59 protein-coding genes and 1 pseudogene (1 of these 60 running past the window's edge) are annotated in these 54356 nt (G+C 72.4%); 28 read left to right on the top strand and 32 right to left on the bottom strand.

Annotated elements, in window-relative coordinates:
* The 3 genes from ACCP09_RS33970 to ACCP09_RS33960 all read right to left on the bottom strand — a co-directional run.
* Positions 1–788, bottom strand: the 5' portion of a protein-coding gene (locus ACCP09_RS33970; RefSeq protein ID WP_378362137.1) for a hydroxyacid-oxoacid transhydrogenase. It extends 490 nt beyond the left edge of the window; 788 of the gene's 1278 nt are visible here — the first part of the coding sequence; its start codon is at positions 786–788; its stop codon lies off the left edge, out of view.
* Positions 789–799: 11 nt separating this feature from the next.
* Entirely contained in the window at positions 800–1606 is an 807-nt protein-coding gene (locus ACCP09_RS33965; protein WP_378332655.1) for an N-acyl homoserine lactonase family protein, read from the bottom strand.
* Between the two features lie 61 nt (positions 1607–1667).
* Positions 1668–2378, bottom strand: coding sequence for a GntR family transcriptional regulator (locus ACCP09_RS33960; RefSeq protein WP_027931492.1), 711 nt, complete (start codon positions 2376–2378; stop codon positions 1668–1670).
* A gap of 113 nt (positions 2379–2491) precedes the next feature.
* Between ACCP09_RS33960 and ACCP09_RS33955 the strand changes: the two genes are divergently transcribed.
* Genes ACCP09_RS33955 through ACCP09_RS33940 form a run of 4 tightly spaced genes read left to right on the top strand, consistent with a single transcriptional unit; the run spans position 2492 to position 7199 of the window.
* Positions 2492–2995, top strand: coding sequence for a 2Fe-2S iron-sulfur cluster-binding protein (locus ACCP09_RS33955; protein ID WP_027931493.1), 504 nt, complete (start codon positions 2492–2494; stop codon positions 2993–2995).
* Positions 2992–3963: an FAD binding domain-containing protein gene (locus ACCP09_RS33950; protein WP_123683251.1), complete on the top strand. Its 972-nt coding sequence runs from the start codon at positions 2992–2994 to the stop codon at positions 3961–3963. Before ACCP09_RS33955 ends, ACCP09_RS33950 begins: the two co-directional genes overlap by 4 nt.
* Positions 3960–6032, top strand: coding sequence for a xanthine dehydrogenase family protein molybdopterin-binding subunit (locus tag ACCP09_RS33945; protein WP_433752846.1), 2073 nt, complete (start codon positions 3960–3962; stop codon positions 6030–6032). Before ACCP09_RS33950 ends, ACCP09_RS33945 begins: the two co-directional genes overlap by 4 nt.
* A 30-nt stretch (positions 6033–6062) precedes the next feature.
* Positions 6063–7199: an epoxide hydrolase family protein gene (locus ACCP09_RS33940; protein ID WP_433752844.1), complete on the top strand. Its 1137-nt coding sequence runs from the start codon at positions 6063–6065 to the stop codon at positions 7197–7199.
* Between the two features lie 748 nt (positions 7200–7947).
* On the opposite strand, the gene hisS is transcribed toward ACCP09_RS33940, so the two are convergent.
* On the bottom strand, positions 7948–9234 hold the full coding sequence (gene hisS, locus ACCP09_RS33935) for a histidine--tRNA ligase (protein WP_378332660.1): 1287 nt from the start codon (positions 9232–9234) through the stop codon (positions 7948–7950).
* 251 nt (positions 9235–9485) lie between these two features.
* Here hisS and ACCP09_RS33930 point away from each other — a divergent pair, with 251 nt between their 5' ends.
* A complete protein-coding gene (locus ACCP09_RS33930) occupies positions 9486–10031 on the top strand; it encodes a hypothetical protein (protein ID WP_433752842.1) in 546 nt (181 codons plus the stop codon).
* 56 nt (positions 10032–10087) lie between these two features.
* On the opposite strand, the gene ACCP09_RS33925 is transcribed toward ACCP09_RS33930, so the two are convergent.
* On the bottom strand, positions 10088–10750 hold the full coding sequence (locus ACCP09_RS33925) for an HAD family hydrolase (protein ID WP_433752840.1): 663 nt from the start codon (positions 10748–10750) through the stop codon (positions 10088–10090).
* 38 nt (positions 10751–10788) lie between these two features.
* Complete coding sequence (locus tag ACCP09_RS33920) at positions 10789–11466, bottom strand: hypothetical protein (RefSeq protein WP_123683257.1); 678 nt, start codon at positions 11464–11466, stop codon at positions 10789–10791.
* A 131-nt stretch (positions 11467–11597) separates the two neighbouring features.
* Between ACCP09_RS33920 and ACCP09_RS33915 the strand changes: the two genes are divergently transcribed.
* Positions 11598–12674 carry a sensor histidine kinase gene (locus tag ACCP09_RS33915; RefSeq protein ID WP_433752838.1) on the top strand — a complete coding sequence of 359 codons (1077 nt, stop codon included), beginning with the start codon at positions 11598–11600 and terminating at the stop codon, positions 12672–12674.
* Positions 12667–13353 carry a response regulator gene (locus ACCP09_RS33910; RefSeq protein ID WP_378362123.1) on the top strand — a complete coding sequence of 229 codons (687 nt, stop codon included), beginning with the start codon at positions 12667–12669 and terminating at the stop codon, positions 13351–13353. Before ACCP09_RS33915 ends, ACCP09_RS33910 begins: the two co-directional genes overlap by 8 nt.
* On the opposite strand, the gene ACCP09_RS33905 is transcribed toward ACCP09_RS33910, so the two are convergent.
* The 6 genes from ACCP09_RS33905 to ACCP09_RS33880 are packed head-to-tail and all read right to left on the bottom strand — an operon-like array spanning position 13316 to position 16787.
* Positions 13316–13717 carry a hypothetical protein gene (locus ACCP09_RS33905; protein ID WP_148085686.1) on the bottom strand — a complete coding sequence of 134 codons (402 nt, stop codon included), beginning with the start codon at positions 13715–13717 and terminating at the stop codon, positions 13316–13318. The two genes, ACCP09_RS33910 and ACCP09_RS33905, sit on opposite strands and share 38 nt — an antisense overlap.
* Positions 13717–14403, bottom strand: a complete 687-nt coding sequence (locus tag ACCP09_RS33900) for a class I SAM-dependent methyltransferase (RefSeq protein WP_433752835.1) — start codon at positions 14401–14403, stop codon at positions 13717–13719. Before ACCP09_RS33900 ends, ACCP09_RS33905 begins: the two co-directional genes overlap by 1 nt.
* Positions 14403–15134 (bottom strand): DUF2071 domain-containing protein, encoded by a 732-nt coding sequence (locus ACCP09_RS33895; protein WP_433752833.1) that lies wholly within the window; start codon positions 15132–15134, stop codon positions 14403–14405. The genes ACCP09_RS33900 and ACCP09_RS33895 overlap by 1 nt, the downstream gene beginning before the upstream one ends.
* A complete protein-coding gene (locus tag ACCP09_RS33890; RefSeq protein WP_433752831.1) occupies positions 15131–15937 on the bottom strand; it encodes a hypothetical protein in 807 nt (268 codons plus the stop codon). The genes ACCP09_RS33895 and ACCP09_RS33890 overlap by 4 nt, the downstream gene beginning before the upstream one ends.
* Positions 15934–16314, bottom strand: a complete 381-nt coding sequence (locus ACCP09_RS33885; protein WP_228684853.1) for a DoxX-like family protein — start codon at positions 16312–16314, stop codon at positions 15934–15936. The genes ACCP09_RS33890 and ACCP09_RS33885 overlap by 4 nt, the downstream gene beginning before the upstream one ends.
* A 26-nt stretch (positions 16315–16340) precedes the next feature.
* Complete coding sequence (locus tag ACCP09_RS33880) at positions 16341–16787, bottom strand: anthrone oxygenase family protein (RefSeq protein WP_378332671.1); 447 nt, start codon at positions 16785–16787, stop codon at positions 16341–16343.
* A gap of 90 nt (positions 16788–16877) precedes the next feature.
* On the opposite strand from ACCP09_RS33880, the gene ACCP09_RS33875 reads away from it, so the two are divergent.
* The gene (locus ACCP09_RS33875) at positions 16878–17456 is read left to right on the top strand and encodes a TetR/AcrR family transcriptional regulator (protein WP_433752829.1); all 579 of its coding nucleotides are present in this window, start codon (positions 16878–16880) and stop codon (positions 17454–17456) included.
* Positions 17457–17462: 6 nt separating this feature from the next.
* On the opposite strand, the gene ACCP09_RS33870 is transcribed toward ACCP09_RS33875, so the two are convergent.
* Entirely contained in the window at positions 17463–18098 is a 636-nt protein-coding gene (locus tag ACCP09_RS33870) for a GNAT family N-acetyltransferase (RefSeq protein WP_433752827.1), read from the bottom strand.
* Positions 18099–18141: 43 nt separating this feature from the next.
* On the opposite strand from ACCP09_RS33870, the gene ACCP09_RS33865 reads away from it, so the two are divergent.
* Complete coding sequence (locus tag ACCP09_RS33865; RefSeq protein ID WP_433752825.1) at positions 18142–18690, top strand: PH domain-containing protein; 549 nt, start codon at positions 18142–18144, stop codon at positions 18688–18690.
* 1 nt (position 18691) lies between these two features.
* Here ACCP09_RS33865 and ACCP09_RS33860 read toward each other — a convergent pair whose 3' ends face one another.
* On the bottom strand, positions 18692–19780 hold the full coding sequence (locus ACCP09_RS33860; protein WP_433752823.1) for an alpha/beta hydrolase family protein: 1089 nt from the start codon (positions 19778–19780) through the stop codon (positions 18692–18694).
* A 75-nt stretch (positions 19781–19855) separates the two neighbouring features.
* On the opposite strand from ACCP09_RS33860, the gene ACCP09_RS33855 reads away from it, so the two are divergent.
* Positions 19856–20467 (top strand): pentapeptide repeat-containing protein, encoded by a 612-nt coding sequence (locus ACCP09_RS33855; protein ID WP_433752822.1) that lies wholly within the window; start codon positions 19856–19858, stop codon positions 20465–20467.
* A gap of 9 nt (positions 20468–20476) precedes the next feature.
* On the opposite strand, the gene ACCP09_RS33850 is transcribed toward ACCP09_RS33855, so the two are convergent.
* Both ACCP09_RS33850 and ACCP09_RS33845 read right to left on the bottom strand, forming a co-directional pair.
* Positions 20477–21097, bottom strand: a complete 621-nt coding sequence (locus ACCP09_RS33850) for an SDR family NAD(P)-dependent oxidoreductase (RefSeq protein ID WP_123683267.1) — start codon at positions 21095–21097, stop codon at positions 20477–20479.
* Positions 21098–21189: 92 nt separating this feature from the next.
* Positions 21190–22005 carry a glycoside hydrolase family 16 protein gene (locus ACCP09_RS33845; protein WP_123683268.1) on the bottom strand — a complete coding sequence of 272 codons (816 nt, stop codon included), beginning with the start codon at positions 22003–22005 and terminating at the stop codon, positions 21190–21192.
* A gap of 179 nt (positions 22006–22184) precedes the next feature.
* Here ACCP09_RS33845 and ACCP09_RS33840 point away from each other — a divergent pair, with 179 nt between their 5' ends.
* Positions 22185–22370, top strand: a complete 186-nt coding sequence (locus ACCP09_RS33840; RefSeq protein WP_017981302.1) for an antitoxin — start codon at positions 22185–22187, stop codon at positions 22368–22370.
* A gap of 92 nt (positions 22371–22462) precedes the next feature.
* Entirely contained in the window at positions 22463–23383 is a 921-nt protein-coding gene (locus ACCP09_RS33835; protein ID WP_433752819.1) for an MBL fold metallo-hydrolase, read from the top strand.
* Between the two features lie 51 nt (positions 23384–23434).
* Here ACCP09_RS33835 and ACCP09_RS33830 read toward each other — a convergent pair whose 3' ends face one another.
* A complete protein-coding gene (locus ACCP09_RS33830; protein WP_378362101.1) occupies positions 23435–23857 on the bottom strand; it encodes a PPOX class F420-dependent oxidoreductase in 423 nt (140 codons plus the stop codon).
* Positions 23858–23942: 85 nt separating this feature from the next.
* Between ACCP09_RS33830 and ACCP09_RS33825 the strand changes: the two genes are divergently transcribed.
* A complete protein-coding gene (locus tag ACCP09_RS33825; protein WP_433752817.1) occupies positions 23943–24503 on the top strand; it encodes a hypothetical protein in 561 nt (186 codons plus the stop codon).
* A 72-nt stretch (positions 24504–24575) separates the two neighbouring features.
* Here the strand turns inward: ACCP09_RS33825 and ACCP09_RS33820 are convergent, their stop codons facing one another.
* The 8 genes and pseudogenes from ACCP09_RS33820 to ACCP09_RS33785 form a co-directional block, all read right to left on the bottom strand.
* Positions 24576–24980 carry a hypothetical protein gene (locus ACCP09_RS33820; protein ID WP_148085687.1) on the bottom strand — a complete coding sequence of 135 codons (405 nt, stop codon included), beginning with the start codon at positions 24978–24980 and terminating at the stop codon, positions 24576–24578.
* A gap of 397 nt (positions 24981–25377) precedes the next feature.
* A pseudogene (locus ACCP09_RS33815) lies at positions 25378–25434 on the bottom strand (hypothetical protein); the annotation flags it as partial.
* A gap of 173 nt (positions 25435–25607) precedes the next feature.
* Positions 25608–26201, bottom strand: coding sequence for a TetR/AcrR family transcriptional regulator (locus ACCP09_RS33810; RefSeq protein WP_017981298.1), 594 nt, complete (start codon positions 26199–26201; stop codon positions 25608–25610).
* A 76-nt stretch (positions 26202–26277) separates the two neighbouring features.
* On the bottom strand, positions 26278–27582 hold the full coding sequence (locus ACCP09_RS33805; protein WP_123683272.1) for an ABC transporter substrate-binding protein: 1305 nt from the start codon (positions 27580–27582) through the stop codon (positions 26278–26280).
* A 10-nt stretch (positions 27583–27592) separates the two neighbouring features.
* Positions 27593–28645, bottom strand: a complete 1053-nt coding sequence (locus ACCP09_RS33800; protein ID WP_433752814.1) for a branched-chain amino acid ABC transporter permease — start codon at positions 28643–28645, stop codon at positions 27593–27595.
* 2 nt (positions 28646–28647) lie between these two features.
* Positions 28648–29526: a branched-chain amino acid ABC transporter permease gene (locus ACCP09_RS33795; RefSeq protein ID WP_433752812.1), complete on the bottom strand. Its 879-nt coding sequence runs from the start codon at positions 29524–29526 to the stop codon at positions 28648–28650.
* Positions 29526–30233: an ABC transporter ATP-binding protein gene (locus ACCP09_RS33790; protein ID WP_027931517.1), complete on the bottom strand. Its 708-nt coding sequence runs from the start codon at positions 30231–30233 to the stop codon at positions 29526–29528. The genes ACCP09_RS33795 and ACCP09_RS33790 overlap by 1 nt, the downstream gene beginning before the upstream one ends.
* Positions 30226–31005 (bottom strand): ABC transporter ATP-binding protein, encoded by a 780-nt coding sequence (locus tag ACCP09_RS33785; RefSeq protein ID WP_433752810.1) that lies wholly within the window; start codon positions 31003–31005, stop codon positions 30226–30228. The genes ACCP09_RS33790 and ACCP09_RS33785 overlap by 8 nt, the downstream gene beginning before the upstream one ends.
* A 220-nt stretch (positions 31006–31225) precedes the next feature.
* Between ACCP09_RS33785 and ACCP09_RS33780 the strand changes: the two genes are divergently transcribed.
* The gene (locus ACCP09_RS33780) at positions 31226–33271 is read left to right on the top strand and encodes a DUF6351 family protein (RefSeq protein ID WP_433752808.1); all 2046 of its coding nucleotides are present in this window, start codon (positions 31226–31228) and stop codon (positions 33269–33271) included.
* Positions 33271–34473 carry an FAD-binding protein gene (locus ACCP09_RS33775; RefSeq protein WP_433752806.1) on the top strand — a complete coding sequence of 401 codons (1203 nt, stop codon included), beginning with the start codon at positions 33271–33273 and terminating at the stop codon, positions 34471–34473. Before ACCP09_RS33780 ends, ACCP09_RS33775 begins: the two co-directional genes overlap by 1 nt.
* On the opposite strand, the gene ACCP09_RS33770 is transcribed toward ACCP09_RS33775, so the two are convergent.
* Genes ACCP09_RS33770 through ACCP09_RS33755 form a run of 4 tightly spaced genes read right to left on the bottom strand, consistent with a single transcriptional unit; the run spans position 34470 to position 37047 of the window.
* Positions 34470–34862 (bottom strand): hypothetical protein, encoded by a 393-nt coding sequence (locus ACCP09_RS33770; protein ID WP_378332685.1) that lies wholly within the window; start codon positions 34860–34862, stop codon positions 34470–34472. The genes ACCP09_RS33775 and ACCP09_RS33770 overlap by 4 nt on opposite strands.
* 33 nt (positions 34863–34895) lie before the next feature.
* Positions 34896–35219 carry a roadblock/LC7 domain-containing protein gene (locus ACCP09_RS33765; protein WP_027931521.1) on the bottom strand — a complete coding sequence of 108 codons (324 nt, stop codon included), beginning with the start codon at positions 35217–35219 and terminating at the stop codon, positions 34896–34898.
* Positions 35220–35240: 21 nt separating this feature from the next.
* Positions 35241–35843: a hypothetical protein gene (locus ACCP09_RS33760; protein WP_051362738.1), complete on the bottom strand. Its 603-nt coding sequence runs from the start codon at positions 35841–35843 to the stop codon at positions 35241–35243.
* Positions 35844–35853: 10 nt separating this feature from the next.
* Positions 35854–37047 carry an MFS transporter gene (locus tag ACCP09_RS33755; RefSeq protein WP_433752803.1) on the bottom strand — a complete coding sequence of 398 codons (1194 nt, stop codon included), beginning with the start codon at positions 37045–37047 and terminating at the stop codon, positions 35854–35856.
* A gap of 92 nt (positions 37048–37139) precedes the next feature.
* On the opposite strand from ACCP09_RS33755, the gene ACCP09_RS33750 reads away from it, so the two are divergent.
* On the top strand, positions 37140–38135 hold the full coding sequence (locus tag ACCP09_RS33750; protein ID WP_433752801.1) for a LysR family transcriptional regulator: 996 nt from the start codon (positions 37140–37142) through the stop codon (positions 38133–38135).
* Here the strand turns inward: ACCP09_RS33750 and ACCP09_RS33745 are convergent.
* On the bottom strand, positions 38060–38464 hold the full coding sequence (locus ACCP09_RS33745) for an ATP-binding protein (RefSeq protein WP_433752799.1): 405 nt from the start codon (positions 38462–38464) through the stop codon (positions 38060–38062). The two genes, ACCP09_RS33750 and ACCP09_RS33745, sit on opposite strands and share 76 nt — an antisense overlap.
* 194 nt (positions 38465–38658) lie before the next feature.
* Between ACCP09_RS33745 and ACCP09_RS33740 the strand changes: the two genes are divergently transcribed.
* Genes ACCP09_RS33740 through ACCP09_RS33725 form a run of 4 tightly spaced genes read left to right on the top strand, consistent with a single transcriptional unit; the run spans position 38659 to position 42320 of the window.
* On the top strand, positions 38659–39669 hold the full coding sequence (locus tag ACCP09_RS33740; protein WP_433752797.1) for an iron-siderophore ABC transporter substrate-binding protein: 1011 nt from the start codon (positions 38659–38661) through the stop codon (positions 39667–39669).
* Between the two features lie 4 nt (positions 39670–39673).
* Complete coding sequence (locus tag ACCP09_RS33735) at positions 39674–40705, top strand: FecCD family ABC transporter permease (RefSeq protein ID WP_027931526.1); 1032 nt, start codon at positions 39674–39676, stop codon at positions 40703–40705.
* The gene (locus ACCP09_RS33730; RefSeq protein WP_433752795.1) at positions 40702–41724 is read left to right on the top strand and encodes a FecCD family ABC transporter permease; all 1023 of its coding nucleotides are present in this window, start codon (positions 40702–40704) and stop codon (positions 41722–41724) included. The genes ACCP09_RS33735 and ACCP09_RS33730 overlap by 4 nt, the downstream gene beginning before the upstream one ends.
* Complete coding sequence (locus ACCP09_RS33725) at positions 41721–42320, top strand: MSMEG_1061 family FMN-dependent PPOX-type flavoprotein (RefSeq protein ID WP_017981284.1); 600 nt, start codon at positions 41721–41723, stop codon at positions 42318–42320. The genes ACCP09_RS33730 and ACCP09_RS33725 overlap by 4 nt, the downstream gene beginning before the upstream one ends.
* Here ACCP09_RS33725 and ACCP09_RS33720 read toward each other — a convergent pair.
* Entirely contained in the window at positions 42307–42936 is a 630-nt protein-coding gene (locus tag ACCP09_RS33720; RefSeq protein ID WP_027931527.1) for a hypothetical protein, read from the bottom strand. The genes ACCP09_RS33725 and ACCP09_RS33720 overlap by 14 nt on opposite strands.
* Positions 42929–44437: a PAS domain-containing protein gene (locus ACCP09_RS33715; RefSeq protein WP_433752792.1), complete on the bottom strand. Its 1509-nt coding sequence runs from the start codon at positions 44435–44437 to the stop codon at positions 42929–42931. The genes ACCP09_RS33720 and ACCP09_RS33715 overlap by 8 nt, the downstream gene beginning before the upstream one ends.
* A 75-nt stretch (positions 44438–44512) precedes the next feature.
* Here ACCP09_RS33715 and ACCP09_RS33710 point away from each other — a divergent pair, with 75 nt between their 5' ends.
* The 8 genes from ACCP09_RS33710 to ACCP09_RS33675 all read left to right on the top strand — a co-directional run bounded on the left by ACCP09_RS33710 (position 44513) and on the right by ACCP09_RS33675 (position 54287).
* Positions 44513–44851 (top strand): PadR family transcriptional regulator, encoded by a 339-nt coding sequence (locus ACCP09_RS33710; protein WP_027931529.1) that lies wholly within the window; start codon positions 44513–44515, stop codon positions 44849–44851.
* On the top strand, positions 44848–45648 hold the full coding sequence (locus ACCP09_RS33705; RefSeq protein WP_433752789.1) for an ATP-binding cassette domain-containing protein: 801 nt from the start codon (positions 44848–44850) through the stop codon (positions 45646–45648). The genes ACCP09_RS33710 and ACCP09_RS33705 overlap by 4 nt, the downstream gene beginning before the upstream one ends.
* Positions 45645–46337 carry a hypothetical protein gene (locus ACCP09_RS33700; protein ID WP_433752787.1) on the top strand — a complete coding sequence of 231 codons (693 nt, stop codon included), beginning with the start codon at positions 45645–45647 and terminating at the stop codon, positions 46335–46337. The genes ACCP09_RS33705 and ACCP09_RS33700 overlap by 4 nt, the downstream gene beginning before the upstream one ends.
* 604 nt (positions 46338–46941) lie before the next feature.
* A complete protein-coding gene (locus ACCP09_RS33695) occupies positions 46942–47160 on the top strand; it encodes a response regulator transcription factor (protein WP_017981277.1) in 219 nt (72 codons plus the stop codon).
* Positions 47161–47202: 42 nt separating this feature from the next.
* Positions 47203–50757 (top strand): ThuA domain-containing protein, encoded by a 3555-nt coding sequence (locus ACCP09_RS33690; protein WP_433752786.1) that lies wholly within the window; start codon positions 47203–47205, stop codon positions 50755–50757.
* Between the two features lie 64 nt (positions 50758–50821).
* Positions 50822–52417 carry an OmpL47-type beta-barrel domain-containing protein gene (locus ACCP09_RS33685; protein WP_433752784.1) on the top strand — a complete coding sequence of 532 codons (1596 nt, stop codon included), beginning with the start codon at positions 50822–50824 and terminating at the stop codon, positions 52415–52417.
* A 25-nt stretch (positions 52418–52442) separates the two neighbouring features.
* Positions 52443–53363 carry a multicopper oxidase domain-containing protein gene (locus ACCP09_RS33680; RefSeq protein ID WP_027931534.1) on the top strand — a complete coding sequence of 307 codons (921 nt, stop codon included), beginning with the start codon at positions 52443–52445 and terminating at the stop codon, positions 53361–53363.
* 21 nt (positions 53364–53384) lie between these two features.
* The gene (locus ACCP09_RS33675; RefSeq protein WP_433752782.1) at positions 53385–54287 is read left to right on the top strand and encodes a sugar phosphate isomerase/epimerase family protein; all 903 of its coding nucleotides are present in this window, start codon (positions 53385–53387) and stop codon (positions 54285–54287) included.
* The last annotated feature ends 69 nt before the right edge of the window (positions 54288–54356 follow it).

The raw sequence follows: 54356 nt of genomic DNA, 5'->3' as shown, positions 1-54356 counted from the left end.
TCGCCGCCGCCCAGCACGGCCTTGCGGAACGAGCGGGCCAGCAGGGTCAGCGCCTGCTCGGTCCAGGCGTCCGAGATCGGGTTCGACCCGCAGTAGGCGACCCGGGTGTCCGCGCGGTGCCGCGGGAAGGAGTCGAACGGCTTGGCCGTGTAGGACTCCAGCGCGTGGCACAGCACGTCCATCCCGCTGGCCGCGGTCACCTCGGGCGGCATGCTCAGCGTCAACAGCGGGTCGACCACCGCCATCGACGGCCGCAGCCGCGGGTGGCTGATGCCGGACTTCACCTTCAGGTCGAGGAAGTCCATGATGCACACCGGCGTCGTCTCCGACCCGGTGCCCGCCGTGGTCGGCACCGCGACCAGCGGCTTCAGCGGCCCGGCGGGCGCCTTGCCCTGCCCGATCGGCTTGTTGACGTAGTCGTAGAGGTCGGCCGGGTAGGTGGTCATCAGGTTGATGGCCTTGGCGGTGTCGATCGACGAGCCGCCGCCGACCGCGATGAACCCGTCCCACTCGGACTGCTTCGCGAAGTCCACCGCGGCCTGGATGCTGACGTCGGTCGGTTCGACGTGCACCTGGTCGTAGACCTCGACGGTCAGCCCGCCCGCCTTGGCCGCGTCGGCGACCCGCTGCGGCACGCCGGTCGCGGCGACGCCCGGGTCGGTGACGATGAGGACCCGTTCCGCGCCCATCTGCGCGAGGTCCCAGCCGATCTCGTCGACGGCGCCGGCGCCGAACTTCAGCGGCGTCGCGCCCCAGGTGAAGACGGTCTCGTTGAGGTATTCGGTCATGCCCGTGCCTTTCAGCCGAAGTACCCGTCGGGGGCGAACGGGAGCTTGGCGGCCTGCTCCGGGTCGTGCCCGAAGATCACCTCCGCGTTCGTCTCCTCGGCGATGCGCCGCAGCTTCTCCACCGACTCCAGCCAGCGCACGCTGTCCCAGACGATCGCGGCGCCGATGGCAGGCGGGCCCCAGCTCTCGCCGAGGTAGACCGCGTCGGAGGTGAAGATCTTGGTGCCCGCCTCCGGCAGGTCCACCCGCAATGACATCGTCCCCCAGGTGTGGCCCGGTGTCTCGATGACGCTGACGCCCGGCGCGATTTCGGCGTCACCGGAGACGAGTTCGTAGTCGATGCCCTCGTAGTCGGCCTTGAGGTGCGCGCCCTTGAACGGCCCGTCGATGCCGAGCGCACCCTCGTGCTCGTTCGCGTTGACGATGATCCGGGTCTTGCCGTTGTCGAAGAGCTTCGCGTTGGCGGCGTGGTCGAAGTGCAGGTGGGACAGCACCAGCACGTCGATGTCGTCCGGCGTCAGCTCCAGCGCGGCCAGCGAGTCCTGCAGGTAGGTGGTGCCCTCCTGAACGGGGAAGAACTCCTGCAGCCCGGTGGGCGCCCAGCGGGTCTCCCAGTCCTGCGGAACGCCCGTGTCCCACAGGATGCGCCCGTCCGGGTGCTCGATGAGCACCGCGTGGGTCGGGCACGTCGTCCACACCGCTTCCTTGCGGGTGTTCGAACGGTCGGTGATGGTCGCACCCGGCTTGAGCAGCAGCCAGGTCTGGTCGCATTCCATGGTTCCGGTCTTGAGCAGGTGAACCTTGCTCGGTGCCGTCATCTGCGCCTCCTTGCGCGTCAGGACAGAGCCGAGCACAGAGTGGCATGTAGCATGCTACTCGTCAACGACGGGGGTAGCCGGTCCACTCCAACGAGACCGGCGGGACCGGATCACCGCTGGCCGCGGCCTCCTGGCCGATCAGCAGCCGGGCCGTGTTGAGCAGGTGCGCGCGCATGGACTCGGCGGCTTCGTCGGCCTTGCCCGCTTCGATGAGCGCGAAGATCTCCTCGTGCTCGGCGAGGATGTCGGACAGGCTGCGGGAGGTGTCGACGGTCGAGGCGCCGCGCAGCAGGACCATGTCGCGCAGCGAGTCGATGTAGCGGGCGAGCCGCACGTTGCCGGACGCCTCGTTGATGACCTCGTGGAAGCGCCGGTCGGCGGCCATGAAGGTGGTCTCGTCGCGTTTCTCCGCGGCGGCGCGCATCACCTTGAGCTGGGCGGCCAGCTCCTTGACCCACGCGGCGGTCCGCTGCGTGACGGCGCGGTGGGTCGCCGGGACCTCCAGCAGCAGCCGGATCGCGAAGACCTCCTCCAGATCGTGCAGCGACGTCTGGAGGATGCGCACCCCGCGGTTGCGCTCGAACCGCACCATGCCGCGCTCGGCCAGCTGGATCAGCGCCTCCCGCACCGGCGTCCGGGACACGCCGAGCCGCTCCGCGAGGTCGTGCACCGAGTACAGGCTGCCCGCGACGAGCTCGCCGTTGACGATGGCGCTCTTCAGCTCGTCGAGAATCTTCCCGGCGAGGTTGGCGTCGTTCCCGATCTGCCGCATCCGGGCATTTTCCCACGGCGGCGGGGTCCCGGCGGCGCCGCTTCGGCACTGCGCGGCGCGCCGGGAACGCGGTCGCCGGTTTCGCCGCTGTCCCGCCGGGTACGCCCCACGTCATGGACGCGGAGATCACCTTGCGTGTCGACGGCGCCACCCACCAGCTGACGCTCGACAGCCGCACCACCCTCCTGGACGCCCTGCGCGAACGCCTCGGCGTCACCAGCCCCAAGAAGGGCTGCGACCACGGCCAGTGCGGGGCCTGCACGGTCCTGGTCGGCGGCCGCCGGATCCTGTCCTGCCTGTCGCTGGCCGTCGCGCAGGACGGGGCCGAGGTCACGACCGCCGCGGGGCTCGCTCCGGACGGTGAGCTGCACCCGGTGCAGCGCGCGTTCCTGGAGCACGACGGGTTCCAGTGCGGCTACTGCACGCCGGGCCAGATCTGCTCCGCGGTCGGCGCGCTGGACGAGGTCAAGCAGGGCTGGCCGAGCCACGCGACCCCGGCGGTCAGCGAGCGTCCCGCACTGACCCGCGCCGAGATCGCCGAGCGGATGAGCGGCAACCTGTGCCGGTGCGCCGCCTACGACGGCATCGTCAGCGCGATCGAGGAGGCGGCCGGATGAAGCCGTTCACCTACGACTCCCCCGCCGACGCGGACACCGCCGTCCGAACCGTCGCCGCCGACCCGTCCGCCGTGTTCCTCGCCGGCGGCACGAACCTCGTCGACCACCTCAAGCTCGGCGTCGCCCGCCCTGGCCGGCTCGTCGACGTCACCCACCTGACCTCCACCGAAATCACCGAGCGCGACGGCCTCCTGTCGATCGGCGCCGGGGTGCGCAACAGCGACCTGGCCGCCGACCCGCGGATCCGGTCGCGCTACCCGGTGCTCGCCGAATCGCTGCTCGCCGGCGCGTCCGGGCAGCTGCGCAACATGGCCACCACCGGCGGGAACCCGTTGCAGCGCACGCGGTGCGCGTACTTCCAGGACGTCACCACCCCGTGCAACAAGCGCGAGCCCGGCTCCGGCTGCTCCGCGATCGGCGGCTACACCCGCTACCACGCGATCCTCGGCGCGTCCGAGCACTGCGTCGCGACGCACCCGTCCGACCTGGCGGTCGCGCTGGCCGCGCTGGACGCCGAGGTGTCCGTGCTCGGACCGGACGGCGAGCGCACGATCCCGTTCACCGAGCTGCACCGCCTGCCCGGCGACACCCCGGAGCGGGACACCGTGCTGGCGCACGGCGACCTGATCACCTCGATCGACCTGCCCGCGCCGCCGGCCGGGAAGCAGCGCTACCGGAAGGTCCGCGACCGCGCCTCCTACGCGTTCGCGCTGGTGTCGGTGGCGGCGGTGCTGGCCGTGGAGGACGGCACGATCGTCGACGCGCGCATCGCGTTCGGCGGGGTCGCGCACAAACCGTGGCGCGCCTGGCAGGCCGAGGACGTGCTGCGCGGCGCGCCGGCCACCGAGGCTACGTTCCGCGCCGCGGCCGAGGAGGAGCTGGCGCAGGCGCGGCCGTTGCCCGGCAACGAGTTCAAGGTCCCGCTGCTGACCCGCACCCTGGTTTCCGTGCTCCGGGAGCTGTCATGACCGCGATCGGCGAACCGCTGGTGCGGCGGGACGGCACACGCAAGGTCACCGGCACCGCCACGTACGCCTACGAGACGCCGGCCGGCACGCCGGTGTTCTGCCACCCCGTGCAGGCCACCGTGGCGCGCGGCCGGATCGCCGCGATCCACACCGCCGAGGCCGAGGTGCTCGACGGTGTGCTGGACGTCATCACCTACCGCAGCGCCGAGCGGCTGGCGTCCACAGCGGACGCCGAACTGGCCGTGCTGCAGGACCGCGAGGTCGCCTTCCGCGGCCAGGTGATCGGGCTGGTGGTCGCGGAGACCTCGGAGGTCGCGCGGCACGGCGCCGAGCTGGTGTTCGCGACCTACGACGAGCGCGAGCACGACACCGAACTGTCCGCGGATCGCGACGACCTGTACAAACCGGAGAAGGTCAACCCGGCGTTCCCCACGGACACCGCGGCCGGGGACGTCGACCGGGCGATGGCGTCCGCCGACGTGACGGTCGAGCAGACCTACCGCACCGCGATGTACCACAACAACCCGCTGGAGCCGCACGCGACGACGGCCTTGTGGGACAACGACGTCCTGACGCTGTGGGACTCGACGCAGGGCGTGCACCCGTCGCGCAAGGCCACCGCGAAGGTGTTCGGCCTGCCCGAGGAACGGGTGCGGGTGGTGTGCCCGTACGTGGGCGGCGGGTTCGGGTCGAAGGGCCTGCCGCACGCGAACGTGGTGCTGGCCGCGATGGCCGCGCGGGCCTACCCGGGACGGCCGGTGAAGCTCGCGCTGACGCGGCAGCAGATGTTCTCGCTCGCCGGGTACCGGACGCCGACGATCCAGAAGATGCGGCTCGGCGCGACGCGGGCCGGCAGGCTGACCGCGATCGGGCTCGACGTGGTCGAGCAGACCTCGCGCATCAAGGAGTTCGCGGAGCAGACCGCGTTGCCCTCGCGCATGATGTACGCCGCGCCGAACCGGCGCACCACGCACCGGCTGGCCGCGCTGGACGTGCCGGTGCCGTCGTGGATGCGCGCGCCCGGCGAGTGCCCCGGCATGTTCGGGCCCGAGGTGGCGATGGACGAGCTGGCCTACGAGCTGGGCATCGACCCGGTCGAGCTGCGGATCCGCAACGAGCCGGAAGTGGACCCGGAGTCGGGCAACCCGTTCTCCAGCAGGCACCTGGTGGACTGCCTGCGCGAGGGCGCCCGGCGGTTCGGCTGGGACTCGCGCGACCCGCACCCGGGCGTGCGGCTGGAGGACGGCTGGCTGGTCGGCACCGGAGTCGCGGCGTCGGTGTACCCGTCGTCGACGCGGCCGGGGTCGACCGCGGTGGTGCGGTTCGAGGGCGGCCGGTACGCCGTGGAGATCGGCGCGGCCGACCTGGGGACCGGCGCGTGGACGGTGCTGCCGCAGATCGCCGCGGAGGCGTTGGAGGTGCCGGTCGAGGAGATCGACATGCGGCTCGGCGACACCGCGTACCCGGAGGCGGCGGTGGCCGGCGGTTCGGCAGGCACGGCGACCTGGGGTTCGGCGGTGTTCGAGGCGGCGCGCACGTTCCGCGACAAGTACGGCCGCGACCCGGCCGAGGGCGCCGAGGCGGACGCGACGACCGGGGACAACCCGGCTCGCAAGGAGTACGCGATGTACGCGTTCGGCGCGCAGTTCGCCGAGGCGCGGGTGCACGCGGACACCGGTGAGATCCGAGTGCCGCGGCTGCTCGGGGTGTTCGCCGCGGGCCGGATCGTCAACCCGCGGACCGCGCGGTCGCAGTTCCTCGGCGGCATGACGATGGGACTGTCGATGGCGCTGCACGAGGAGAGCGTGTGGGACCCGCGGTTCGGGCAGGTGGTCAACCACGACCTGGCCGAGTACCACATCGCGGTGAACGCCGACGTCGACGACGTCCAGGCGCACTGGCTCGACGAGCGCGACCCGCACGTGAACCCGCTCGGGGTCAAGGGGATCGGCGAGATCGGGATCGTGGGCACGGCCGCGGCGGTGGCGAACGCGGTGTTCCACGCGACCGGGGCGCGGATCCGGGACCTGCCGATCACGCTCGACAAGGTGCTGCCCGCGCTGCCGTGAATTGTCGGTGGGTCTCGTTATGGTCGGCGCGTGGAGAATTTTCGGATCGCTGTCGATGACCGTGAACTGGCGGACCTGAGGGACCGCCTGGCGCGCACGCGCTGGCCGGACGCCGAGACGGTGGACGACTGGTCGCAGGGGGTGCCGCTGGAGTACCTGCGGTCGCTGTGCGCGTACTGGGCGGACGGGTACGACTGGCGCGCGTTCGAGAAGCGGGTCAACGCGCTGCCGCAGTACCGGACGACGATCGACGGCGTGGGCATCCACTTCGCGCACGTGCGCTCGCCGCACCCCGGCGCGTTGCCGCTGGTGCTGACCAACGGGTGGCCGGGGTCGATCGTGGAGTACCTGGACGTGATCGGGCCGCTGACCGACCCGGTCGCCCACGGTGGGTCGGCCGCGGACGCGTTCCACGTGGTGCTGCCGACGCTGCCCGGCTACGGCTTCAGCGACAAGCCCACCTCGCCCGGCTGGGGTGTGCAGCGGATCGCCGATGCGTGGGCCTCGCTGATGGCCTCGCTGGGGTATACGCGGTACGGGGCGCACGGCAGCGACTGGGGCAACAGCATCACCACCGCGATGGGGCAGCAGCACCCGGACGTGCTGGCCGGGATCCACGTGCAGCCCCCGATCGCGGCGCCCGATCCGGCGACGTTTTCCGATCTGTCACCGCGGGAACGGGAGGCGCTGGACGCGCTGGCCGAGGCGGAGTCGCGGGAGTCGGGCTACTCGGCGGAGCAGTCGACGAAACCGCAGACCGTCGGGTACGGGTTGGTGGACTCGCCGGTGGCGTTGTGCGCGTGGATCGTGGAGAAGTACCACTCGTGGGTGGACACGGGCAGCGTGCTGACGCGCGACCAGCTGCTCGACAACGTGAGCGTGTACTGGTTCACCCGCAGCGGCGCGTCATCGGCGCGGTTGTACTGGGAGAGCTTCAAGCAGGTGTCGGAGTGGTTCAGCAGGTCCACTTCGGACACGGTCCCGGTGCCGACGGGGTGCTCGGTTTTCCCGCGTGAGGTGCCGCGCCCGTCCCGCCGCTGGGCAGCGCGCCGGTACACCGACATCCGCTACTGGAACGAACCCGAGCGCGGCGGCCACTTCGCGGCGCTCGAAGAGCCGGAGGTGTGGGTGGAGGAGATCCGGAACTTCTTCCGCCTGGTGCGCTGATCGGGAGAGATCGCCACCCGCTTCCAAGCGGCGCGGCGATGCGCTTGCCCGCCGCGTGTCGCCGGCCGCGCGCCCTCAGCCCGGGAGGCTCGCACCCCTGTCAGCCACGTTCACGGCGGCACCGCCCCGGCGAACCAGCAGCCGCTCCCGTCGGCGCGGCGATGCGCTTGCCCGCCGCGTATCGCCGGGCCGCGCGCCCTCAGCCCGGGAGGCCTGAACCCCTGTCAGCCACGTTCACGGCGGCACCGCCCCGGCGAACCAGCAGCCGCTCCCGTCGGCGCGCGCCGCCGCGCCGACAGCCTCCGGCAAACCCTGGCCGGCGCGCACCTGGCCCTACCCACCGGCACTGCCCCGGCAACCGCCCCCACGAGTGGGGCGCCACACCCACCAGCCGCCCGCGAGCCCCACCCTCCCGGCACGGCACAGGTCGCAACTGGGTCGAGTCCACGGCGCCACTGCCCCGGCAACCAGCAACCGCGCCCGCCGGGGGCGCCGCGCCCCATCGACCAGCCTCCGGCAAACCCCCACCGGCGCTCACCCAGCCCTCTCGCCACGACAGAGTCACCCGTTGCCGTTGGGGGCGCGTCGTCGCGTTGAGGTTTGGTCGCTGCTGGTGTGTGGGCGCGTCGGCGACGGGCGTGGAGTCAGGGCGAGCCTGGACGAGCTGCCGTTCGGGGCGTCGCCGCACAGAGGCTCGGCGCCGAGAACGCCCCCGGCGAGTCTGCTGGGAGCGTTCTCCGGCGAGTCGTTATCGCTGCAGGTGCGCGGGCACCTCGTCGACCGGGACGCGGGTCTGCTCGCCCGAGGTCATGTCCCGCACCGTCACCTCGCCGGCCTCCTGCTCGGCCGGGCCGTAGATCAGGACCGTGCGCGCCCGCTGGTCGTTCGCCCACTTCAACTGGCGCGCGAGCTTGCCGGACGTGCCCAGGTAGACGCCCGTGCGCAGGCCCTGCGCGCGCAGCCGGTTCGCCAGCCGCAGCACCTCGTCCTCCGCGCCGAGCACGGTGAGCGCCACGTCCAGGCCACCGGCCTCGGCGTCGGCCGCGGCCTGTCCGGCGAGGATCCGCTCCAGGCCGATCGACCCGCCGCACGCGGGCATGTCCGGGCCGCCGAGCTTCGCGACCAGCCCGTCGTAGCGGCCGCCGGACGAGATCGACCCCGGGTAGCCGGCGGCGGTGACCTCGAAGATCGGGCCCGTGTAGTAGTCCAGGCCGCGCACCATCCGCGGCGTGAACACGACCCGCCCGGACGGCAGCCCCGCGGTCAGCTCCACGAGCTTGTCGACCTCGGCGAGGCCGGCGCGGCCGCGCTCGGTGGTGTCGAGCTGCTTGCGGATGCGGTCGGTGTCGGTGGCGACGACGTCCCCGACCAGGCTCTCCGCGGTCTCGGCCGCCAGGCCGCGATCGGCCAGCTCGGCGATCACCGCGTCCGGGGTCGCCTTGTCCAGCTTGTCGAGGCTGCCGAGCACCTTCGTGCCCGCCTCCTCGGGGATGCCGTAGGCCTCCAGCAGGCCGTGCAGCGCCTGGCGGCTGTTGACCAGGAAACGGAAGTCCGCGACGCCCAGCGCGGTCAGCGCGTCGTTGATCGCCCACAGCGTCTCGGCGTCGGCGAGCGGGGACGACGAGCCGACGGTGTCGATGTCGCACTGCACGAACTCGCGGAACCGGCCCTGCGCGGGGCGGTCGGCGCGCCACACCGGGCCGATGGCGTAGCGCTTGTAGGGCGAGGGCAGTTTGCTGCCGTAGGTGCCCATCACCCGGGCGAGCGGCACGGTGTGGTCGTAGCGCAGCGCCAGGTCGGCCTCGCCGCTGGCCTCGTGCACCCCGCGCTTGAGGATCTTGAAGATCAGGGCGGACGCGTCGTCGCCGAGCTTGCCCGCGAACACCTCGAGGCGTTCGAAGGCCGGGGTCTCCAGGGGGTCGAAGCCGTAGCGCTCGAAGACCGCGCTGACGGTGTCGAACGCCGCCTTCCGGCGACGCACGTCGTCGGCCAGGAAGTCGCGGGTACCTGAAGGTGGCTCGGCGGCCTTCGCCATGAATCGGTCCTTTGCTGGTCGGGTGCGCCTGCCATTGTCCCGCGCCGGTGCGGGCGGGTGCGCACTACCCCTGGACAGACGGAAGCCCCGGCCCGCCGAGGGGGAGGTGGGCCGAGGCTTCCTGCTCCGTCCGACGGCACCCCTGCGCGTCCACCGGACTTGCGACTCCGCGGGCTGACTACCCCGGTCGCCGGGCGGTAAACCACGGATCCGGAAAAAACTCCGGCGGTGTCCGGAGGCGGTCTGGGAGTGTGCGGCAGCGTGCGGATCTCATCGACGCGCTGCCGCCGGGCGAGGACCTCGTGGTCACGCGGGACGGCAAGGTGATCGCGACGATCTCCAGCACGGGCGGCGCGCCCCGGTCGGCGGCAGAGATCGCCGACGACGTCACGGTGGTCGCCACGGCCATGCGGTTGTCGGAGTCGGCGCGGGGGAAGCTGTCGGCCGAGCTCGGCGCCGACTACATCGTGATCGACATGCACGCGGCACCGGCGACGGCGGACGTGCTGCTGGTGCCGCCGGTGAGCCCGCAGCTGATCGGCGATCTTCGCCGGTCGTTCCCGAAGGCGCGGGTGGTGGTGGCCGAGATCGACGACGCGGAGCTCGGCGTGAGCTACCAGGGCCCCGTCCGGCGCTTGCTCGACGCCGGCGCCACGACCTACCTGCCGTCGACGACCATCCCGCACCTGGCGAAGCAGCTCGACCGGACGGTCACCCACGAACGCCAGCTCACGGGCGGTGCCCCGGCACGACTGGAGATCGACGCCTCCCCGCGGCCGCCGCACGATGCGGAGTGACCTGGCCAGGACAACCCACCTGACTCCCCAACGTGCCCGCGCACCTGCAGCGGTGATCAGCGCGGCGAGGCTCCGAACGGCAGCTCGTCCAGGCTCGCCCGGAGTTCGCGCAGGTCGGTGAACGTCCGGGCGGCGCCGGCGTCCGTGAGCTCCGCCGCGGAGAACCCGCCGGTGAGCAGCCCGACGCACGGCAGGCCGATGCGGCGCGCGGCGACGCAGTCCCACACCGAGTCGCCGATCACCACGGCCTCCTCGCCCCGCACCTTCTCCAGCGCGACCTCCAGCAGGTCCGGCTCCGGTTTGGTGGCCTCGACGTCCTTCGAGCTGGTCCAGTCGGCCGCCAGCTCGCGGCCGTCGATGAGGTCGAGGTAGTGGTCGACGTGGTCGGGTTTGCCGGAGCTGGCGAGCACCACGCGGTAGCCGGCGGCGTCGGCGGCCTGGAGCAGCTCGTGGGCGCCGTCGAGCGCGCACACCTCGGGCAGCATCCCGTCGACCAGTTCCTTCCACTTCGCCCGGACGTCGTCGCCGCAGGAGTCCTCGACCTCCTGCCCGGCGACCTCGGGCACCAGCTGGTCACCGCCCATGCCGATGGCGCGGTGCAGGCGCCACACGGGCACCGTCACGCCGTGCCCGCGGAAGGCGCGGAACCACGCGAGCGCGTGGTGGTAGTTGGTGTCCACCAGCGTGCCGTCCACATCGAGCACGAGAACCTTGGCCATGCCCGGCAGATTGCCCACGGCGCCGGGCCGGGAAACGCTCACCCGAGGGTGCTGACGTAAGCGAGCAGGCCCACCACCGGCACCGCGACGGCCACCAGCCGGAAATCCGGCCGCGGCGCGGTGCGGAGCAGGCGCAGCCCCTCGGGCACGAGTGCCACGGCCACGCCCGCCACCGCCACGACGGACAGCACGGTCGTCCCCTTGAGCACCCCGAGCGGCATGGCCGCCATCGCCACCAGCCCTACCGCCTGGACCGGGTGCAGCACGCGCGCCCGCCAGGCGGCGAACGCGAGCACCGGCCAGCCGAGCAGGATCGTGAACGACAGGTAGCTGAACAGGTGCGCATCGCCGTAGGCGTCGGCGACGAACGCGGTGGCGAACCCGGCCCCGCGGTGGCGGGCCAGCGCGAGGGCGGCCTGGTCGAACCCGGCGTGGAAGACCCGCGCGAACAGCCCGGTCACGACGAGGACCGCGGCCAAGGCGCCCGGCCCGGACCTGACCCGCGCGCTGAGCGCGAGCACCGCCGGGCACAGCAGGAGCGTCCCGGCGAGCACGCAGGTGTAGGCGGCGCTCATCCGGCCGGGGTGGTCGGCGGCCGCGGCGAGCTGGTGCGGGAAGAAGAACGGGACCGGGAGGCGCAACAGCATCCCGGTGAGCAACAGCAGCGGGGCGGCGATCATCGCCAGGCCGGCGATCCAGCGCGGTTCACGAGTCATGCGGCGAACCTGCCAGTGTCCGGAACGCGGCGGATCGCACCACGGCGGACACTCCGGCCGCGGACATCAGACCCTGGTATGACCGCCGTGGACGGACGCGGCGGGCGCCGCACCCGGATATCGTGCGACGGATGAGCCCTTCGCCGTGGCGTTCACGCGCCGCCGCCGCGCTGCCGGCCGTGCTCCTGATCGCGGTGGACGTCGCCGTCGGCGGGAACCTGCTGCGCGACGACACCGGCTGGCGGCTGGGCGGCTCGGTGGCCATGGCGGTCGTGATCGGGCTGGCGGTGCTGGTGCGGCGGCGGTGGCCAGTCCCGGTGCTGGTGTTCGTGCTGGCCGTGTCGGCGGCGGCCGCGTTCCTCGGCGTGCTCTGGGACCCCTTCGCGGGAGCTGCGCTGGTGCTGCACGTCGTCGCGCTCGGCCGGGACCGGCTGCTGCCCCTGCTGGGCGCGTCCGCGGTCGCCGCGGTCGCGGGTTTCGCGGCCTGGTGGTACGTCCTCGGCGTGCCGTTGCTGGTCGCGGCGTGGGCGGCCGGGCGGGCGGCACACGCGCACCGGGCCCAGGCCGAGCAGCTGGAACTGCAGCGGCAGCACCAGATCCGCACCGACGAGCGCCTGCGGATCGCCCGGGAACTGCACGACGTCGTCACCCACGGGATGGGCCTGATCGCGGTGAAGGCGGGCGTGGCCAACCACGTGGCGGAGTCCCGGCCGGACGAAGCCCGCGAAGCGCTCCGGATCATCGAGGAGACCAGTCGCGAAGCGCTCGGTGAGATGCGGCGGTTGCTGAGCGCGCTGCGAGAGGACGCCGAGCCGCCGGGCGAACTGGCGGATCTGCCACGGCTGGCGGAACGGGCGGCGTCCGCGGGGGTCGCGGTGGAGCTGGACGTCGACGTGGCGGACCTGCCGCGGCCGGTGGAGCTGGCGGCGTTCCGGATCGTGCAGGAGGCGGTCACGAACGTGGTGAAGCACGCCGCTCCCGCGCGGTGCCGGGTGGTGGTGCGGGCACACGCCGGCGAGGTGCGGATCGAGGTCACCGACGACGGCGCCCGGTCACCCGGGCCGGTACGGCCGGGCCACGGCATCGTGGGCATGTCCGAACGGGCCGCGCTGTACGGCGGTGAGCTGACCGCGGAACCGTTGCCGCACGGCGGTTTCCGTGTCGCGGCCCGGCTGCGGTGCGCGCCGGCGGAGGTGCCCGTTGCCTGAGCCGCTGCGGGTGGTGATCGCCGACGACCAGGCGCTGCTGCGCGGCAGTTTCCGGTTGCTGGTGGACAGCGAACCGGACATGACGGTGGTCGGCGAGGCGGCGACCGGCGCGGAGGCGGTCGAGGTCGTGCAGGCAACGCGGCCCGACGTGGTGCTGATGGACGTACGGATGCCGGGCATGGACGGCATCGCGGCGACGCGGCTGCTCACCGAGCGGATGCCGTCGGCGCGGGTTCTGATCCTCACGATGTTCGACCTGGACGCGCACGTCTTCGACGCGCTGCGGGCGGGCGCGGCCGGTTTCCTGCTGAAGGACACCCGGCCCGCGGACCTGTGCGCCGCCATCCGGGTGGTCGCGTCCGGCGAAGCGCTGCTGGCGCCCGCCGTCACCCGCCGGCTGATCGCCGAGTTCGCCCGGACGACCGGCTCCCGCCCGGCCCTGAGCCGCGAACTCGACGTCCTCACGCCGCGGGAGACCGAGGTGCTGACGCTGATCGCACACGGGTTGTCGAACACCGAACTCGCCGAGCGCCTGCACCTCTCCCTGGCGACGGTGAAGACCTACATCGGGCGGCTGCTGGCGAAACTGCACGCGCGGGACCGCGCGCAGCTGGTGGTCCTCGCCTACGAGACCGGGCTCGTCACCGCGTCAGGAGGGCGGTCAGCGGGACCGCGGTGAGCCACGCCCAGCCGCCGAGGCCGACCACGTGCGCGGCCCGCCAGGCGAGCGGCGCGGCCCGCACCACGCGGCCGACCACCACCAGCTCGCACAGCCACCGCGCGCCCCAGAACACGGTCTGCGCCGCCAGCACGGTCGCGGCCAGCGCGCCCGGCGCGAGCAGCTCGTCCACCGGCCACAGCAGCGCGCCGAGCACCACGCAGGTCAGCCCGACGAAACCGGTGTGCAGGCCGACCACGAGCCGGGACATCGGGCTGACCGCGACGAGGTCGGCGGGCCACCCGAGCAGCCGCGGCAGCGCGAGGTGCGCGAGCCCCAGCACGATCGCGACCACACCGGCCAGGCGCATCTGCAGTTCCAGCATCACGCCGCCTCGAACGCCGTCGCGGTGACCAGCGGCGTCCGCCGCACCCGGGCGACACACGCGAGGCCAGCCCGTGTCGCGACGCGCTCCCATTCCGCGCGCGGGTAGAAGTGCCACGCGCCCGGCCCGAACGCCAGCACGTTCGGCAGGTCCCGGTGGTGCTCCACCAGCACCAGCCGGCCACCGGGCCGCAGCACGCGGCGCGCTTCGCGGAACAACGCCTCCCGCCCGGCCGGGGTGCGCAGCTCGTGCGCGGCGAGCACCGCCAGCACGACGTCGACCGCGCCGCTCGCCAACGGGAGCGCCTCCGGCCGCACCGGGACCGCCCTCGCCGGGTAGCGCCGACGAGCCCGCCGGATCGACGCCTCGACCGGGCCGCGTGGATCCAGCACGTCCAGCACCACGCCGGCGGACTCCGGCAGCAGGGCGGGCAGCGTCGCCGACACCTCGTCGAACCCGGCGGTGATCAGCATGTGCCGGTGGACCCGCGCGGGCAGCACCGGCCGCAGCCACGTCCAACGGTAGAGGCCGGAGAGGTCGTAGACCCACCACGACGCGGCCAGGCTCGCGACCGTGAACCACGCCGCCCCGGCCCGCGCCGGTTTCGGCAGCGGCGCCGCGGCGGCCACCGCGCCGGCGAGCACCTTCGGCCAGTTGAACGCCAGGACCTGCGCGACCCCGCGCATCACCGGAGCTCACCCCGGTGCCAGCCGTAGTCCACATCGGACACGTGGAACGCGTTGGCCAGCACGGCCCCGTCGAACCGGTTCAGAAAGGCGACGTGGTGCCGCGCGATGCCGACGGGTTCGGGCCGCCAGGTGCTGCGGAACGCCTTGACCACCACGATGCCCTCCTCGTCCGGTGAGAACGTGTACGGCAGCGGCCCGGCGAAGCGCCGCGCGTCGGCCGGGGTCGCGAACACCCCGTCCCACAACGGTTCCCGCTCGCCGAGATCGGCGGTGACGTCGAGGTCGCCCTGCCCGTCCCGCGACCGCACGGTGAACCTGAGCATGGCCTCCTGCCGCGACACCCGGGCCGCGCTGCGGTGGTAGTGGTAGCCGGTGAGGACGTTCCCGCCGAGCGCGAGCAGGGCGCGGTCGGTGTCGCTGCGCAGGATCCGCAAGCCGCGCATGGTCTTCCCGCCCGGGGTGCGCAGCCGGGCGAGGACCCGGTAGCCGGTCATCACCGAGCGGAATCCGAGCGGCGCGGGCAGGATCGACGGCCGCAGGTGCCGCAGCGCGACCAGGGCGACGGCCACGAAGGCGTGCTCGGCGCCGTCCGGGCCGGTGTAGGTGTCCAGGGTCAGCGGTTCCGGCAGCAGCGGCGCGACCTGCGCCGGATCGACGGCGTAGGTGAGGACGAGCGAGTGGTCGAACCTGGTGCGCATGGGCAGGGGATGCCGGTTCAGCGCGGTCATGGACACCTCCGTACTTCGACCACGCCCCAGAGCATCGATCGGTCCGGCGGGCCGGGATCCTCGCCGGGACGTGGTTCGCGGAACGAGCGGGACACCACCACTCCCCCGGGCCGCAGGGCGTGCCGCACGGCCGCGGCGAGCCGGGCCGCGTAACCCGCGTCGGGGCCGTCGAGGACGTTCGACAGGGAGATGCCGTCGTAGCAGCCGCGGGGCGCCTGTTCGAGGTGCTCGGCGACGTCGGCGTGGACGAGCGTGGCGGCGGCGCGGGTGTCGCGGATGAGTTCGTCGCGGCCGGCGAGCAGGCGCCACGCCCACGGGTTGTCCGCCGGGGCGTGTGCGAGGCCCCGGCGGAGGCGGGCGAGCAGCACGCGGTCGAGGCGCGGCGGGATCGCGTGCCGGAACGCGGGCAGCAGGAGGCCCAGCGGCGCGAGCCCGGCCGCGAGCAGGCCCTGGAGGCGGCGGGATTCCAGCAGCGCGACGGGATCACCGTCGCGGAGGACCTCGTCGACGCGTCGCCAGCGGGGATCGAGCGCCCGGAGGGCGGCGCGCCCGGCCGTGAGCAGGCGTTCGGCCCGGCCGGTGGTCGCGGGGGCGCCGGCGAGGCGGTCCCGGCAGTAGGCCAGTTGTGTGGGGTTGATGTCGACGGCGGTGACCTCGTACCCGGCGCGCGCGAGGGCGGACACGGTCTCCCCGGCGGCCGCGATCGCGAGGACGCGCCCGCGGGGCAGGACGCGGAGTTCGACGTCCGGATCCTCGTAGCCCCAGCCGAACAGCAGGCCCCGCCGGCCCGCCCACGGGTTCACCGGTGCCGCCGGAGTGCGACGAGCCAGGCCAGGACGAGCAGGACGACGTTGTGCAGCACCAGGTTCAGCGGTTCGGCGATGTGCCCGCCGCCGAAGGCGAGGCCGCCGGCGTTGAACCCGGCGAGCAGCGCGGTCTGCACGGCCGCGGCGGTGCGCGGCGCCCAGCCGGTCAGGACCCATCCGCCGAGGGCGACCTCGGCGAGGCCGATCAGCACCAGCACCACCGCGGCGGCCCCGCCGAGCACCGGCACGGATTCGACGATCGCCCGCTCGTCCGGCCGGGCGCCCAGCACCTTGGCGACGAGACCTTCGTAGATCCACACGGCGGCCACCGCCCCCGGCGGCACCCATCGGGCCGCCCACTCCCCCACGCGCACGGGTCGACTCTAGATCTCGCTCGGGCTCAGGCGAGGGCTGCGGCCAACAGGGCGAAGGCGCCGATGATGACGGCCACGCGGATGTAGTGGAAGCGGTCCCAGCGCTGCGCCTGCTGCTTCCAGTCCGCGGGCCGGTTCTCCGGGGTCCACGTCTTGCCCCGGTTGTTGATCGGGACGAGCAGCAGGACCGACATGATCACGCTGACGATCAGCAGCGCGCCGGCGGTGACGACGAGGCCGGCGCCGTCGTGGCGCCACCCGGCGACGGCCCAGACCGCGACGAGGGCGAGCGAGGTGAGGTACCAGACCGGCATCACGGCGCCGAGCATCCGGCCGCCGTGGGCGCGGGCGAGCAGGGTGCTGTCGTCCGGGAGGCGGGCGACGATCGGGTTGATGACGAAGGCGACCGCGAACTCCACCCCCACCATCACGCCGACGACGACGGTGGTGAGCACCTCGAGTGCGTTGAGCATGGCGACTCCTGTGAAATCTAGCGTTGCTAGCCGATGTGGCGACGCTAGCGCAACCACTGCTCGATTGTCTAGCAGTGCTAGGATGCGCTGGTGTCGGTACAGGAACGCAAGGAGCGCGAGCGGGCGAACCGGGAACGCCTGATCTTGGCGACGGCCCGCGAACTCGCCGAGCAGCAAGGCTGGGACGCGGTCACCACCCGCAGGCTCGCCGAGCGCATCGAATACAGCCAGCCGGTTCTCTACAGCCACTTCCGCGGCAAACGCGAGATCATCGGCGCGGTCGCCCTGCAAGGCGCCACCGAACTGGCCACGGCGCTGCGGGCCGCGGCCGCAGCCGCGGCGGGGCCGCGGGCCCGGGTCACCGCTCTCGCCCGCGCCTACCTCGACTTCGCCGCCCGCCACCCGGCGGTCTACGACACCATGTTCCAGCTCGACGGCGGCCTGGCGTTCGCGCAGGACGACACACCGGAACCGTTGAAGGAGGGCTTCGCCGCCCTGCTGGAGAACCTCAGCGACGTCGCCGGCGACGGCGTGCACCCGGGGCTGTTCACCGAGGTGTTCTGGGCGGCCCTGCACGGGCTGGCGACCCTGACCCGGGCGGGACGGCTGCCGCCGGAGGACGCCGAGCGGCGGACGGAACTGCTCGTGGACCGGCTCGCCGTGTTCTGACGGCGGTCAGATCCCGAAGAGCGGCAGGCAGGGCGGCAGACCCTCGATCGTCACCGGGACGTCGTCGCGCCACGCGTCGCGGCCGAGGCGCAGCCGGTGCTCGACGGCGAGCGCGTCGCGGACCACGTGCCGCGCGACGCCGTCCGGGCGGTAGCCGAGCTTGCGGGAGACCGCGAGGGAGGCGGCGTTGTCCTCGAACGCGCCGGACGCCGCCTCCTCCGCGCCCAGGCCCGCGAAGGCCAGGTGCAGCACCGCGCGGCGCATCTCCGTGCCGATGCCCTGGCCCTGGTGACGGCGGCCGACCCACGAACCGGTGTGGACCTCGCGGATGATGGCGAACTGCTTCGCGCTCATGCTCTGCTGGCCGACCACCTCGCCGTCCCGGAAGACGACGAGGTCCAGGCCCCAGTCGTCCGGGCTCCACCGGCCCAGCCGGAGCCAGTGGAACTGCACGAGCGACCGCGCCACGAGCGCCGGTTCCTGGTCGGTCCACGGCACGAGGAACGGCATGCTGCCCGGGGCGTGCACCCCCTCCGCGGCGAGCTCCGCGAGCGCGCCGAGCTCCTCCGGCGCAGGCAGGCGCAGTTCGAGCCGAGGGGTCCGCACCCGCAACGCGAGCAGCGGGAAGTGGTCGGCCAGCATCGGCCCATCCTGACAGAGGTTCCAACGACCCGAGGTGAGACGAATGCGCGGTGAGACGATCACGGTGCTGCGACGGGGCGGAGAACAGTGGTACATCGCCGTCGCCGCACTCGCTGTCGCGATCCTGTTCATCTGGGTGGTAGCCGACGGCATCTTTCGCGGAGATCCCTTCGGCAACATCGCCGAACTGATCCTCGCCACCGGTTGGGGGTTCTGGGGGGCCATCAGGTACCTGCAGGTCAGGGTGGAGGTAAAGGAGGGTGGTCTTGTGGTCCACAACTTCTTCACCCGGCACTCGATCCCGTGGTCGGCGGTGAGCAGGCTGGAAGCCCGACCAGCTCTGCGAATCGTGTTGTCCGACGGCAAAGTCGTGGCACCGCAGACCGGCGCGGAGTCCCTGGCCTCCACCATCCGCCACAACCGCAAGCAACGCGCGATGCAGGAACGCATCGAGGGGGCACGACGGCGCGCGCTGGACCAAGGCTCGGCCGAGGTCGTGACGAAGCAGATCTGGGCCGGCAACCTCGCCATCCTGGCCGCGGTGTACGCGGGTATGTTCTCCATCGCGGGGATCGCCTGGCTCGTCAACTAGCTCACCCCACGAACACCATCTCCGGGTAGCGGGGCGACGGGCCGTCCAGCAGGTGGTCGTTCCGGTCGCGCAGCCAACGGTCGAAGAACGACGCCACGTACGCGCGCTGCGTGCGCACCGCGGTCGCCGGGTCGAGGGTGCCCAGCGGGACGCCCAGCTGCGGCACCAACGCCGCGGCATCGGTGAACGTCGCGTGCTCCGAGCCGAGCAACCGCAGCTGCGCCGTCCAGCCCTGGGTCGCCGCGCGGAAGGCGTTCCAGCCGGGGCCTGTGTCGGTCTCGCCGTCCTTGCCGACCAGCAGGAACGGTCCCCGCAGCCCCTCCTCGGCCGGCGGCATCAGGCTGCCGTCGAACCACGTCAGGTTCCCGTCCAGGTTCACCCCGGCCACCACGCGCGGGTCGGCGGCCATCGTCAGCGCCGCGGCCGCCCCGCCCATCGAGTGCCCGATCATGCCGACCCGGCTCACGTCCAGGCGCCCGGCCAGCGCGTCCAGCACGAACCGCGTGTCCGCGACCCGCACGTCGAGCGCCTTCCGCAGGAACGCATCCGGATCGCCCGGGTCGACCATGGTCCGCACCGAGCCGTCCGGGAACTCCACCTCCGGCGACTCCCACGTGTGGTCGATGCTGATCACGACGTACCCGCGGCTCGCCAGGTCCTCGGCCGTCGCGGTGCCCCACGTGCGCGGCTCACCCAGCCCCGGCGAGTACACGACCACCGGCCACCGCCCGGGCAGCGGCACGGCGTCGCGCCGCGCGTTGGTCCGCACGCCCGCCCAGTCCGCCGACGGCACGCCCAGCCCCAGCAAACCGTTCGCGGTGACGGCGTCGAAGTGCGTGGCGGCGCCGGGCAGCATGTACGGCGCCGCGCGCCCAGGGCCGGGCAGCGCCGGGTAGTGCAGGCTGACCATCAGCTCCCGCGGCCCGCCACGCCACGGATCGGTCCGCGAAGCGTCCATCAGGTGCAACTCGGTCTGCCCCACCCGGTGCGGGCCACTGGGCCGCGGCAACGCGAGGCCCGTCGCCGCGGACGCCGGCACCACCGACGCGAGCAACACAGCCACGGCGAGCACGAAGGATCTCCAGATCATGCCGATCATGCTGCTCGGCCGCGCGCGGCGCGGCATCCGGGGAATTCCCGGGCCGGACCCGGATAGGGTCGGGCGGTGGCGGAACGCAGGCACGGCACCCCGGCTCCCGCGACCGGCTCGACGGTCACCGGCCAGGACTGGGAGGGCGCGCACCTCAGCGGCGAACGGCACGAGCGCGTCGCGTTCGTCCGGGCCGACCTGAGCGAGGCGGTCACCGAGGGCGCGGTCTTCACGGAGTGCACCTTCCGCGACAGCCGGTTCAACGCCTCCCGGCACACCGGCGCCGCGTTCCTGAACTGCACGTTCACCGGGTGCTCGTTCTTCGACGCCACCTTCACCGACTGCAAGACGACCGGCTCGATGTTCGACCGCTGCACCTTCGACCTGTTGACCGTCGAGGGCGGCGACTGGTCGTTCACCGGCCTGCCCGGCGCCGACCTGCGGCGCGCGTCGTTCGGCGGCGTGCGCCTGCGCGAGGCCGACCTGACCGGCGCCCGGATCGGCGGCACGGTGCACCGGTGCGACCTGTCCGGCGCCTGGCTCCACAGCGCCGATCTGTCCGGTTGCGACCTGCGGGGCAGCGAGATCACCGGGCTGAACCCGCTGGAGACGAAGGTCGCCGGGGCGACGATCGACCCCGAGCAGGCCCTCGTGCTGGCCAGCGCGCTCGGCGTGCGGATCCGCTGACCCGGGCGCTCACCCCCGGCCGTCGTGCACGACCTCGATCGACCACGGCCGCTGCTGCGTGTGCAGGTCCCAGTAGTGCTCGGCGATGTCGTCCGGATCGAACGCGGTGCCGGGCGCGACCGGCCCGGCCACGGTCACCGACGCGACGTGCACCCCCGCGGGCCCGTACCGCGCGTCGAGCAGGGCGACGAGCGTGCGGACCCCGGCCTTGCCCAGGGACAGGCTCACGTACTCCGGCTTGGGTTCCGGCATCCCGCCGGTGACGAGGATCGTGCCGCTGCCCCGGTCGGCCATCGCCGGTGCGACGTGCGCCGCGGCGGTCAGCGCGCCGACGACATTCACCGCCCACGCGTCCAGCTGCGCCCGCGCCGGCAGCTCGCCCGGGGCGTCCGGCTGGATGAGCGCCGCGTTGTAGACGAGCACGTCCGGCGTGCCGAACTCGGCCGCCGCCGCGTCCAGCGCGGCCCGCAGCGCGTCCTCGTCCGTGCTGTCGGCGACGAAGCTCCGCGCGCCGGGCATGGTCCGCTCCGTGCGCGCCACGAGCGCGACGGGCAGGCCCTCGCGCGCGAAGCGCCGCGCCACCGCCTGCCCGATGCCCGGGCCCGCCCCGATGATCACCACTCCACTCATGCGGGCGACGGTAGAAGCCTGACACGGTGACAAGGTCAAGCTGGCACCGGCTCACGACCTGCCCCGGCCGCGAGCCGGTCCCGGCCGTGCGGTCAGTTCGTCACGCGCACGTAGTCGACGACGAGCTGCTGCGGAAACTGGGTGCTGCCGTCCGGGTCGCCGGGCCAGTAGCCGCCCACGGCGAGGTTGAGGATCAGGAAGAACGGGTGGTCGAACACCCAGCGGTCGCCGCCGAGGTCGGCGGGCGTCCTGGTCTGGTAGAGCACGCCGTCGACGTACCAGCGGATCTGGTTGGGCGCCCAGTCGACGGCGAAGGTGTGGAAGCCGTCGGAGAAGTTCGGCCCGGAGTAGGCGGCGCCGATGCCCTCCGCGCCGGAGTAGCCGGGGCCGTGGATGGTGCCGTGCACAGTGTTCGGCTCGAACCCGACGTTCTCCATGAAGTCGATCTCGCCGCAGTTCGGCCAGCCGTTGGTGCCGATGTCGTTGCCCAGCGCCCAGAACGCCGGCCACATCCCCTGCCCGCGCGGCAGTTTCATGCGGGCCTCGAAGTGGCCGTAGGTCTGGGTGAACCGGCCCGCGGTGTTGAGCCGGGCCGAGGTGTACTCGCACGGCCCGTACCAGCAGTTGTAGCCGCCGGGGTTTTCGCGGCGGGCGGTGATCACGAGGTTGCCCTGGCCGTCGAGCGCCGCGTTGGCGGCGCCCGCCGTGTAGTACTGCCGCTCGTGGTTGTTGACGTTGTCCCCGGTCTCCAGCTGCCACTTCGCCGGGTCGACCGCGCTGCCCGCGGGGCCGTTGAAGTCGTCGTTGAACGTCACCGTGGCCGCCTGCGCCGGCGGCGCGGTGAGGGTGGCGGCGGTGACCAGTGCGGGGAGGAGGAAACGGAGCCAGCTCGACATCTTCATCGACATCACGCCTTCCGGCCGTTTGTTGTGGGGAAGAACAAAGTAGCGTGGACTAGACCATTCCGACAAGGCGTCCTGGTGGGGACTTTCCACCCGAGTCCCCTCGCGTGAGTGACCCGCACGTGGGTGATGGTGGCGTTTCCGCAGTTCCGGGCCGGGTAGCCGGGGCGCCTAGGAGGTGAGCCATGAACATGTTCGACAAGGCCAAGGACGCCCTGGGGAAGAACCCGGACAAGGCGGACCAGGGCATCGACAAGGCCGCCGAGGCCGCCAAGGGCCGCTTCGGCGAGCACAGCGACAAGATCGACCAGGCGTCGGAGAAGGCCAAGGACTTCGTGCGCGGGCAGCAGGAGCAGCCGCCGCCGCAGTGAGGAAGTCCACAATGGAACGAGTCCTTCGGGGCGAGGTCTTCGTCCCGAAGGACTCTTCCCTTCCTCGCCCGCCGAGGAGGATGCTGGGCCGCGTGTCCAGACCCGACCTGAACCCGGTGGCGCTGCACCCCGGCGTCATCGCCTTCCACCAGCCGCCGGGCGGCTGGTTCGTCAGCAACGCGGGGCTCGTCGCGGGCCGCGACGCGGCTCTGCAGGTCGACACGTTCGCGACCGAGCCGCTGAACCGGCGGCTGGAGACCGCGATCGACGCCTACCTCGCGCCCGGCACGCCCCGCACGGTCGCGCTGACCCACGCGCACGGCGACCACGCCCACGGAGCCGGCCGCCTGGCCGCGGCGGGCGCGACGATCCTGGCCACCCCGCCCGCCGCGGGCGAGGTGCTGTCCGGGCCGCACACCTACGACATGCTCTTCAGCTGCGACTGGGGCGCCATCGACCCGCCTGCGGGCATCTCCCCGGTCACCGAGCCGAAGACCCTCGACCTGGGCGGCACGTCGGTGGCGGTCGTGCCGGTGCCCGGGCCGGCGCACACGCACGGCGACCTGGTGGTGTGGCACGAGGAGTCCGGCACGCTGTTCACCGGTGACCTGCTGTTCCTGGGGGTCACGCCGCTGGCGATCTCCGGGTCCGTCGCCGGGTGGCTGGAAGCGCTGAGCTGGCTGGAAAACTTCGGCGCGACCACCTACGTGCCCGGGCACGGCCCGGTGACGGCGGCGACGAAGAATCCGGTCGCGGACGTGCGCGAATACTTCGAGTGGCTGCAGGAGGCCGTCGCCGGCTCGGCGGACTACGCGGCGATCGAGGAGACCGCCCGGGCGCGCTGGCCGGAGTGGGGCGCGGGCGAGCGGCACGGCGTCAACGCGCGGATCGCGTACGCGCAGGCGCACGGGACCGAGCTGGACTTCCCGGCCGGCGTCAAGGACCTGCTCACCAGCGCCGCCGCCCACGGCGAGCGGATGACCGAAACCGGCATGATCCGCCTCGACATCTGACCCGCGAGTCCCACGCCCGCGGGCGCGAGTTCCGCGTTCGGGCCGGTGGGGTCAGCGGATCTTCTCGCCGTAGACGCGCTCGACCTTCAGCGTCATGAGCACCCGCCGGTCGGACACCATGACCTCGCGGTACTCCGCCCAGTCCGGGTGCTCGCCCGCGGCCTTGCGGTAGTAGTCGACCAGCGCCTCGACCTCGGGGCCGTGCGGGTCGGCGCCAGGGCCGGTCAGGGTGACGGTGCCCTCCGCGGTCGCCCACGCCCAGCCGTCGGAGCTGGTGACCTCCAGGGCGGCGCGCGGGTCGCGGCGGAGGTTGCGGGTCTTGGCCCGGCCCTCCGTCATGGACACGTAGATCACCCCGGCGTCGCGGTCGTAGTACGGCGTGACGGGCGACAGCTGGGGCAGGCCGTTGGCCTTGATCGTGGCCAGTACGGCGATCCGGGCCTCGGCGAGGAGGTCGTGCGGGTCGAAGGTCATGGTCCGATCATGCACCCTCACACTGATGTGAGGGTCAATCGCGCACGCGCTCCCGCCGAAGCCGCCTTCGGCTACGCTGCCGTCCGTGCCCGAGCAGACGTGGTCCCCCGATCCTGAGACGCCCGTCGTCGAATTCCGGTCCGGCCGATGGGTGTTCATCGGCGGGCTGGCCATGTTCGTCGTCTTCGGGTTGGTCGCCCTCTTCCCGGACGTCGGGCATCCGTCCGCTTCGTCGAGGGCGAAGAACTTCACTCCGGCCGCCGCGTCGTTCCTCTTCGGCGCGCTCGCGCTGGGCGGCCTGCTGGTCATGATCAGCTCCTTCCCCCGCGTGCACCGCTTCGTCGTCGATCAGCGTGGACTGTGGTGGGGAGCCGGTCGCAAATCCGACCTGATCGCGTGGGAGGAGTTGCGTGCCGTGCGCGGACGCGAACCGCGCCCTCCGGTCAAGGGCGACCCGAACTCGAAGCCCGTGCTGCCTGCCCTCGTCTTCACCCCCGCGGACGGCCGTTTCGCGACCCGCCACAGCGCGCTGGTGAAACCCCTGCCGGACGCCGGTCCGGAAGTGGAACTGAGACTGCCGAACATCGGCACGGTCCGGCAGCTGACCCAGGAGATCGCCAGAGTCCGGCCCGACCTGCTCCGCTGACACCCGTGGCAGGTCTGGCCTGCGATCAGCGCCATGAGCACCCGAGTGAGGGTCGACGCGCGCCGGCGGGCCTTAGTGGTCGTTCACGAACGGCCAGGCGCCGCAGCCATAGCTGCACGCGGTGACGGTGAACTTCTGCCCCTCGGGCAGGTTGTAAACCCCGCCGAGCGAGGCGCTCTTCGAGACACAGCTGCCGCTCCCGCCGGTCACCCGGAACGAGTACCGCGTCGTCTCCCCGGTGCCGGGGCCGACCCACACCGTCGGGGTCTTGCCGTCCGCCTTCGTGTCGCAGGCCGAGATCAGGTCGCCGTGTTCCTCCACGTACACCTTGAAATCGCCGGACGCGCCGGACCAGACGTGGTCCCAGCCGTCTCCGGGCGGCACCGGGGCCGCCGAAGCCGTGCCCTGGAAGGCCAGTACCGCAAGTACGCCGGACGACAGAGCCACCGCGGCGCGAATTCCCCTGTGGGACTTCATCGGATTTCCTCTCCTGCCGGAAGCAATGGCGCAGCCTAGCGCGACGTTGATCGAGACGACAAGAGGATTGTTCAACAATTACTGCCGGGATCGAGGGCGAGCCGCCGAGGGGTCGGGACTGGAGCATCGGGACTGGGCATCGGGACCGGGGGCATCGGGAGTGGGGGCATCGAGAGTGGAGGCATCGAGAGTGGGGCAGGTGTGGGCGAGCCTGGGCTACCTGCGCTGCGAGCAAGTGCTCTGTGTTCGGCCTGCTGCCCTTGGCACCATCCCTGGCCCGGCGTGCGCTCGGCGATGAGCCGGGCGGCCTCCCCGCGCTGGTGTTGGCGTGCTGCGGGGCCACGCGCGGGTGCTGGTGCCCGAGGTTGGTGTTCACCAGCTGCGAGGAGAAGTCCAGCAGCCTGCTGCCGTGGCCGTCCCAGACGTAGCTGCCTTCGGCGCGGGTGACCACCATCGGTGTGAGCGCGGCCTGCGCCGACCAGCCCGCTGCCTTCGGCGCGACCACCGGCCGCGAGCTGCGCGCCAGCCGAGGCAACCTACACAGCCGGCGTCGTCCTGTTCACCGTCGTGGTGAGCCGGTGCCTCGCCACGGTCGCGGTCTCCCGCGGCGGTTCGCCGAAAATCCCGTCAAGAGGCCGGGTAGAGGCGTCCCATCAGTTCGAGCACCTCGTCGATCATGCGGCGCGCCTTCGCCTTCGACGACGCGGCCGCCACCTCGCGCCCCGCCTCCGTGGCCATCGCCGTCAGGCACAGCACCAGCATGTCCGACAGCGGCCGCGTGTGGCCGTTCACCAGCGTGGAATTCGCGTGCAGCCACTCCCGGAACCGCTGCCGCGTCAGCAGCCCGAACCCGGCGGGCCCGCTGCCGGACAGGAAGATCCGCGCGAGCTGCCGCTCCTCCCAGCACCCCTCCAGGTACGCGCGGGTGCCGGCGATGAACAGCCGCAGCGCGTCCTCCTCCCCCGCGGCCAGGGCGGTCCGGAACGCGCGCGCCGACCGGTGCTGCTGCCGCCGCGTGTACTCGTCGTACAGCGTGATCCACAAGTCCGACTTCGCGGTGAAGTGGTGGTAGAGGCTGCCGATGCTGGCGCCCGCCCGGTCGGCGATGTCGACGAGCTTGGCGTCCTCGTAACCGGAGGCGACGAACACCTCGCGGGCTGCGTCGAGCAGGGCGGCGCGCGTGATCTGCGCCCGCGTGCTCCCGGTGGTGGCCTCGGTCATACCCCGATTGTGCCGGACCGCACGGCCGGCGCCGGTCCCGGCGTGACGTGAGCCCCGCCGGGACGCGGCGCCCACCTCACGCCGCCGGCACGCCGTTGGCCGGCGCCGCCGGTTGCGGCTGCGTGTACGGCACCACCGGTCCGTCGCCGTCGTCGGTGGTCAGCGGCGTGCCGGAGAGCACCTGCTGCCCGCCGCGGATGGTCGAGATCTGCCCGCCGGTGTAGCCGGCGTGCGACTCCGGCCCGTACCGGAACGGCACCAGGCCGGGCCCGGTGAACCCGCCCTTGTTCAGCGCGTCGATCAGCCCCTGCCGCGTCAGGTCCTTGCCCGCGGCCTGCAGCACCTGCGCGAACGTGTACGCGTACGACATCGCGTAGATGACGTTGCCGTCGAACGGCAGGTTCGGGATGTAGGTGTCGTGCACCTTCTTGAACAGCTGGATCCACGAGTTCTGCGCGTTGCTGCTCGCCGGCAGGTAGGCGCTGCTGACCAGACCCTCGACCAGGTCGCTGCCCTTCACCGACGCGCCGCTCTGCTTGGCGAAGTTCTCCAGCAGCCCGGCCACCGTCACCGGGTCCGCGCCCACGCTGGAGGCGACCAGCTGCGGGTTGTAGCCCAGCTTCAGCGCGGTCAGCTTGAACAGCGCGGTGTAGGCCGGGATCGTCTCCAGCACCACGACCTCCGCGCCGCTGCGCGCGATCGCCGACACCTGCGCCGCGACGTCGGTGTTGCCCGGCTGGTAGGGCTGCCGCGACACGACCAGGCTCTGGTCGATGAACTTGTCCAGCCCCTTCATGCCGTCGGCGCCGAAGTCGTCGTCCTGGTAGAAGTAGGCGACCTTCTTGCCCGCGAAGTTCTTCGCGACGTAGTCGCCGAGGATCTTGCCCTCGACGGTGTAGTCGGGCTGCCAGCCGTAGGTGTAGGGGTTCTTGTCCGGCTGGTCCCAGCAGGTGCAGCCGGACGCCACGAACAGGTCCGGCACGCGCGAGCTGTTCAGGAAGTCCACGACCTTGGTGTGGGTCGGCGTGCCGAGCGCGCCGACCATCGCGAACACCTTGTCCTCCAGCACCAGCTGCTTGGTCAGCGTGACCGTGTTCGCCGGGTTGTAGGCGTCGTCGACGTACTTCAGGTTGATCTTGCGCCCGTGGATCCCGCCGCTGGCGTTGATGTAGTCGAACATCGCCTTCGCCGCCGGCCCCTGCTCGCTGTAGCCGGGCGCCGCGTTGCCGGTCAGCGGCAGGGTGCTGCCGATCAGCACGTCGGTGTCGGTCACGCCGGGCGTGCTGCCGCCGCCCGAACCGCCACCGCCGCACGCGGTCAAGGTGAGCGCGAGCGCCGCGGTGAGCGCGACCGCCGCGCGCGGGCGTCTGGACAGGACCATCTCGTCTCCTTCAGTTCTTCCGGTTACGGCGGAGCAGGCGGCCGATCCGGCGCACCCCGGACTGGATGCCGCCGGGGAAGGCCAGGATGACCAGGATCAGCACCAGTCCATAGAGGACCAGCGGGATGTTGGCGTAGACCGCGCGCGGCAGGTCGGCCTGCTGCGCGAGGTCGGTCGACCAGTTCGGCAGCAGCGTCACGATCACCGCGCCGTACACCGCGCCGGCGAGGCTGCCGAGCCCGCCCAGCACGGCTGCGGTGAGCAGGGACAGCGACAGGGCCAGCGTGAACGCCCCCGGTGCGGCCAGGTTGTTGACGATCGCGAACAGGCCGCCGGCCAGTCCGGCGCACCCGGCGCTGACGCAGAACGCGAGGATCTGGGTTCGGGCGACGTGCACGCCGGACAGGGCCGCGGCGTCCTCGTCCTCGCGCACCAGCCGCATGTCGCGGCCGAGGCGGCTGCGGCTGAGGTTGGCCAGCAGGAACAACACGACCACCAGGCAGATCCCGCAGATCCAGGACTGCCACCGTTCCAGCGGGAACGTCTCGCCCAGCGACAGCGGCGGCACCGGCGGGCTGACGATCAGGCCGTTCGCGCCGCCCAGCAGGTCACGCAGGTCGTGGTAGTCGGCCAGCGACGGCAGCCCGACGGCCAGCGCGAGCGTCGCGCCCGCCAGGTACGGCCCGCGCAGCCGCGCCGCGGCGACCCCGACCAGCGTGCCGACCAGCGCGGTGCCCGCGGTCGCGACCACCAGCACCGGCGCCAGGCTCCACTCGGCGTTCTCCAGCAGCAGCGCGGCGGTGTAGGCGCCGACCGCGACGAACGCACCGTGCCCGAGCGAGATCTGTCCACTGAGGCCGGACAGCACCGTGAGGCCGGCGACCGCGATAGCCGTGTAGGCGATCTGGGCCAGCTGCAGGTTCGCGAACGGGTCCAGCGCGATCGACAGCAGCCAGAACCCGAGCAGCCCGAGCACCGCCCAGCACGCGTGACGCAGCAAAGTGGACCGTCGCCACAGCGGCGCCCTGGACGCTTCCAGCTGGGGCGTCTGCGTTTCCGTCATCGTCATACCCGCCGCCTCGCTCCCGCGCCGAACAACCCGTGCGGCCGCACCATCAGCACCACGATGAGCACGACCAGCGCGCCCAGCGTCACGATGTCCGGGCCCAGGTAGCCCGAGACGAAACTGAGCACCAGGCCCAGCGCGACCCCGCCGACGACCGCGCCCGGCGGGCTGTCCAGTCCGCCGATCACGGCTGCGGTGAACCCGAACACCAGCACCGCGTCGAACGCCGTCGGGCTGACGAACGTGCTCGGTGCGATCAGCACCCCGGCGACCGCGCCGACCACCGCGGCCAGCGCCCAGCCGACGGTCAGCATCCGGCCGACGCGCACCCCCAGCAGCCGGGCCACCTCCGGCGCGAACGCCGTCGCGCGCATCCGCAGGCCCGCCGAGGTCCGGCGGAACACCACCGCCAGCACCACCATCACGGCGAGCACCACGCCGACGATCCACAAGTCGTTGGGCGAGAAGAGGATCTGCCGCCCGCCCACCTGGAACCCGGCGATGGAGAACGCGGGCGGGTAGGACTGCGGGGTGCCGCCGAACACCATCCCGGCGATGCCCTGCAGCCCGACCAGCAGGCCGAACGTGACCACCACCGCGTCCAGCGGCGGCCGCTTCGCTACCGGCCGGATCAGCACCCGTTCCACGACGGCGCCGAGCACCAGCCCGGCGGCGATCGCGACGGCCAGCGCCAGCCAGTAGGACCCGCCGTGGCTGACCACGGTGTAGCCGAGGAACGTGGTGATCATCATCATTCCGCCCTGCGCGAAGTTCACGATTCGCGTGGAGCGCCAGATCAGCACCAGGGCCAGCGCGACCGCGGCGTACACCGCGCCGCTGGTCAGCCCGGCGAGCGTCAAGTCGAGGAACCGTCCCATCACATCTCCAGGTAGGCCCGGCGGACCCGGTCGTCGGCGGCCAGCCGGGCGGCTTCGTCGTCGGCGACCTTGCGGCCGACGTTGAGCACGACGGCGCGGTCGGCCACCGACAGCGCCGTGCCCGCGTTCTGCTCGACCAGCAGCAGGGTCAGGCCGGTTTCGGCGCGCAGGCGGCGCAGCGTCGCGACGATCTGCGCCGCGGTCCGCGGCGCGAGGCCCAGCGAGGGCTCGTCCAGCAGCAGCAGGTCGGGACGGCTCATCAGGGCGCGCCCGATCGCGAGCATCTGCCGCTCGCCGCCGGACAGCGTCTCCGCGCGCTGGTGCCGCCGCTGTTCGAGCGGCGGGAACAACTCGAACATGCGCGCCACGCCGGTGCGCAGCCACGCCCGGTCCCGCCGCCACAGCCCGCCGAGGCGCAGGTTCTCCTCGACCGTCAGCTCGACGATCACGCCACGCCCCTCGGGCACGTGCGCAACGCCGAGCCGGACCAGGTCCTCCGGGCCGTGCCGGGTGATGTCCCGGTCGTTCAGGCGCACCGAACCGGATTTCGGCCGCAGCAGCCCGGACAACGAGCGCAGCAGCGTCGTCTTGCCCGCGCCGTTCGCGCCGAGCACCGCGGTGATCGAGCCGCGCTCGACCGTCAGGTCGATGTCGTGCAGCGCGCGCACCGGCCCGTACTCGGCGACCAGGCCGCTGACCTCAAGCATCGGCCGCCACCGCCTCGCCGAGGTAGGCGCGCTGCACGGCCGGGTCCTCCCGCACCTGCGCGGGCGTGCCGGTGGCGATCACCTCGCCGAAGTCCAGCACGACGAGCCGGTCGCAGAGGTTCATCACGAACTCCATGTGGTGCTCGACGAGCATGACGGTGGTGCGCTGGCGCAGCCCGCGCACGATGTCGGCGAGCTCGGTGATCTCGGTGGCGGACAGGCCGGCCGCGGGCTCGTCGAGCAGCAGCAGGCGCGGTTCGCTGATCAGCGCGCGGGCCAGGGCCACGCGTTTGCGGATGCCGTAGGGCAGGCTCGCGCACGGCCGCTGCGCGGCGTCGGCGATGCCGAACTGCTCGAGCATGCCCATCGCCTGGTCCCGCAGCCGCAGCTCGTACCGCTCGGCCCACGGCGAAGCCAGCAGCGCGCCGACCGGGCCGGTGCGCGAGCGGTGGGGCGCGCCGGCGGCGACGTTGTCCAGCGCGCTGAGGTTGGGGAACAACCCGAGGCCCTGCAGGGTGCGGGCGATCCCCAGCCGCGTGAGCCGGTGCGGGCGGGGCAGGAGACGGCGGCCGTCGAACGACAGGGCGCCGGAGTCCGGGCGGACGAACCCGCAGATCGTGTTGAACAGGGTCGTCTTGCCCGCGCCGTTGGGACCGATGACGCCGAGCACCTCCGCTTCGGCCACTTCGAGCGAGACCGCCTGGAGGACCCGCAATCCGCCGAAGGACACGTTCAGCTCGTCCACTCGTAGCAACGGGGCTTGCTGCGCCATTTCTCGCGACCACCGCCTCTTCGCAGGTGTGCAAAAACAGAATCAGGTTCGGTTCGGAGGGACCGTACACAGCCTGGCGCGTCTTGCACAGCCCCTTCGGACAATCAGCTCAAGCGTGATCGAACAGAACCCAGTTCTGGACTTTTGCGGTGACCAGACAGCGTGCTATACCCGATGCGGGCGCCACGACGAGGTGGCGCACGAGCCTGGGGGTGCTCCCTTGCTGCGTGCACTGGTGCTGACCGCCGCGTGTGCGGCCTCGCTGCTCACCGTTCCGGCGGCGGTCGCGGCGCCGCCGCGGCTGACCGTCGAATCCGTCTCCAACCCGCACCCCGACCTGGTCAGCGGCGGGCAGGTGCTGGTGCGGGTCCCGGCGGCGCGGGGCGTCCGGGTGACGGCGAACGGCCGTGACGTCACCGGCGAGTTCAAGCAGACCGGCGACACCCTGCTCGGCCTGGTCGGCGGCCTGCGCGACGGGACGAACGAGATCGTCGCGAGCGCGCCGGGCCGGGGACGCGCGAGCCTGCGGGTGACCAACCACCCGATCACCGGGCCGGTGTTCTCCGGACGGCAGCAGGAGCCGTTCTACTGCGAGACGCAAGCCTACGGGCTGCCGGCCGCGACGCCGCCGTTGTGCAGCGCGCCCACCCAGGTGAGTTACCAGTACCGCACGACCGGCGGGCAGTTCCGGCCGCTGGCCGATCCGGCGTCCCGGCCCGCGGATCTCGCTTCGCTCAACGGAATGCCCTACATCGTGCGGGTGGAGCGCGGCACGATCGACCGCGCCGTCTACGAAATCGCCGCGCTGACCGACGGGACCGCGCCGTCACCGTTCACTGTGGAGCGTGGTTGGAACGAGCGGCTCGTCTACTCCTTCGGCGGCGGCTGCAATTCCGGGTACCACCAGGGCGCGTCGACCGGCGGGGTGCTGAACGACCTGTTCCTGTCGCAGGGGTACGCGGTGGCCTCGTCGAGCCTGAACGTGCTGGACAACAACTGCAGCCCGATCATCTCCGCGGAGGCGGCGATGATGGTCAAGGAGCACTTCACCGAAACCTACGGGCCGGTGCGGCACACCATCGGCTGGGGCGGGTCCGGCGGCGCGATCCAGCAGTACGACATCGCCGAGAACTACCCGGGCATCCTGGACGGCATCATTCCCGGCATCTCCTACCCGGACCCGCTGAGCACGGCCGGGCCGGTCTCGGACTGCCGCATGCTCAACCGGTACTTCGCCGGCGCGGGCAGCTCGTTCACGCCGGAGCAGCGGCTCGCGGTGGCCGGGTTCCACACCTACAGCACGTGCGTGTCGTGGGAGCAGACGTTCGCCAACCGCGCGACGGCGACCGGCAGCTGCACCCCGCTGCTGCCGGTATCCGAGCGCTGGGATCCGGTGTCCAATCCGGACGGTGTCATCTGCAACTCCAACGAGCAGCTGGTGAACCAGCTCGGGCGTGATCCGCGGACCGGGTTCGTGCGCAGCACACTGGACAACACGGGGGTGCAGTACGGCCTGTCGGCGCTGCGGGCCGGGCAGATTTCGGCGGCGCAGTTCGTGGACCTGAACGCCGCCATCGGCGGGCTCGACTACACGGGCGCCCCGGTGCCGGCGCGGAGCGCGGCCGATCCGAAGGCGTTGTCGGCGGCCTACCGGTCCGGGGTGTTCAACTCGGCGTCCCTGGGGTTGCGCACCACGCCGATCATCGACCAGCGCACGGATCTCGACCTGGCCGGGTTCGGCGCCGACATCCACACCACGGAGTGGTCGTTCGTGATGCGGGAGCGGTTGCGGCGCAGCGGGGCGGCGGACAACCAGGTGATCATCGCGAGCCGCCCGGCGGACGCCGCGGTCGCGGCGGCTTACGAGCTGGACGCGATGGACCGCTGGCTGACGGCGATCGGGAACGACCGGTCGGGGCGCGGCGCGCAGCAGAAGGTGGTCGCGAACCGCCCCGCGGACCTGGGCGACGGGTGCTACGTGTCGGCGACCGAGCGCGTGCGGGAGCGGCTGACCTACCCGTCGAGCGGGCGGTGCGGTGCGCTGTTCCCGGTCGCGGCGAACACGCGTCTGGTCGCCGGGTCCGGGCTCGCCATGGACGCGCTGAAATGCCGCCTGAAGCCGGTGGACTTCCGCGACTACCTGCCGGTCACGTTCACCCGGGAGGAGCAGCAGCGGTTGCGGGCGGCGTTCCCGGACGGGGTGTGCGACTGGAGCAAGCCCGGGGTGGGCGCGCGGACGCCCGCCGGGGTCTGGCAGCGGTATTGATGACCGCGTCCGCCGACTTCGGGCGCCTGGTCCGGCGACGGCCGTCCGCGGTGCTGCGGCCGCGCTCGGCCGGGGAGGTCGGCGAGATCGTTCGCACCGCGGCGGCGGACGGGGTGCCGGTCGCGGCGCGGGGACGGGGCCATTCCGGGTACGGGCAGGCGCTGACCGACGGTGTCGTGGTCGACATGTCATCGCTCGCCGCGGTGCACGAGGTCGCCGAGGACCGGATCGTGGTGGACGCGGGCGCCGGCTGGGACGCGGTGCTCGCGGCGGCGTGGGAGCGCGGCCGCACGCCGCCGGTGCTGACCGACTACCTGCGGTTGTCGGTGGGCGGCACGTTGTCGGTGGGCGGGATCGGCGGGACGAGTTTCCGGCACGGGCTGCAGACCGACACGGTGGTCGCGCTGGAGGTCGTCACCGGGGACGGGGTGGTGCGGACGTGCGGCCCCGGGGACGAGTTGTTCGCCGCGGTGCTGGGCGGGCTGGGCCAGTGCGGGATCATCACGCGCGCCACGCTGCGGCTGGTCGCCGCGCCGCCGCGGATCAGCCGGCACGAGGTGGACTACGACACGGTGGCGGCCGCGGCGGCGGACCAGGTGCGGTTCGTCGAGGAGGGGCGGTTCGACTTCGTGCAGGGCCAGGTCCGCTTCGGCGAGGCGGGCAGGCGGGTGTTCCTGGAGACGGCTGCGTACTCCGGCGGGGATCTGTCCTACGTGGAGTTCCAGCACCGGCTGGACGCCGCCGAGGCGCTGCTGACCGGGACCGGCGCGTGGTTCCACCCGCACCCGTGGTGGAACTGCTTCCTGCCCGCGTCGGCCGCCGTGGGGTTCCTGACCGTGCTGGTGGAGCGGCTGACGCCGGCGGACCTCGGGCCGGCCGGGTGCGTGTTGTTCTACCCGGTGTTCACCGGCCAGGTGCACGCGCCGCTGGTCCGCCTGCCAGCCGAGCGGATCGCTTTTCTCGTGGCGATCCTGCGCTTTCCGCCGGACGACGCCGGCCTGGTCGCCCGGCAGGTCGCCGAGAACCGCCGGCTGTACGAGGAGGCACGCGACCTGGGCGGGTTCACCTATCCGGTCGGCGCGATCCCCTTCACCCAGGCGGATTGGCGCCACCACTTCGGTTCGCGGTGGCCCTCGCTGCGCGATTGGAAGGCGCGGTACGACCCGGCCGGCATGCTGACCCCGGGGCCCGGGATCTTCTAGCGCCCGGCCAGTTTTTCCGCCAGCCGCGCCAGGCCGCCGCGGATCATGCGCCCGTAGCCGTCGTCCTGGAGGGTGTCGGTGACGGCCTCCGCCGCGGCGAGGTGCTCGCGTGCCTTGGCGAGGTCGCCGAGGCGGTGGTAGACGTCCGCGAGGTTCAGGTGCAGGGACGGGAAGAACCCGTGCACCTCGGCGGGATCCGCGGCCTGCGCGACTTCGAGCGCGCGGAGGTCCCAGAGCAGCTCGTCGCGCGGCTCGTCCTGCCGGTCGGCGAGGAAGTGCGCCGCGGCGCAGCGGTCGACGGCCGAGCCCTCCTCCCAGAGCCGCAACAGGATGCGCCGCGCCTCGGCGGGTTCCTTCGTCATCGCCAGGGCGAGTTCTTCTCTCGACATGCCCCCACGATGCGCCTTCAAGCAACTGAAAGGTCAAGCGGCGCCGGGAGCGAGTTTCGCGATGACCTCATCGAGAGCCGCCTCGGCGGTGGCCAGCGCGAGCCGCTCTTGGTCGTTCCACGGGAGGACCACCAGGGCGATCCGGTCGCACCTCACGACGACCTGCCGGGACGCCCCGCCGTCCAGGACGTTGCTCACCCGTAGCGCCAGGCTTTGCAGCACCGCGGCCATCGAGGCCAGGTACTCGGCGTCGGTGGGGTCCAGGCCGGCCGAGTGGTCCAGCACCAGACCGTCGGCGGTGAGCAGCACCGCGTGCCGCACCTGTGGGAGTTCGCGAACGAGACCTTCGAGGATCACGTGCCGATAGTGCTGGCCCCCTCACGGTGAGCTTTCACGCGGACGCACCATGGCGTGGTGTATCGCGGCAGCCGCGGCCTGCGGATCGTCGGCGTAGAACTTGATCACCCGCGCCTCGCCTGGCCGGCCCAGCGGGCGGGTGAAGGCGACCGGGCGGCTCAGCTCGAGCACCACGTTCGTCTGCCAGGACAGTGCCACCGTGAACGTCTCGCCGTCCAGGTCGAACCCCCGCCTGCCCGAGTGGTCCTCGCTCCGGGCGCGTACGCCCGCGATGGCGCTCACCGGGACCCGCACGTCGAGGAACGCGCCGTAGCGCACGCGGACCTCGTCCGCCGACACCGAGTGCGGGTACACGACGATCGAACAGAGCAGGCCGACCACCATCAGCAGCGAGTACAGCTCGACGGCCGCCAGGACGAGGTGCACCACGAGCCCGAACCCGACCAGCGCGAACAGCAGGCCCTCGACCACGGTCAGCACGACGAACACGACGAGCAGCGGCCGCTGCGCCCGCGAATAACCCACCGCGACGGCTCCCGGCGCAAGCGCTTTCCGGCGCCGCAACCCGAGCCCGATGGACGCGAACAGACGGCGCTCGTTGCGCAGGTAGTGCCGGACCCCCATGATCCCGACGTTACCCGTCGGACTCGAAACCGCGTCGTGGCAGCAGCAGTGGCGTGCCGAGCAGCAGCACCCCGGAAACCGTGATCGCGCACAGCGGGCTCGTCAGCGTCCCCAGCACGCCCCACCCCGCCATCAGCCCGGCCTGCAGCAGCTTGCTGCTCACGCTCCACGTGCTGAGCACCCGCGCGGCGTGGTCCGACGGCGTGCGGTGCAGCCGTTCCGTCGCGTGGATCGGGTTGAAGACGCCCATGCAGGTGATCAGCAAGGCCTCCACGACGATCACCGTGACGAGCCCCGCCACGCCGGGGCCCACGAACGCCAGCCCCAGCGGGAAGAGCGACCGCAGCCAGCCGGAGGCGGTCAGCACCCGGTGCCGCCCGTAGCGCCGCGCCAACCGGGCGGACAGCCGGGCGCCCGCGAACCCGCCGAGCGCCGGCACGCCGAACGCCAGCCCGTACTCCCACGCGGAAAACCGGTACTCGCCGAGCAGGAGGACCGCCAGGAGCGGCGTGGTGGCCGTGATCAGGCCGCTGACCAGAATCGAGTTGAGGAACAGCCGCCGCAGCACGGGATCCCGCGCGATCACCCGCCCGCCGGCGAGCAGGTCGGCCACGCGGAACCGCGCGACACGGGGCGCCGCGACATCACCGCCGCGGATGCGGAGCACCCCGAGCGCCGACAGCAGGTAGCTCAGCGCGTCGGCGAGCACCGTCACCACCGGGCCGAGCAGGGCCACCAGCGTGCCCCCGACTGGCGGGCCCGCCGCGGTCGCCACCCAGCTCGTGCCCTCGAACCGCCCGTTCGCCGCGAGCAGCCGCGACCGGGGCACGAGGTGCTTCAGGTACGCGCCGGACGCGGCGGTGAACGCGATGTTCGCGGTCCCGGCGACAACCGACACGACCAGCAACTGGCCGTAGGACAGCACCTCGAAGGCGTATGCCACGGGCACGCTGGCCATCGCGGCGAACCGGGCCAGGTCCATCGCGATCATCACCGGGCGCTTGGGCCGGTGCTCGACCCACCACCCGAGCGGCAGCGCGCACACCGCCGCCGCGGCGAGCCCGGCCGCCTCCAGCAACGACACCGCGAACGCAGGCGCGTGCAGCACCTGCACCGCGATCAGCGGGAACGCCCCGAAGGCGAGCCACGTGCCGTACGTGCTCACCGCGTAGGCCGACCACAGCCGGCGAAGATCGGCTTCCACGCCGCAGATCACACCGGCCAGGGCGGAACCGGATCAAACAACCGGCTCCCGGCGAGCCACAACCGGGAGTTGGCCCTGCTTAGGCTGGCCCGGTGGACACCGAGGCAGTGCGTTCGTTCGTCCGGGCGGCGGAGCTCGGGCAGTTGCAGCACGCGGCCGACGAGCTGGGCGTGACCCAGCAGGCCGTCTCGAAGCGGATCGCCGCGCTGGAGCGCGAGCTGGGGGTCCGCCTGTTCACCCGCACCGCGCGCGGCGTCGAGCTGACCGCGGACGGCCAGGCGTTCCTCCCGCACGCGCGGGGTGTCGTCGCGGGTGTGGACCGCGGCATCGCCGCCGTCCGGCCGGGTTCCCGTGCCCTGCGGATCGACGTCCTCGGCCTGCGCAGCGCACAGGCGGTCGTCCTGCACGACTACTGGCGATCACACCCCGGCACCGAGCTGGACGTGGTGACGCTGCGGGTCGACGACCCCCGCGTGGCAGCGGCCGCCGTGATGTCCGGCGAGGTGGACGCCTCGTTCCGCACCGTCCCCGATCCGGCCGCGCTGCCCGGCGACGTGCGGATGATCCACGTCTTCGACTCCGCGCTGGAACTCCTCGCCGGCCCCCGGCACCCGCTGGCCGACGCCCCGTCGGTGACCCCGGCGGAGCTGCGCGGGCTGCGGATCTGGGTGCCCGGCATCGCGCCGCGCAGCGAATGGGCGGAGTTCTACGACCAGCTGGTCACGGACTTCGGCCTGCGCGTCGACGCGGCGGGCCCGCACTTCGGCGACGAGGTGCTGCTCGCGGCGCTCGCCGGGTCCGCCGAGGTGGCCACGCTGGTGGGGGCACGCGACCGCTACACCTGGCCCGCCCAGTTCGGCCTGCGCCGCATCCCGATCGTGGACCCGGTGCTCGCCTACCCGCTCTCCCTGCTGGTCCCGGCGCACCCGCACCCGGGGCTGCAGCCGGTCCTCGCCCACTTCGCGACCCTGGCGCCACTCCCCGAACCCGTGTGGCGCCCGTCCTGGATCCGTCAGGAAGTCCAGTTCAGGGTCTCGCAGTCGACGAGCGCCCAGACCGTCTTGCCGCCGTCCGCCCGCGGCCGGTAGCCCCACGACCTGGCCAGCTTGTCCACCAGCACCAGGCCCCGCCCGCGCACGGACTTCGGGTTCCCGTCCCCCATCACGGGCGGCGACGGGGAACCGTCGTCGACTTCCACCAGGATGCGGTTCGCGTCCCGGGACAGCCGGATCTGGCCGCTCCCGCCGCCGTGGTCGTACACGTTCGTGAGCAGCTCGGTCGCGATCAGCTGCACCGCGACCACCCGGTCGTCGCCCAGGTCGTCCAGCTCGGCGGCCACCCACCGGCGCACCTGCACCAGCGGCGGCACCGTGTGCGGCAGGTCGAGCACCAATGCGCCCACCGACGCGTCGTCCAATCCCGCTCACCCACGCCCTGTCTGCTCAAAGCGTCACGAGCGATTGTCCCGCTCGCCGAACCGCGGCGTGTCCATGTCACACCCTCCGGCACGGAAACACCAGCCCTGGCCCCCGTGTGATCACGGCCATCTGGACGGCGAACCGAGGCCTACCTAATTTAGGATCGGCTTACCTAATCCGAGAGGCTATCCCCATGCGTTTCCCCCGGCCGCGTGCGCGCGGTTCCCTCCTGGCTCTCCTTCTGGGCGCGGTCCTCGTGCTCGCGGGCTGCGGCTCGTCCGCGGAGCAGAGCGCGACCGAGCCGGCGACCCCGGCGAGCGGTCAGTTCCCGGTCACCATCCCGACCGCGTTCGGCGACGTGACGATCGCGCAGCAGCCCAAGCGGGTCGTCGCGCTCGGGTGGGGTGACGCGGAGGTCGCGCTGACCCTCGGCGTGCAGCCGGTCGGCGCCGCGGACTGGCTGCCGATCGGGGGCGATGGCGTCGCGCCGTGGATGCCGCAGGACAAGCACTACACGACCGCGCCGACGATGCTCGGCACGCTGGAGGTCAGCGCCGAGCAGGTCGCGGCGCTCAACCCGGACCTGATCCTGGACACCCGCGCCAGCGGCGACAAGGCCCGCTACGACCAGCTGGCCGCCCTCGGCGTCCCCGTGCTGAGCATCCCCGCCGGCGGCGAGGCCTACGCGACCACCTGGCAGCAGCAGCTCGACATGATCGGCAAGGCGCTGGGCCGCACCGCCGAGGCCGAGCAGGTGCGCAACGACCTGGACGCCAAGTTCCAGCAGGCCGCCGACGCGCACCCGGAGTTCACGGGCAAGACCGTCGCGGTCGGGGCGAAGATGGCCACCTCCTACGGTGCCTACGTCAACGGCGGCGCGCGCATCGAGTTCATGGAGCGGCTCGGCTTCGCCCAGTCCCCCGCGGTGCAGGCCCTGGCCGGGAAGGACTTCTACATCACCGTCTCGCCGGAGCGGATGGACCTGTTCAACGCCGACCTGACCGTGATCTCGCCGATCGGCATCGACGCGAGCCAGATCGACAGCGACCCGCTGTTCCAGGCGGTGCCCTCGGTCAAGGCCGGGCACGTGGTCGTGCTGTCGGACAAGACGATCTCGCAGGCCTTCGCCAGCGCCACCCCGCTGGGCCTGAGCTACGCGATCGACAAGGTGGTGCCGATGATCACCGAAGCGCTGGCACGCTGACCCGGTGCTCCGCGAAACCACGACCGCGCTCCCCCAGCGCCGCCGGGCCCCGCTCGGCCTCGGCCTGATCCTCGGGCTGGTGGCGCTGGGGCTGGCCGTGGTGGCCAGCATGGCGGTGGGGGCCAAGGGGCTCCCGCCGTCGGCTGTCGTCGACGCCCTGCTGCACCACGACCCCGCGAACCCGGACCACGTGATCGTGTGGGAGGTCCGGATCCCGCGCACGCTGATCGGGCTGCTCGCGGGCGCCGCGCTCGGCCTGGCCGGGGCGATCATCCAGGGCGTCACGCGCAACCCGCTCGCCGATCCCGGCATCCTCGGCGTCAACGCGGGCGCGTCGCTGTGCATCGTCGCCGCCATCAGCCTGGCCGGGATCCAGTCGATGACCGGTTACGTCTGGTTCGCGTTCCTCGGCGCGGGGCTCGCGGCGGTCCTGGTCTACGGGATCGGCTCGCTGGGCCGGGACCGCGCGACCCCGTTGAAGATCGCGCTCACCGGCGCCGCGTGCGAGGCCGCGTTCCGGTCGCTGACCACCGGCATCCTGGTCACCGACAACGCCACCTACGAGCAGTTCCGGTTCTGGCAGGTCGGCGCGCTGGCCGGCCGCGATTCGTCGGTCGTCACGCAGGCCCTGCCGTTCCTGGTCGTGGGTTTCGTGCTGGCGCTGGCCTCCGCGCGCGCCCTCAACGGGCTGGCCATGGGCGACGACGTGGCCCGCGGGCTCGGGGTGCACGTGAACGCTGGCCGGGCGTTGTGCGCGCTGGCCGTGGTGGTCCTGTGCGGCACCGCGACCGCGATGGCAGGCCCGATCGCCTTCGTCGGCCTGATGGTGCCGCACGCCGCGCGGCTGATCACCGGCCCGGACCACCGGTGGCTGCTGCCGTACTCGATGGTGCTGGCGCCGCTGGTCCTGCTGGCCGCCGACATCGTCGGCCGGGTGCTCGCGCAGCCCGGCGAGCTGCAGGTCGGCATCGTGACGGCGGCGATCGGCGCGCCGGTGTTCATCGCGCTGGTGCGACGGAAGCGGGTGCGTGGATGACCAGCGTCGTCGAGGTCCACCGCCGCACGGCGCGGCGCACCGCGGCCGTCACCGCCGTGCTGGCCGTGGCGGTGCTCGCGGTCTTCCTGCTCGCACTGTCCATCGGGGACTTCCCGATCGCCCTGCCCGACGTGGTGCGCACGCTCTTCGGCGGCGGCACCGTGCGGGACGACTACATCGTGTTGCGGCTGCGCCTGCCGCGCGCGCTCGCCGGCCTGCTGGTCGGGTTCGCGTTCGGCCTGTCCGGCGCCCTGTTCCAGCGGCTGCTGCGCAACCCGCTCGCCAGCCCGGACGTCATCGGCGTGACCGCGGGCTCGTCGCTGGCCGCGGTGCTGTGCCTGATCACCCTCGGCGTGTCCGGGCTGGTCGTGCCCGCGGCCGCGCTCACCGGCGGTCTGGCCACATCGGTCCTGATCTACGCGCTGGCCTGGCGGCGCGCGGTCACCGGGCACCGGCTCGTGCTGGTCGGCATCGGGGTCGCCGCGCTGGCCGCGAGCGCCATGTCCTACCTGCTGACCCGCGTGGACGTGCGGATCGCCGCGCAGGCCCTGGTGTGGATCACCGGCAGTTTCAACCGCGTCGCCTGGGGCGAGGTCCGGATGGCCGCGGTGTTCCTGGTCGTGCTCGTGCCGGCCGCGTTGCTGCTCGGCCGCACGCTGACGGTGCTGGAACTCGGCGACGACGCCGCCAAGGGGCTGGGCCTGCGGGTGGACCGGGTGCGGCTCGCGCTGCTGGCGCTCGCGGCCGCGCTGTGCGGGGTGGCGACGTCGGTCGGCGGGCCGATCGCGTTCGTGGCGTTCCTGTCCGGGCCGATCGCGACCCGCGTCCTGCGCACCGGCCGTCCCGGGCTGGTCCCGTCCGCGCTGGTCGGCGCGCTGGTCACGCTCCTCGCGGACTTCGCCGCGCAGCACCTGCTCAGCGGCGCCCACCAGCTGCCGGTGGGGGTCGTCACCGGGGCCGTCGGCGCGCCCTACCTGCTGTACCTGCTGGCCACCGCGAACCGAGGAGCACGTTCATGACCGCCTGGCGCCCCGAGGACGCCGAAGTCGTCACCAGCGAGGCCGAACTGCGCGAGGTGATCAGCCCGCCCGCGCCGGTGATCGCCGCCAAGGGCCTGGCCGGGATCGACGAGCTGAGCCGGAAGTTCATCGACGCCGCCACGCTGTACTTCGTCGCGACGACCGCGCCCGACGGCAGCCTCGACCTGTCCCCGCGCGGCGACCCGGCAGGCAGCGTCCTCGTCTTCGACGACAACCGCGCGCTGGCCTTCGCCGACCGCCCCGGCAACCGGCGGCTGGACACGATGCGGAACCTGCTGCGGCACCCGCGGGTGGGGATGCTGTTCGTGGTGCCCGGCAAGGAAGACGTGCTGCGGGTCAACGGCCGCGCCACGATCGTGCGCTCGGCCCCGTTCTTCGGCGAGCTCGCCGAGGGCGGGGTGAAACCGGCGCTGGCCGTGGTGGTCGAGGTCGAGGAGCTGTTCGTGCACTGCGCCAACGCCTTCCGCCGCTCGGGCGTGTGGGACCCGGCGACCTGGCCGGACCAGGCGGACCTGCCCACCGGCGGTCAGCTGCTGAAGAACCAGCTGGAGACGGCGAAGCTCAAGGGCTGGTGAGCGGCGCGGCGTACCAGCGCCATTCGCCGAGGCGAGCCCGTCCCGGCAGCTCGCCCCGGCCGGTCGCCCACAGCAGCGTCGGCCACGGCTCGTCCGGGGCGACGTGCGGGAAGAGCCGTCGCAGCACGGGCTCGCACAGCTCCCCCGGCGGCTCCCAGGCCAGGCCGAGCCCGGCCGCCAGGTCGTGGGTGTGCACCAGCGTCTCCACGATCCCCATCGCGGCGAACCCGGCCGGGTCGGCCTCGCCCCAGACGTGCCAGGCCCGCACGTGCGCCGGGGTGGTGCGCACCATCGCGGTCAGCAGCGCCGCGCTCGCCTCCACGACGCGCAGCAGGCCGGCCGGGCCCGCGGAGCGGTCCGCGTGCACGGCGTTCGACGGGCCGCCCGGCCGCAGCCGCTGCCACAAGTAGGGCACCTCCCCGTGCCGGGGCGGGGTGCGCGGCCCGAGCCGGACCGCATAGCCGAAGAAGTCGTCGGAGAGGTGCTCGGCGGTTTCCCAGCAGCTCCAGTCGAGATCGCCCGCGGGAACGTCCCAGTCGGCGTCGAGTGCGGTGCGCAGCGTGCCCAGCGCGAGCTGAACGGCGTCGTCGAGGTGGTCGGTGCTCACGTCAGCCATGATCCCCCGCGAGCGGCATCTGCCAGGTGAAATGCCGTTCCCCGTCACCGGTGTCGAGCGTCAGCGACCCGCCGAGCTGCTCCGCGCGCCGGGCCAGCGCGGTCAGGCCCAGTTCGGCGATGCCGGCGGGCAGGTCGAGCCCACGGACCGTCACCTCGCCGACCACGCGGTCCGGCCGGACGCCCACCGACACCGTCACCTGCGCCGTCCGGTCCCGCACCTCGCCGATCAGCACCTCCGACAGGACGGCGATCAGGTGCTGTTCGGCCAGTTCGCCGAGCACGCCGTTGAGGCGGGGATCGATCCGGGAGGTGGTGGCGAACCCCTGCGACTCGGCGGCGTGGTCGATGAGGTCCTGCAGCCGCTCGCGGAAGGTCCGGCCGTCCGGGCGCACTCCCCCGGTGCGGAACACCGCGGTGTGCAGGTCCTGCACCACGCCGTCCAGCGCGACGACCACGCCGCGCACACGCCGTGCCGGCTCGGCCCGGATGATCAGCTCGGCCGCGGAGCTCAGCTCCAGCCCGAGCTGGAACAACCGGCTCACCACCGACCGGTGCAGGTCGCGGGCGATCCGGTCGCGGTCCTCCAGCAGCAGCAGGCGGGCGGTGTCGCGCCGCCGGTCGCCCAGTTCCAGCGCCAGCTCGGCCTGCGTGGCGAACGGCTCCAGCGGCAGGATGGCCGGGCTGCCCAGCCCGCTCCGGCCCGGCGGGCTCGTGACGACCAGGACGCCGCGGACCTCCTCCTCGTGGCGCAGCGGCACGGCCACCGCGACGCCGTCGCCGGTCACCCGCACCCCGGGCCTGCCCGTCCGGCGGACCTCCGCGGCCAGCGCGGCCGGGTCCACGGCGGCATCCCCGGCCTCCGCGGCGACGACGAACCCGTCGCCTTCGCGCAGGAGCACGCACCCGCTCGTGGCGCCGGCGATCTCCTTGGCCCGGAACGCGATCAACCGCAGCACCACGTCCGCCGGCGCGTCGGCGAGCATCGCCGTGGTGATGTCCGTGGCGGCGGCCAGGCGCTGGTTGGTGCGCTCCAGTTCCTTGCTGCGGGCGTAGACCTCCGCCTGCCCGGCCTGCATCTCGGCCGCGTCCTGCCGCGGCAGGCCCAGTTCGCGGAGGACCTCGGTGACCTCCTCGACGCGGTGCAGGATCATCCGGACGCTGCCGTCGTCGTCCAGGACCGGCACGTTGACCGGGCTCCAGAACCGGTGCTCGACCTCGTTCCGGCCGCCGGGCACGGCCACGTCGAACTTGAGCAGCGCCATCACGTTCCGCTCGGCGGTGGCCAGCACGCGGTCCAGCGAGACGCGCAGCGCGCGGGCGGCCTCCGGGTCGTCCGGGAACGCCTCGAACACGTCGTGTCCGACGAGTTCGGCACGCTGGCGCCCGGAAACCTTCTCGTACGCGTCGTTGACCGCGACGATCACGAAGTCCCTGGACAGCAACGCACTCGGCGTCGCACCCGCGCGGAACACCGCCTCGAAATCGACACGGTCCGACATCTCCACATTCCAGCTCACGCGACGCCGGGCGGGTAGGTAGCGGCGCAATCTAGGTGGCTCTGCTACCTTGTCGGCGTGGATCAGGAGCGGCGGGCCCAGTGGTTGCGCGGCGTGCTGGACCCGTGCGTGCTGGCGCTGGTCGAGCGGCGCGAGTCCTACGGGTACGAGCTGGCGCAGGCGCTGGACGCGGCCGGGCTCGGCCCGATCCAGGGCGGCACCCTGTATCCGGTGCTGCTGCGGTTGCAGCGGACCGGGCTGCTCACCGCGAGCTGGCGGGAGGGTTCGGCCGGACCGGCGCGCAAGTACTACCGGATCACCGCCGCCGGCGCCGAGAAGCTGCGCCTGACCAGGGCCGACTGGCGCGAGTTCACCGCCGGCGTCGCCGCGGTGCTGGGGGAAGGAGCGACGCGATGAACGTCGACAGCTGGCTGACGGCGCTGGCCGGGGAGCTGCACCGGCACGGTGTCAGCCCGGAGGTGGGCCGCAACGTGGTCGCCGAGGCGGCCACGCACCTGCGCGACAGCGGCGAGCACCCGCTGCGGGTGTTCGGCCCGCCCGCGGCCTACGCGGCGGCGGTCGTGGACAGCGTCGGCCGCGTGCCGCGCCGGGGCGGGCGGGTGCTGCTGGAAGCCGCGGGGATCACGAAGAAGTACGGCAAGCGGGTCGTCCTGTCCGATGTGGACCTGACGGTGCGGTCCGGGCAGATCGCGGCGGTGGTGGGCGCCAACGGCTGCGGCAAGAGCACGTTCCTGCGGATCTGCGCGGGCATGACCGGCGCGGACGGCGGCGAGGTGCGGGTGCACGGCTCGCTGGGCTACTGCCCGCAGGCCGGTGGCACGGCGGACTTCCTGACGCCGGACGAGCACTTCGTACTGATCGGCGCGGGCCGCGGCCTGACGCGGGAGGAGGCGCGCTCGTCCGGCCGGTCTCGGGCGGCGGTGCTGGACTGGCCCGCCGAGCCGGCGCAGGCGCGGCACCTGTCCGGCGGGACGCGGCAGAAGCTGAACCTGGTCCTGGCCGGGCTGGGCGATCCGGACGTGCTGCTGCTGGACGAGCCGTACCAGGGGTTCGACCGCGGGACCTACCTCGACTTCTGGGAGCAGGCGTGGCGGTGGCGCGACGCCGGGAAGGCCGTCGTCGTGGTCACGCACCTGCTCAACCAGGCCGACCGCGTCGACCTGGTGCTCGACCTGACCGGGAGGGACCGATGACCAGGTTCGCCACCGTGGCCGAAATGGCGCTGCGCGAGATGCTGCGGCGCCGGTCGGTGCTCGTCATCCTGGCGGCGCTGCCGCTGGCGTTCTACCTCAGCAGGCGGGGTGACCACCTGGGCCAGTCCGTGCGGTTCGTGTGCCTCGGCCTGGGGTGGGCGCTGAGCACGGCGGCGTTGTTCGCGGGGAGCGCGGCGCGGGAGATCGAGCCGCGCCTGCGGTTGTCCGGGTACCGCAGCCACCACCTGTACGTCGGACGGCTGGCGGCGCTGTGGGCGGTCGGGGTCGCGCTGGCGGTGCCGTACTTCCTGTTGATCCTGGTGGACCAGGACGGCGTGCGGCACGGGCCGGTGGCGCTGATGATGGCGATCATGGTGGCTGTCTCGGCGCCCTTCGGGCTCGCCCTGAGCGCCATCCTGCCCCGCGAACTCGAGGGGACGCTGGTGCTGCTGGTGGTGGTCGGGCTGCAGATGATGACCGACCCGGGCAGCGCCCTGGCGCGGGCGCTGCCGTTCTGGTTCAGCCGGGAGATCGGCACGTACGCGATCGACGGCGTGGACAGCGGATACCTGGTGCGCGGCGTGCTGCACGGGGTGGTGTGCGCGGTCGTCCTGCTGGCCGGGGTGGCAGTGGCGTCGTCCCTCCGGCTGCGGCAGCGGTCGCACCTGAAGTTCGTCACGCCCCGCTGACGGCCTGAGCTCGGGCGCGGCCCGTCCCGGGTGACGCCGGGGCCGCCCGGGGTGGGCGCGGTACGCCCTGCGACCAGCCCACCGCCCGCTCATCCCCCGCGAAGCCGGGGGGTACACCACCCGCCCCGCCCCAGCGCCCACTCCCCCTCGCCGCCGGCCCGCCCGCGAAAGAGGACTGTCCACCCAGCCGGCCGGCCCCTCGGCGGCATGCCCACCGCCTGCCCATCCGGCATGCGCCCGAGCCGCGCCCGGCCGCTCCCGCGCGCCGGCGCGGCCGTCCGGGCCACCCACTCATCCCGCCCGAGGCCCGGGCCAACCGGGGAACCCGGGTCGCCGCCCGGCCCAGTCCGCCCCTCGCCACCGGTCCCGCCGCGAAAGCGGTCTGAACCAGCTCGCCCGTCGGCCCCTCGAAAGTTGTGGTCCGAACGGAGTCACTTCTTCCTGTTTGCGACCTTCCAGTGGCCAGTTCGCGACAGACATCTTCCTACCGTGCGCAGAAGTGGTTAGTTTCCCAGAGCATCAGTAGCCCGCTGCTGGGAGGGCAGAGATCAATGTCGATCCGACCCCGAATCACGCTGCCGGCCGGTCTCCGGGCGGACGTGAAGTGACCGCGACGCTCGACCAACCCCTCAGAGTCCTGACCGGCGAGGAGCTGGCCGTCCTCGCCCTGCTCGCCGACGGCCTGCCGATCGACGCGGTCGCGCGGCGGCTCAACCTGTCCAAACGCACGGTGCAGCGCCGGATCCGGCGGATCTGCGACCGGCTGGACGTGCACGCCCCGATCCAGGCCGTGGTCTGGGCCGCGCGGCACAAGCTCATCTGAACCCGAGCGGGGAAACCCCGCGCAGTCCGAGCGAGGGATGGTATGCGCTACCGACGTGTCCACGAACCGAACCGGTCCAGACGCCGGTTCCACCGGGTGCTGGCCCAGTTGTGCGGGCTGGTCCTGCTCACCGCCGTGCCCGTGCTGCCCGCACTCGCGGCGCCGGCACCCGCGCCGCAGCAACAACAACAGGCTCCCGACCCCATCCGGGTCCTGGTCTTCCACGGCCCGTCCGACCGCCAGGCCGACCCCGTGAACACCGCAGCCGCGGCCGTCCAGGAACTCGGCCGCACCGGCGGGTTCCAGGCCGACGTGGCCGCCGACCCCGCCGTCTTCACCCCGGCCAACCTGGCCCGCTACCGCGGGATCGTGTTCCTGTCCGCCAACTCCGTCACGCTCAGCGCCGCGCAGGAGGACGCGCTCAAGGCGTTCGTCGCCGCGGGCAACGGGTTCGTCGGCGTCCACGACGCCGCCCGCGCGCAGTCCACATCGGACTGGTTCACCGGACTGATCGGCACCCGGCCCGCCACCAGCCCCGATTCGGTGCAGCAGGCCGTGGTCGACGTGACCGACCGGCAGCACCCCGCCAACGCCGGCCTGCCGCTGAACTGGACCCGCTCCGACCAGTGGCTGAACTGGAGCCCGAACCCGGTCGGCCAGGTGCACACGATCGCGCAGGTCGAGGAGTGGAAGTACCAGCCGGGCCAGGGCGGCAACGGCGCGTTCCACCCGGTTTCCTGGTGCCGCGACTACTCCGGCGGCCGCTCCTTCTACACCGGCATGGGCCGCACCGTCGAGAGCTGGACCACCGACCAGCTCTTCCGCGGCCACCTGCTCGGCGCGATCCGCTGGACCACCGGCATGGTGCGCGGCGACTGCAAGGCCACGATCGCCTCGAACTACACCGTCGAGCGGCTCACCAAGCCGAACCAGTCCGGCCAGCTCGACCAGATCGGTGAACCGCACGGCCTGACCATCGCCCCCGACGGCAAGGTGTTCTACATCGGCAAGGCCGCCTGCCCCTCCGGTCCGATCGTGGACTGGAACGACCCGAACGTCGGCCTCGGCTGCGGCACCATCCACCAGTGGGACCCGAAGACCAAGCAGGTCAAGCTGCTCACCACGCTGCCCGTGATGGGCAACCGCGGCAGCGGTGACGAGCTGGTCAAGAACGAGGAGGGCCTGGTCGGCATGACGCTCGACCCGGACTTCGCGCGCAACGGCTGGTTCTACGTCTACTGGATGCCGCACGAGTCCATCGACCGGGAGAAGCGGATCGGCCAGCGCACGGTGTCCCGCTTCACCTACGACGCCGCGCGGCAGACCATCGACCAGGCCACCCGCAAGGACCTGCTGCAGTGGCCGGCCCAGATCCACAGCTGCTGCCACGCGGGTGGCGGCATGGCCTTCGACGACGCGGGCAACCTCTACATCGGTGTCGGCGACAACAACTCCTCCGGCGGCTCCGACGGCTACTCCGGCAACAACTGGACCGCCGAGTACCAGGGCACGTCGTTCCAGGACGCGCGCCGCACCTCGGGCAACACCAACGACCTCAACGGCAAGATCCTGCGCATCCACCCGGAGCCGGACGGCACCTACACGATCCCGCAGGGCAACCTGTTCACCGGCGCCGAGGAGGGCGGCGGCAAGACCCGGCCGGAGATCTACGTGATGGGCGTGCGCAACATCGCCCGCCTGGCGATCGACCGGCAGCACGACTGGCTCACCGCGGGCTGGGTCGGCCCGGACGCCGGCGCGCCGAACCCCGAACTGGGCCCGGCCAAGTACGAGACGGCGACCGTCATCACCTCGGCGGGCAACCAGGGCTGGCCGTACTGCATGGGCAACCGGCAGCCCTACCGTGACCGCAGCAACACCGACGCGAGTGTGCTCACCGGCTGGTACGACTGCGACAACCTGAAGAACACCTCGCCGCGCAACACCGGCCTCGTGGACATCCCGCCCGCGCGGGACAACGCGATCTGGTACTCGCCGCAGGGCGGCGGGCCGGTCTACCCGGCGCGCGCGGACGGCAGCGGCATTCCGTCCTATGTGGAGTCCGAGGCGACCTACACCGAGCCCTACCTCAAGGGCGGCGGGCAGGCCGTGATGTCCGGCCCGACCTACCACCGCGCCGAGGTGAACACCGCCAGCGGCGTCGCGTGGCCGGCGTACTGGGAGGACAAGTGGTTCATCGGTGACGAGTCCAACGGCAACAACCGGATCGCGGTGACGCTGGACCCGGCGCGCGTGCCCACGCAGGGTGCGCCCGCGTTCGCCGAGGACCTGCGGCAGATCATCAAGGGCGGCGGTGGCGACACCGGCCTGCAGAGCTGGATGGACGCCAAGTTCGGCCCGGACGGCGCGCTGTACCTGCTGGACTACGCGGGCGGCTTCTTCAGCCTCGACCCGAACCAGAAGCTGCTGCGCATCACCTACCACGGCGGCGCGGCGACCCCGGCCCCGGAGTCGGCGACCGTCGGGACCACCACCCAGGCCGGCCCGATGACGATGGCGTTCAACAGCGCCAAGGCCGGTGGCGTCGCGTGGCACTGGGACTTCGGGGACGGCACCACGTCCACCGAGGCCAACCCCCAGCACACCTACCTGCGCGGCGGCACCTACTACGCGACCCTGGAGGTCACCTACGCCGACGGGACGAAGGCCACCGCGAACCTGCCGGTGACCGTCAGCTGCCCGGCGCCGGACGCCCGGCAGAAGGTGTGGTTCCTGGACAGCGAAACCGCGGTGCCCAACCGCAACATCGGCCTCGGCTGCACGATCAACGACCTGGTCGACGACGAACGGCCGTGGGCGAGCCACGACGCGTTCACCACGTACGCCACCGACGTGGTCACGAAGCTGCGTGGCTTCGGGCTGCTGTCCGACAAGGAGGCCAACCAGCTGATCCGGGCCGCCTCGGCGTCCCAGGTGGGCCGGTCCACCGCCTACGAGTGGCTTTTCGACGGCACCTCGATGAACGGCTGGACCCAGGCGCCGGACGGCCGGTTCGACCTGCAACCGGACGGCACCCTGCACAGCGCCGGTGGCATGGGCATGCTGTGGTACTCCGGCAAGGCGTTCGGCGACTTCTCGGTGCGGCTGCAGTTCCGCGACGTGGCGCCCGCCGGCGACCGGGCCAACAGCGGCGTGTTCACCCGGTTCCCCGACGTGCGGACACCGCTGGAGCAACGCCCGCCGGGCAGCTGCGGCACGGTCGGCTCGGCGCGGACGTCGCAGGCGTGGGTCGCGATCTACTGTGGACAGGAGATCCAGATCAACGACAACACCGCGGGTGACGCGCAGAAGACCGGTTCCGTCTACAACTTCTCCCAGGTGGGACTGGACCGGGCGATGCCGACGCCGAAGGGCGTGTGGAACGACTACGAGGTGCGGGTGACCGGCCAGCACTACACGATCATCCGCAACGGCGTGGTGATCAACGAGTTCGACAACACGCCGGGCAAGCAGTCCTCGCGCGCCGGTGACCCGCCGACCGATCTGCGGCAGTTCTTCAGCGGGTTCATCGGGCTGCAGAACCACAGCGACCGCGACGTGATCGAGTTCCGCAACATCCGGGTGCGGCAGCTCTAGCAATCCCGATCCCCCGGTGGCGCCGCCGCGGCGGCGCCACCGGCTCCACCCTGCGAGGAATCCCATGAGAATTCTGCGTGGCGCGCTGGTGGCCGCGACGGCGGGACTGTGCCTGCTCACCGGCACGACCACCGCCGCGATCGCCGAGCCCGTGCCGATCACCGCGGCGGCGGAACAGGTGCTGACCTGGACCGCCGACGACAGCATGACCGAGTACGCCTCGGCGCCTGCCACAGCGGTCGCGGGCACGGCGACCATCGTGTTCGAGAACAGCACCGAGACCGGCAACACCACCGGCATGACCCACACGCTGACCTTCGACACCTCGACGCCGGGCTACAACCACGACGTCGACCTCAACATCACCGCCAGCCCGCTGGACGCCGAGCACGGGCTGCACCAGGCTCAGGTGACCCTCACGCCGGGCAAGTACCGCTACTACTGTGCGATGCCCGGGCACACGATGAGCGGCGAGCTGATCGTCACCGAGAGCGGCGAGCAGGACACCACGCCGCCGGAGGTGACCGCGTCCGTCGACGGCACCACCGACCCCGACGGCAACTACGTCGGCACCGCCACCCTCACCCTCACCGCGACCGACGACAGCTCCGGCGTGGACACCGTGGAGTACACGCTGGACGACGACACCTACCGCCCCTACAGCGGCCCGGTCACCATCACCGCGCCCGGCGCGCACACCGTGCACTACCGCGCCACCGACAAGGCGGGCAACGCCAGCGACCCCAAGACGCTGGTGATCAACGTCGTGCAGCCGAACGAGGACACCACCGCGCCGACGGTGAACGCCAGCGTCGCGGGCGAGCGCAACGACGCCGGGAACTACGCGGGCAGCGCCACCGTGACGCTCACCGCGACCGACAGCGAGTCCGGCGTCGCGAAGATCGAGTACACATTGGACGGCGGGGCCTACGCGACGTACAGCCAGCCGGTCGTGCTGGGCACGGGCACGCACACGCTGACCTACCGCGCCACCGACAAGGCAGGCAACACCAGCGAGCCGAAAACCCTGACGGTGCAGGTGGATCCGCTCGGTGACGTCGTCGCGCCGTTCGTGACCGCCGATCTGGACGGGGAGCTGAACACCGAGGGCTCCTACGCCGGCAAGGTCACGCTCGTCCTGGCGGCCACCGACACCGAGTCCGGGATCGCCTCGATCGAGTACGACCTGGACGGCGCCGGGTTCGTCCGCTACGGCCAGCCGGTGACCATCACCGCGGTCGGCACGCACATGCTGCACTACCGCGCGACCGACCGGGCCGGCAACACCAGCGCCGTGCAGATGCTGTCGTTCACCATCGCCGAAGCGGGCGACCTGACCCCGCCGGTGGTCACCGTGCAGCTGGCCGGGCCGCAGAACTGGTCGTGGGACTACGTCGGCCCGGTGACGGTCACGCTGGCCGCGACTGACGAGGCCTCCGGCGTCGCGCGCATCCAGTACTCGCTGGACGGCAACGTGTTCACCCGCTACCACAAGCCGTTCGTCGTCGACCACGTCGGCACCCACACGATCCGCTACCGCGCGACCGACGAGGCGGGCAACACCAGCGAGACCGGCAGCGTCACGTTCACCGTCGTGTCGTCGAGCGGCCCCTCGAAGCAGGAGCGGCAGCCGAACCCGGCGTTCGAACGCATGGTGTGACTCCTCTCCACGAAAGGACCTTTCCATGGCCAAGATGACGCGGCGTGCCGTGCTCGGCACCGCGGCGGCCGGGCTGGCCGCGTCGGTGCCCGGCGTCGCGGCGGCCGCCCCGCTGCGGGCGGCGGGCACGACCCGGCGGATCACGATGTACGCCGAGAAGATCTCCGACGAGCTCTACGGCTACGGCCTCGCGCCCGGCGGGGCGACGGTGCCCGGGCCGGTGCTGGAGATGTGGGAGGGCGACACCCTCGAAATCGACCTGGTCAACACGACCGACCGGGTGTTGTCGCTGCACCCGCACGGCGTCGACTACGACGTGAACTCCGACGGCACCCTGATGAACGGCTCCGCGGTGATGCCCGGCCAGACGCGGCGCTACACCTGGCGTAGCCACGTGGGTTACCGGCGGGCGGACGGGTCGTGGGCCGAGGGCACGGCGGGCTACTGGCACTACCACGACCACGCGATGGGCACCGAGCACGGCACCGAGGGTGTGCTCAAGGGCCTGTACGGGGCGCTGGTGGTGCGGCGGCAGGGCGATCTGCTGCCGAAGCGGCAGTTCACCGTGGTGTTCAACGACATGACGATCAACAACCGGGCGCACCACGACGCGCCGACGTTCGAGGCGAACCTCGGCGAGCGGGTGGAGTGGATCGCGATCGGGCACGGCAGCAACTTCCACACCTTCCACCTGCACGGGCACCGCTGGCTGGACAACCGCACCGGGATGCGCACCAGCGAGTACGACCCCAGCCCGCTGATCGACATCAAGGACCTCAACCCCGGGGTGTCGTTCGGGTTCCAGGTGATCGCCGGTGAAGGGGTCGGGCCCGGCATGTGGATGTACCACTGCCACGTCCAGAACCACTCGGACATGGGGATGGCCGGGATGTTCCTGGTCCGCAACGCCGACGGCACCATGCCGGCCGGTGTCCACGAGCACTGATTTTCTGGGAAGGAGAGCGGCATGTGTGGTGGTGTTCCGGTCGTCTTCGACCGGCGCAAGTTCCTGGCGGGTGTGGCGGCGACGGCGGCCGGGGTGGCGGCGGTGGCGGCGGCGCCGGTGGCGGTCGCGTCGCCGGGGCGGCGGATCCCGAACAGCCGGATCGGGTTGCAAATGTACTCGGTGCGGGACGCGTTCATGTCCCAGCCGGAGGCGGTGCTGCGGGCACTCGCGCGGGCCGGGTACCGGAACCTGGAGTTCGCCGGTTTCCCCGGTGGCACGGACCCGGCGCACGCGCGGGAGGTCCGGCCGCTGCTGGACAAGTACGGCCTGCGGGCGGTGTCCAGCCACCACGGGTACGCGGAGTTCCTGGACGACGAGCGGCTCGGTGAGCTGATCGAGATGGCGCGGATCCTGGGGCAACGCTACATCGTGTGCCCCGGCGGGGTGCCGGACACGGCGGAGGGTTTCGCCGAGGCCGGGCCCGCGTTCAACCGGGCCGGGGAGCGGATCCGCCGGGCGGGGATGAAGCTGGGGTACCACAACCACACCAGCGAGTTCACCGGGCACGGCCCCGACGGGCGGACCTTCTACCAGATCCTGCTGGACGGCTCCGATCCCGAGTTGCTGTACCTGGAGCTGGACATGGGGTGGTCGTCCGCGGCGGGGCTGAGCGCGCAGGAGAACGTCGAGCTGATCCGCGCCAACCGGGGGCGGATGCTGCTGGCGCACGTGAAGGACCTGGACGCCAACGGCAACCTGGCGGACCTGGGCACCGGGGTCGTGGACTACCGCACGATCCTCAGCGGAGCGACCCGGCTGGGCATGCGCGAGTTCATCATCGAGAACGACGACCAGAGCAACCCGCTGACCGATTCCAGGGCCGACCGGATGCACGACTACCTGGCCGCGCTGCGCCTCCGGTAGGGCCAGCTGCGGTGGCCGCGGCTGTGGCTGCGGCTGCGTGGCCGCGGTTGGGGTTCCGGCTCCGGCGGG

It is taken from the genome of Amycolatopsis sp. 3B14, assembly GCF_050958625.1.
GTDB classification, from domain to species: domain Bacteria; phylum Actinomycetota; class Actinomycetes; order Mycobacteriales; family Pseudonocardiaceae; genus Amycolatopsis_E; species Amycolatopsis_E thermoflava.
This window is presented reverse-complemented; position numbering and strand designations above follow the sequence as displayed.

What these genes read in the sequence shown, in the direction of transcription:
- ACCP09_RS33805 (WP_123683272.1), bottom strand. Translation starts at nt 27,582, where the DNA reads ATGGTCCTGTCCAGACGCCCGCGCGCGGCGGTCGCGCTCACCGCGGCG.
- ACCP09_RS33840 (WP_017981302.1), top strand. Translation starts at nt 22,185, where the DNA reads ATGAACATGTTCGACAAGGCCAAGGACGCCCTGGGGAAGAACCCGGAC.
- ACCP09_RS33700 (WP_433752787.1), top strand. Translation starts at nt 45,645, where the DNA reads ATGACCAGGTTCGCCACCGTGGCCGAAATGGCGCTGCGCGAGATGCTG.
- ACCP09_RS33770 (WP_378332685.1), bottom strand. Translation starts at nt 34,862, where the DNA reads ATGTCGAGAGAAGAACTCGCCCTGGCGATGACGAAGGAACCCGCCGAG.
- ACCP09_RS33945 (WP_433752846.1), top strand. Translation starts at nt 3,960, where the DNA reads ATGACCGCGATCGGCGAACCGCTGGTGCGGCGGGACGGCACACGCAAG.
- ACCP09_RS33955 (WP_027931493.1), top strand. Translation starts at nt 2,492, where the DNA reads ATGGACGCGGAGATCACCTTGCGTGTCGACGGCGCCACCCACCAGCTG.
- ACCP09_RS33965 (WP_378332655.1), bottom strand. Translation starts at nt 1,606, where the DNA reads ATGACGGCACCGAGCAAGGTTCACCTGCTCAAGACCGGAACCATGGAA.
- ACCP09_RS33920 (WP_123683257.1), bottom strand. Translation starts at nt 11,466, where the DNA reads ATGACTCGTGAACCGCGCTGGATCGCCGGCCTGGCGATGATCGCCGCC.
- ACCP09_RS33895 (WP_433752833.1), bottom strand. Translation starts at nt 15,134, where the DNA reads ATGACCGCGCTGAACCGGCATCCCCTGCCCATGCGCACCAGGTTCGAC.
- ACCP09_RS33905 (WP_148085686.1), bottom strand. Translation starts at nt 13,717, where the DNA reads ATGCTGGAACTGCAGATGCGCCTGGCCGGTGTGGTCGCGATCGTGCTG.
- ACCP09_RS33845 (WP_123683268.1), bottom strand. Translation starts at nt 22,005, where the DNA reads ATGTCGATGAAGATGTCGAGCTGGCTCCGTTTCCTCCTCCCCGCACTG.
- ACCP09_RS33785 (WP_433752810.1), bottom strand. Translation starts at nt 31,005, where the DNA reads ATGGCGCAGCAAGCCCCGTTGCTACGAGTGGACGAGCTGAACGTGTCC.
- ACCP09_RS33760 (WP_051362738.1), bottom strand. Translation starts at nt 35,843, where the DNA reads ATGGGGGTCCGGCACTACCTGCGCAACGAGCGCCGTCTGTTCGCGTCC.
- ACCP09_RS33800 (WP_433752814.1), bottom strand. Translation starts at nt 28,645, where the DNA reads ATGACGGAAACGCAGACGCCCCAGCTGGAAGCGTCCAGGGCGCCGCTG.
- ACCP09_RS33730 (WP_433752795.1), top strand. Translation starts at nt 40,702, where the DNA reads ATGACCAGCGTCGTCGAGGTCCACCGCCGCACGGCGCGGCGCACCGCG.
- ACCP09_RS33870 (WP_433752827.1), bottom strand. Translation starts at nt 18,098, where the DNA reads ATGCTGGCCGACCACTTCCCGCTGCTCGCGTTGCGGGTGCGGACCCCT.
- ACCP09_RS33900 (WP_433752835.1), bottom strand. Translation starts at nt 14,403, where the DNA reads ATGCGCGGGGTCGCGCAGGTCCTGGCGTTCAACTGGCCGAAGGTGCTC.
- ACCP09_RS33850 (WP_123683267.1), bottom strand. Translation starts at nt 21,097, where the DNA reads ATGAGTGGAGTGGTGATCATCGGGGCGGGCCCGGGCATCGGGCAGGCG.
- ACCP09_RS33740 (WP_433752797.1), top strand. Translation starts at nt 38,659, where the DNA reads ATGCGTTTCCCCCGGCCGCGTGCGCGCGGTTCCCTCCTGGCTCTCCTT.
- ACCP09_RS33865 (WP_433752825.1), top strand. Translation starts at nt 18,142, where the DNA reads ATGCGCGGTGAGACGATCACGGTGCTGCGACGGGGCGGAGAACAGTGG.
- ACCP09_RS33860 (WP_433752823.1), bottom strand. Translation starts at nt 19,780, where the DNA reads ATGATCTGGAGATCCTTCGTGCTCGCCGTGGCTGTGTTGCTCGCGTCG.
- ACCP09_RS33715 (WP_433752792.1), bottom strand. Translation starts at nt 44,437, where the DNA reads ATGTCGGACCGTGTCGATTTCGAGGCGGTGTTCCGCGCGGGTGCGACG.
- ACCP09_RS33790 (WP_027931517.1), bottom strand. Translation starts at nt 30,233, where the DNA reads ATGCTTGAGGTCAGCGGCCTGGTCGCCGAGTACGGGCCGGTGCGCGCG.
- ACCP09_RS33950 (WP_123683251.1), top strand. Translation starts at nt 2,992, where the DNA reads ATGAAGCCGTTCACCTACGACTCCCCCGCCGACGCGGACACCGCCGTC.
- ACCP09_RS33915 (WP_433752838.1), top strand. Translation starts at nt 11,598, where the DNA reads ATGAGCCCTTCGCCGTGGCGTTCACGCGCCGCCGCCGCGCTGCCGGCC.
- hisS (WP_378332660.1), bottom strand. Translation starts at nt 9,234, where the DNA reads ATGGCGAAGGCCGCCGAGCCACCTTCAGGTACCCGCGACTTCCTGGCC.
- ACCP09_RS33810 (WP_017981298.1), bottom strand. Translation starts at nt 26,201, where the DNA reads ATGACCGAGGCCACCACCGGGAGCACGCGGGCGCAGATCACGCGCGCC.
- ACCP09_RS33775 (WP_433752806.1), top strand. Translation starts at nt 33,271, where the DNA reads ATGACCGCGTCCGCCGACTTCGGGCGCCTGGTCCGGCGACGGCCGTCC.
- ACCP09_RS33705 (WP_433752789.1), top strand. Translation starts at nt 44,848, where the DNA reads ATGAACGTCGACAGCTGGCTGACGGCGCTGGCCGGGGAGCTGCACCGG.
- ACCP09_RS33880 (WP_378332671.1), bottom strand. Translation starts at nt 16,787, where the DNA reads ATGCTCAACGCACTCGAGGTGCTCACCACCGTCGTCGTCGGCGTGATG.
- ACCP09_RS33925 (WP_433752840.1), bottom strand. Translation starts at nt 10,750, where the DNA reads ATGGCCAAGGTTCTCGTGCTCGATGTGGACGGCACGCTGGTGGACACC.
- ACCP09_RS33675 (WP_433752782.1), top strand. Translation starts at nt 53,385, where the DNA reads ATGTGTGGTGGTGTTCCGGTCGTCTTCGACCGGCGCAAGTTCCTGGCG.
- ACCP09_RS33690 (WP_433752786.1), top strand. Translation starts at nt 47,203, where the DNA reads ATGCGCTACCGACGTGTCCACGAACCGAACCGGTCCAGACGCCGGTTC.
- ACCP09_RS33685 (WP_433752784.1), top strand. Translation starts at nt 50,822, where the DNA reads ATGAGAATTCTGCGTGGCGCGCTGGTGGCCGCGACGGCGGGACTGTGC.
- ACCP09_RS33725 (WP_017981284.1), top strand. Translation starts at nt 41,721, where the DNA reads ATGACCGCCTGGCGCCCCGAGGACGCCGAAGTCGTCACCAGCGAGGCC.
- ACCP09_RS33720 (WP_027931527.1), bottom strand. Translation starts at nt 42,936, where the DNA reads ATGGCTGACGTGAGCACCGACCACCTCGACGACGCCGTTCAGCTCGCG.
- ACCP09_RS33960 (WP_027931492.1), bottom strand. Translation starts at nt 2,378, where the DNA reads ATGCGGCAGATCGGGAACGACGCCAACCTCGCCGGGAAGATTCTCGAC.
- ACCP09_RS33795 (WP_433752812.1), bottom strand. Translation starts at nt 29,526, where the DNA reads ATGGGACGGTTCCTCGACTTGACGCTCGCCGGGCTGACCAGCGGCGCG.
- ACCP09_RS33820 (WP_148085687.1), bottom strand. Translation starts at nt 24,980, where the DNA reads ATGAAGTCCCACAGGGGAATTCGCGCCGCGGTGGCTCTGTCGTCCGGC.
- ACCP09_RS33680 (WP_027931534.1), top strand. Translation starts at nt 52,443, where the DNA reads ATGGCCAAGATGACGCGGCGTGCCGTGCTCGGCACCGCGGCGGCCGGG.
- ACCP09_RS33830 (WP_378362101.1), bottom strand. Translation starts at nt 23,857, where the DNA reads ATGACCTTCGACCCGCACGACCTCCTCGCCGAGGCCCGGATCGCCGTA.